General features: G+C 61.5%; 53 protein-coding genes and 3 tRNA genes (1 of these 56 only partly in view). 37 read left to right on the forward strand and 19 right to left on the reverse strand.

Annotated elements, in window-relative coordinates; translation table 11 throughout:
* Positions 1-573: 573 nt before the first annotated feature.
* From M0D64_RS36305 to M0D64_RS36335, 7 genes are all read left to right on the forward strand, one after another.
* The gene (locus tag M0D64_RS36305; RefSeq protein WP_266261270.1) at positions 574-3,651 is read left to right on the forward strand and encodes a type I restriction endonuclease subunit R; all 3,078 of its coding nucleotides are present in this window, start codon (positions 574-576) and stop codon (positions 3,649-3,651) included.
* Positions 3,641-4,945: a restriction endonuclease subunit S gene (locus M0D64_RS36310; protein WP_266261271.1), complete on the forward strand. Its 1,305-nt coding sequence runs from the start codon at positions 3,641-3,643 to the stop codon at positions 4,943-4,945. The genes M0D64_RS36305 and M0D64_RS36310 overlap by 11 nt, the downstream gene beginning before the upstream one ends.
* Positions 4,942-6,135, forward strand: coding sequence for an anticodon nuclease (locus M0D64_RS36315; RefSeq protein ID WP_266261272.1), 1,194 nt, complete (start codon positions 4,942-4,944; stop codon positions 6,133-6,135). Before M0D64_RS36310 ends, M0D64_RS36315 begins: the two co-directional genes overlap by 4 nt.
* A complete protein-coding gene (locus M0D64_RS36320) occupies positions 6,132-7,751 on the forward strand; it encodes a type I restriction-modification system subunit M (protein WP_266261273.1) in 1,620 nt (539 codons plus the stop codon). Before M0D64_RS36315 ends, M0D64_RS36320 begins: the two co-directional genes overlap by 4 nt.
* Before the next feature lie 601 nt (positions 7,752-8,352).
* Positions 8,353-9,471 (forward strand): recombinase family protein, encoded by a 1,119-nt coding sequence (locus tag M0D64_RS36325; RefSeq protein WP_266261274.1) that lies wholly within the window; start codon positions 8,353-8,355, stop codon positions 9,469-9,471.
* Positions 9,472-9,579: 108 nt separating this feature from the next.
* Positions 9,580-9,939, forward strand: a complete 360-nt coding sequence (locus tag M0D64_RS36330; RefSeq protein ID WP_266261275.1) for a hypothetical protein — start codon at positions 9,580-9,582, stop codon at positions 9,937-9,939.
* A complete protein-coding gene (locus tag M0D64_RS36335) occupies positions 9,936-10,898 on the forward strand; it encodes a hypothetical protein (protein ID WP_266261276.1) in 963 nt (320 codons plus the stop codon). Before M0D64_RS36330 ends, M0D64_RS36335 begins: the two co-directional genes overlap by 4 nt.
* A 4-nt stretch (positions 10,899-10,902) precedes the next feature.
* Here the strand turns inward: M0D64_RS36335 and M0D64_RS36340 are convergent, their stop codons facing one another.
* Positions 10,903-11,265, reverse strand: coding sequence for a hypothetical protein (locus M0D64_RS36340; protein WP_266261277.1), 363 nt, complete (start codon positions 11,263-11,265; stop codon positions 10,903-10,905).
* 395 nt (positions 11,266-11,660) lie between these two features.
* On the opposite strand from M0D64_RS36340, the gene M0D64_RS36345 reads away from it, so the two are divergent.
* Positions 11,661-12,539 (forward strand): hypothetical protein, encoded by an 879-nt coding sequence (locus M0D64_RS36345; RefSeq protein WP_266261278.1) that lies wholly within the window; start codon positions 11,661-11,663, stop codon positions 12,537-12,539.
* A 129-nt stretch (positions 12,540-12,668) separates the two neighbouring features.
* Here M0D64_RS36345 and M0D64_RS36350 read toward each other — a convergent pair whose 3' ends face one another.
* The 5 genes from M0D64_RS36350 to rph all read right to left on the reverse strand — a co-directional run bounded on the left by M0D64_RS36350 (position 12,669) and on the right by rph (position 16,813).
* Positions 12,669-13,283, reverse strand: a complete 615-nt coding sequence (locus M0D64_RS36350; RefSeq protein ID WP_266261279.1) for a tyrosine-type recombinase/integrase — start codon at positions 13,281-13,283, stop codon at positions 12,669-12,671.
* 778 nt (positions 13,284-14,061) lie between these two features.
* Positions 14,062-14,151: transfer RNA gene (locus M0D64_RS36360), tRNA-Ser, on the reverse strand.
* A gap of 55 nt (positions 14,152-14,206) precedes the next feature.
* Entirely contained in the window at positions 14,207-15,436 is a 1,230-nt protein-coding gene (hemW, locus tag M0D64_RS36365; RefSeq protein WP_168435657.1) for a radical SAM family heme chaperone HemW, read from the reverse strand.
* The gene (gene rdgB / locus M0D64_RS36370; protein WP_266261280.1) at positions 15,433-16,080 is read right to left on the reverse strand and encodes an RdgB/HAM1 family non-canonical purine NTP pyrophosphatase; all 648 of its coding nucleotides are present in this window, start codon (positions 16,078-16,080) and stop codon (positions 15,433-15,435) included. The genes hemW and rdgB overlap by 4 nt, the downstream gene beginning before the upstream one ends.
* Complete coding sequence (rph, locus tag M0D64_RS36375; protein WP_054037414.1) at positions 16,073-16,813, reverse strand: ribonuclease PH; 741 nt, start codon at positions 16,811-16,813, stop codon at positions 16,073-16,075. Before rph ends, rdgB begins: the two co-directional genes overlap by 8 nt.
* A gap of 291 nt (positions 16,814-17,104) precedes the next feature.
* Here rph and M0D64_RS36380 point away from each other — a divergent pair, with 291 nt between their 5' ends.
* The 5 genes from M0D64_RS36380 (at position 17,105) to M0D64_RS36400 (ending at position 22,139) form a co-directional block, all read left to right on the forward strand.
* The gene (locus M0D64_RS36380; protein ID WP_266261281.1) at positions 17,105-18,028 is read left to right on the forward strand and encodes a YicC/YloC family endoribonuclease; all 924 of its coding nucleotides are present in this window, start codon (positions 17,105-17,107) and stop codon (positions 18,026-18,028) included.
* 18 nt (positions 18,029-18,046) lie between these two features.
* Positions 18,047-18,727 carry a guanylate kinase gene (gene gmk / locus M0D64_RS36385; protein ID WP_154559927.1) on the forward strand — a complete coding sequence of 227 codons (681 nt, stop codon included), beginning with the start codon at positions 18,047-18,049 and terminating at the stop codon, positions 18,725-18,727.
* A 141-nt stretch (positions 18,728-18,868) separates the two neighbouring features.
* Positions 18,869-19,072: a DNA-directed RNA polymerase subunit omega gene (gene rpoZ, locus M0D64_RS36390; protein ID WP_006025620.1), complete on the forward strand. Its 204-nt coding sequence runs from the start codon at positions 18,869-18,871 to the stop codon at positions 19,070-19,072.
* 91 nt (positions 19,073-19,163) lie between these two features.
* On the forward strand, positions 19,164-21,518 hold the full coding sequence (locus M0D64_RS36395; protein WP_154559928.1) for a bifunctional (p)ppGpp synthetase/guanosine-3',5'-bis(diphosphate) 3'-pyrophosphohydrolase: 2,355 nt from the start codon (positions 19,164-19,166) through the stop codon (positions 21,516-21,518).
* Between the two features lie 132 nt (positions 21,519-21,650).
* The gene (locus M0D64_RS36400; RefSeq protein ID WP_154559929.1) at positions 21,651-22,139 is read left to right on the forward strand and encodes a phage protein NinX family protein; all 489 of its coding nucleotides are present in this window, start codon (positions 21,651-21,653) and stop codon (positions 22,137-22,139) included.
* A 105-nt stretch (positions 22,140-22,244) separates the two neighbouring features.
* Here the strand turns inward: M0D64_RS36400 and M0D64_RS36405 are convergent.
* Positions 22,245-22,321, reverse strand: a tRNA-Arg gene (locus M0D64_RS36405).
* A 120-nt stretch (positions 22,322-22,441) separates the two neighbouring features.
* Here M0D64_RS36405 and greB point away from each other — a divergent pair.
* Entirely contained in the window at positions 22,442-23,020 is a 579-nt protein-coding gene (gene greB, locus M0D64_RS36410; protein ID WP_266261282.1) for a transcription elongation factor GreB, read from the forward strand.
* Between the two features lie 51 nt (positions 23,021-23,071).
* Here greB and M0D64_RS36415 read toward each other — a convergent pair whose 3' ends face one another.
* Entirely contained in the window at positions 23,072-24,202 is a 1,131-nt protein-coding gene (locus M0D64_RS36415) for a porin (protein WP_266261283.1), read from the reverse strand.
* 532 nt (positions 24,203-24,734) lie between these two features.
* Entirely contained in the window at positions 24,735-24,983 is a 249-nt protein-coding gene (locus M0D64_RS36420) for a hypothetical protein (RefSeq protein ID WP_154559932.1), read from the reverse strand.
* 444 nt (positions 24,984-25,427) lie between these two features.
* Between M0D64_RS36420 and M0D64_RS36425 the strand changes: the two genes are divergently transcribed.
* Together M0D64_RS36425 and M0D64_RS36430 are read left to right on the forward strand one after the other, a co-directional pair.
* Complete coding sequence (locus M0D64_RS36425; RefSeq protein WP_054037310.1) at positions 25,428-25,631, forward strand: cold-shock protein; 204 nt, start codon at positions 25,428-25,430, stop codon at positions 25,629-25,631.
* Between the two features lie 351 nt (positions 25,632-25,982).
* Complete coding sequence (locus M0D64_RS36430; protein ID WP_154559933.1) at positions 25,983-27,137, forward strand: exonuclease domain-containing protein; 1,155 nt, start codon at positions 25,983-25,985, stop codon at positions 27,135-27,137.
* A gap of 103 nt (positions 27,138-27,240) precedes the next feature.
* On the opposite strand, the gene M0D64_RS36435 is transcribed toward M0D64_RS36430, so the two are convergent.
* The 3 genes from M0D64_RS36435 to M0D64_RS36445 form a co-directional block, all read right to left on the reverse strand.
* A complete protein-coding gene (locus tag M0D64_RS36435; RefSeq protein WP_154559934.1) occupies positions 27,241-27,837 on the reverse strand; it encodes a chorismate mutase in 597 nt (198 codons plus the stop codon).
* 299 nt (positions 27,838-28,136) lie between these two features.
* Complete coding sequence (locus M0D64_RS36440; protein WP_266261284.1) at positions 28,137-28,286, reverse strand: hypothetical protein; 150 nt, start codon at positions 28,284-28,286, stop codon at positions 28,137-28,139.
* Positions 28,287-28,804: 518 nt separating this feature from the next.
* The gene (locus M0D64_RS36445; RefSeq protein WP_266261285.1) at positions 28,805-29,920 is read right to left on the reverse strand and encodes an aldo/keto reductase; all 1,116 of its coding nucleotides are present in this window, start codon (positions 29,918-29,920) and stop codon (positions 28,805-28,807) included.
* Positions 29,921-30,048: 128 nt separating this feature from the next.
* Between M0D64_RS36445 and M0D64_RS36450 the strand changes: the two genes are divergently transcribed.
* Entirely contained in the window at positions 30,049-30,960 is a 912-nt protein-coding gene (locus M0D64_RS36450; protein ID WP_199203024.1) for a LysR family transcriptional regulator, read from the forward strand.
* Positions 30,961-31,184: 224 nt separating this feature from the next.
* Positions 31,185-31,385 carry a hypothetical protein gene (locus M0D64_RS36455; protein WP_266261286.1) on the forward strand — a complete coding sequence of 67 codons (201 nt, stop codon included), beginning with the start codon at positions 31,185-31,187 and terminating at the stop codon, positions 31,383-31,385.
* Between the two features lie 115 nt (positions 31,386-31,500).
* Here M0D64_RS36455 and M0D64_RS36460 read toward each other — a convergent pair.
* The 5 genes from M0D64_RS36460 to pepN all read right to left on the reverse strand — a co-directional run bounded on the left by M0D64_RS36460 (position 31,501) and on the right by pepN (position 36,417).
* A tRNA-Thr gene (locus tag M0D64_RS36460) sits at positions 31,501-31,576 on the reverse strand.
* Positions 31,577-31,631: 55 nt separating this feature from the next.
* On the reverse strand, positions 31,632-32,648 hold the full coding sequence (locus M0D64_RS36465; protein ID WP_054037301.1) for a class 1 fructose-bisphosphatase: 1,017 nt from the start codon (positions 32,646-32,648) through the stop codon (positions 31,632-31,634).
* Between the two features lie 122 nt (positions 32,649-32,770).
* Positions 32,771-33,226 (reverse strand): HigA family addiction module antitoxin, encoded by a 456-nt coding sequence (locus M0D64_RS36470; RefSeq protein WP_054037300.1) that lies wholly within the window; start codon positions 33,224-33,226, stop codon positions 32,771-32,773.
* Positions 33,227-33,242: 16 nt separating this feature from the next.
* Positions 33,243-33,524 (reverse strand): type II toxin-antitoxin system RelE/ParE family toxin, encoded by a 282-nt coding sequence (locus M0D64_RS36475; protein ID WP_200564691.1) that lies wholly within the window; start codon positions 33,522-33,524, stop codon positions 33,243-33,245.
* A 196-nt stretch (positions 33,525-33,720) separates the two neighbouring features.
* Positions 33,721-36,417, reverse strand: coding sequence for an aminopeptidase N (gene pepN / locus M0D64_RS36480; RefSeq protein WP_266261287.1), 2,697 nt, complete (start codon positions 36,415-36,417; stop codon positions 33,721-33,723).
* Between the two features lie 216 nt (positions 36,418-36,633).
* On the opposite strand from pepN, the gene M0D64_RS36485 reads away from it, so the two are divergent.
* The 18 genes from M0D64_RS36485 (at position 36,634) to M0D64_RS36570 (ending at position 54,595) form a co-directional block, all read left to right on the forward strand.
* Positions 36,634-37,332: a DUF4136 domain-containing protein gene (locus tag M0D64_RS36485; protein ID WP_154559939.1), complete on the forward strand. Its 699-nt coding sequence runs from the start codon at positions 36,634-36,636 to the stop codon at positions 37,330-37,332.
* A 572-nt stretch (positions 37,333-37,904) separates the two neighbouring features.
* Positions 37,905-38,684, forward strand: coding sequence for a beta-ketoacyl synthase chain length factor (locus M0D64_RS36490; protein ID WP_266261288.1), 780 nt, complete (start codon positions 37,905-37,907; stop codon positions 38,682-38,684).
* Entirely contained in the window at positions 38,668-39,462 is a 795-nt protein-coding gene (locus M0D64_RS36495; protein WP_093639093.1) for a 1-acyl-sn-glycerol-3-phosphate acyltransferase, read from the forward strand. Before M0D64_RS36490 ends, M0D64_RS36495 begins: the two co-directional genes overlap by 17 nt.
* Positions 39,437-39,736, forward strand: coding sequence for a phosphopantetheine-binding protein (locus M0D64_RS36500; RefSeq protein ID WP_154559941.1), 300 nt, complete (start codon positions 39,437-39,439; stop codon positions 39,734-39,736). Before M0D64_RS36495 ends, M0D64_RS36500 begins: the two co-directional genes overlap by 26 nt.
* 2 nt (positions 39,737-39,738) lie before the next feature.
* Positions 39,739-39,990, forward strand: a complete 252-nt coding sequence (locus M0D64_RS36505; protein ID WP_020069032.1) for an acyl carrier protein — start codon at positions 39,739-39,741, stop codon at positions 39,988-39,990.
* Positions 39,990-40,652, forward strand: a complete 663-nt coding sequence (locus M0D64_RS36510) for a hypothetical protein (protein ID WP_266261289.1) — start codon at positions 39,990-39,992, stop codon at positions 40,650-40,652. Before M0D64_RS36505 ends, M0D64_RS36510 begins: the two co-directional genes overlap by 1 nt.
* The gene (locus M0D64_RS36515) at positions 40,649-42,367 is read left to right on the forward strand and encodes an AMP-binding protein (RefSeq protein WP_266261290.1); all 1,719 of its coding nucleotides are present in this window, start codon (positions 40,649-40,651) and stop codon (positions 42,365-42,367) included. The genes M0D64_RS36510 and M0D64_RS36515 overlap by 4 nt, the downstream gene beginning before the upstream one ends.
* Positions 42,367-44,154, forward strand: a complete 1,788-nt coding sequence (locus M0D64_RS36520; protein ID WP_266261316.1) for a glycosyltransferase — start codon at positions 42,367-42,369, stop codon at positions 44,152-44,154. The genes M0D64_RS36515 and M0D64_RS36520 overlap by 1 nt, the downstream gene beginning before the upstream one ends.
* Positions 44,141-45,757 carry a histidine ammonia-lyase gene (gene hutH / locus M0D64_RS36525; RefSeq protein WP_266261291.1) on the forward strand — a complete coding sequence of 539 codons (1,617 nt, stop codon included), beginning with the start codon at positions 44,141-44,143 and terminating at the stop codon, positions 45,755-45,757. Before M0D64_RS36520 ends, hutH begins: the two co-directional genes overlap by 14 nt.
* The gene (locus M0D64_RS36530; protein WP_266261292.1) at positions 45,754-46,185 is read left to right on the forward strand and encodes a thioesterase family protein; all 432 of its coding nucleotides are present in this window, start codon (positions 45,754-45,756) and stop codon (positions 46,183-46,185) included. Before hutH ends, M0D64_RS36530 begins: the two co-directional genes overlap by 4 nt.
* On the forward strand, positions 46,173-46,865 hold the full coding sequence (locus tag M0D64_RS36535) for an outer membrane lipoprotein carrier protein LolA (RefSeq protein ID WP_266261293.1): 693 nt from the start codon (positions 46,173-46,175) through the stop codon (positions 46,863-46,865). The genes M0D64_RS36530 and M0D64_RS36535 overlap by 13 nt, the downstream gene beginning before the upstream one ends.
* Complete coding sequence (locus M0D64_RS36540; protein WP_266261294.1) at positions 46,865-49,276, forward strand: MMPL family transporter; 2,412 nt, start codon at positions 46,865-46,867, stop codon at positions 49,274-49,276. The genes M0D64_RS36535 and M0D64_RS36540 overlap by 1 nt, the downstream gene beginning before the upstream one ends.
* The gene (locus tag M0D64_RS36545) at positions 49,273-50,469 is read left to right on the forward strand and encodes a beta-ketoacyl-[acyl-carrier-protein] synthase family protein (protein ID WP_266261295.1); all 1,197 of its coding nucleotides are present in this window, start codon (positions 49,273-49,275) and stop codon (positions 50,467-50,469) included. Before M0D64_RS36540 ends, M0D64_RS36545 begins: the two co-directional genes overlap by 4 nt.
* A gap of 8 nt (positions 50,470-50,477) precedes the next feature.
* The gene (locus M0D64_RS36550; RefSeq protein WP_154559949.1) at positions 50,478-50,963 is read left to right on the forward strand and encodes a hotdog family protein; all 486 of its coding nucleotides are present in this window, start codon (positions 50,478-50,480) and stop codon (positions 50,961-50,963) included.
* Positions 50,960-51,685 (forward strand): 3-ketoacyl-ACP reductase FabG2, encoded by a 726-nt coding sequence (locus M0D64_RS36555; RefSeq protein ID WP_154559950.1) that lies wholly within the window; start codon positions 50,960-50,962, stop codon positions 51,683-51,685. The genes M0D64_RS36550 and M0D64_RS36555 overlap by 4 nt, the downstream gene beginning before the upstream one ends.
* Complete coding sequence (locus M0D64_RS36560; protein WP_266261296.1) at positions 51,685-52,911, forward strand: beta-ketoacyl-ACP synthase; 1,227 nt, start codon at positions 51,685-51,687, stop codon at positions 52,909-52,911. The genes M0D64_RS36555 and M0D64_RS36560 overlap by 1 nt, the downstream gene beginning before the upstream one ends.
* The gene (locus M0D64_RS36565; RefSeq protein WP_266261297.1) at positions 52,908-54,137 is read left to right on the forward strand and encodes a beta-ketoacyl synthase; all 1,230 of its coding nucleotides are present in this window, start codon (positions 52,908-52,910) and stop codon (positions 54,135-54,137) included. The genes M0D64_RS36560 and M0D64_RS36565 overlap by 4 nt, the downstream gene beginning before the upstream one ends.
* 35 nt (positions 54,138-54,172) lie before the next feature.
* On the forward strand, positions 54,173-54,595 hold the full coding sequence (locus tag M0D64_RS36570) for a signal peptidase (protein ID WP_154559953.1): 423 nt from the start codon (positions 54,173-54,175) through the stop codon (positions 54,593-54,595).
* A gap of 26 nt (positions 54,596-54,621) precedes the next feature.
* On the opposite strand, the gene M0D64_RS36575 is transcribed toward M0D64_RS36570, so the two are convergent.
* Positions 54,622-55,350: a class I SAM-dependent methyltransferase gene (locus tag M0D64_RS36575; RefSeq protein ID WP_266261298.1), complete on the reverse strand. Its 729-nt coding sequence runs from the start codon at positions 55,348-55,350 to the stop codon at positions 54,622-54,624.
* Positions 55,351-55,456: 106 nt separating this feature from the next.
* Between M0D64_RS36575 and M0D64_RS36580 the strand changes: the two genes are divergently transcribed.
* Complete coding sequence (locus M0D64_RS36580) at positions 55,457-56,710, forward strand: NAD(P)/FAD-dependent oxidoreductase (RefSeq protein ID WP_266261299.1); 1,254 nt, start codon at positions 55,457-55,459, stop codon at positions 56,708-56,710.
* 124 nt (positions 56,711-56,834) lie between these two features.
* Here the strand turns inward: M0D64_RS36580 and guaD are convergent, their stop codons facing one another.
* Positions 56,835-57,099 carry the end of a guanine deaminase gene (guaD, locus tag M0D64_RS36585; RefSeq protein WP_266261300.1) on the reverse strand. Its footprint extends 1,082 nt past the window's final position, so only the last 265 of its 1,347 coding nucleotides appear in the window; its start codon lies off the right edge, out of view — the gene reads right to left on this strand; its stop codon occupies positions 56,835-56,837.

Genomic DNA, 57,099 nt, shown 5'->3' on the forward strand with positions numbered 1-57,099 from the left:
AGGCACCGTCACATTCCTGTGGTCGATGGCAGGCATCGAATAACCCTTAACGAACCCGGAAATACAAGTCGCCTCGAAAACCGCTATCTCTAGTTGAAAGCCGAACTTCCGTAGACGACCCTAAGCGGTCTGTTAGATTTGTCCAAAGCGGACGTTCACAACCACTTGCCAGGCGGTTTAGATCAGGATCGGTAGTGGACGTCTACCGACTCTTGCGCAGCGTCGCCCGGCAGGCGAAAGGTTGCCTCGGCTACAATAATGGGCTGATAACGGCAAGCCGTAAGCAGCTGGCAGAGCAGAACCTCGAAACGTTCCTAGACTGGGTCCGAGCTAAGTCTTTCGTTCGATGACGAGCCGTAGGGCGGGATCGGAAAGCGTTACCGAGTGTGGATTTTCGAAGTCGGCGCTCGACCAGAGTCCGCGCATCAAGGCCTCCGACGACACATGAGTGGAACGTTGAACCTTACACTGGCGAGCTTATAAGTGGTCGTAGTACATCCCAACGAACACGATTCATAGCGACCCGCCACCCGCATTGCATTCCGATCCATAGCCAACACACGTTCCTCCCCCATGCCTTCATCCAAGTTTACCTACGATCTGCCGTCCGGAGCACCGAGCTCCGTTGTCAAAGAAGAGCACATCGAATACGGCTTCCTTGGCAAGCTTCAGAACTTGAAGTACGAATACCGCGACGACATTCGCGATCGCGCCGCACTGGAAAAGAACTTCCGGGAGAAGTTCGAGGCCCTCAACCGCGTCAAGCTGACCGAAGCCGAGTTCGCCAGGCTCCTGGATGAAATAGTTACCCCGGATGTCTACACCGCTGCCAAGACCCTGCGCGGCATCAATGCCTTCACCCGTGACGACGGCACGCCGTTGAACTACACGCTTGTGAACATCAAGGACTGGTGCAAAAACCACTTCGAGGTCGTTCACCAGCTCCGCATCAACACCGACAACAGCCACCACCGCTACGACGTTCTCATCCTCATCAACGGCGTACCCTGTGTGCAGATCGAGCTGAAGACCCTAGGCGTGAATCCACGCAGGGCAATGGAGCAGATCGTCGAATACAAGCACGACGCGGGCAACGGCTACACCAAGACGCTACTCTGCTTCATGCAGTTGTTCATCGTCAGCAACCGCGACCGCACCTACTACTTCGCCAACAACAACGTCCGCCACTTCGCCTTCAATGCCGACGAGCGCTTTCTGCCCATCTATGAGTTTGCAGGCGAGGACAACCGCAAGATCACCCAACTCGACGAGTTCGCCGAACACTTCCTGAGAAAGTGCGACCTCGGCCGCACCATCAGCCGCTACATGGTGCTGCTTGCGGGTGAGCAAAAGCTTATGATCATGCGGCCATACCAGGTCTATGCCGTGCAACACATCGTCAAGTGCATCGACGAAGACAACGGGAACGGCTATATCTGGCACACCACTGGCAGCGGCAAGACGCTCACGTCCTTCAAGGCCTCTACCCTGTTGAAGGAAAACGAACACATTCACAAGTGTCTGTTCGTCGTCGACCGAAAAGACCTCGACCGCCAGACCCGGGAAGAATTCAACAAATTCCAGGAAGGCTGCGTCGAAGAAAACACCAACACCGCCGCCCTCGTGCGCCGCCTGCTTTCAGAGGACTACACCGACAAGGTCATCGTCACCACCATTCAGAAGCTCGGCCTCGCGCTGGACGAGAACAGCAAGCGCAATAAGCAGCGCAGCAAAAACGGCCAGGCCACCTACAAAGAACAGCTCGAAGCACTGCAGGACAAGCGCATTGCCTTCATCTTCGACGAATGTCACCGTTCGCAATTTGGCGACAATCACAAGGCCATCAAAGCATTCTTCCCGAAGGCGCAGCTCTTCGGTTTCACCGGCACGCCGATTTTTGGTGGACCCAACGGCAACGCCAGTCGCATAAAAATCGACGGTGAGGTGGCCTCGTATCGGACCACCGAGGAGCTCTTCCACAAGCAGCTGCACGCCTACACCATCACCCATGCCATCGAGGATGGCAACGTCCTGCGCTTCCACGTCGACTACTTCAAGCCCGAGGGTAAGAACCCGCCAAAGCCCGGCGAAGCCATTGCCAAGAAGGCCGTCATCGAGGCAATTCTTGCCAAGCACAACGCAGCCACCGGCGGGCGCCGCTTCAACGCGATCCTCGCCACCGCGTCCATCAACGACGCCATCGAATACCACGCTCTGTTCAAGACCATGCAGGCGGACAAGCAGGCCACCGATCCTGATTTCAAGCCATTGAACATTGCCTGCGTCTTCTCCCCGCCTGCCGAGGGCGACCCAGACGTCAAGCAGATCCAGGAAGACCTGCCGCAGGAGCAAGTGGACAACGAAGAAGATCCCGAGGGCAAGAAAGCTGCGCTCAAGGCCGTCCTCGCCGACTACAACGCCCGCTACGGCACTAACCACCGTTTGAGCGAGTTCGACCTCTACTACCAAGATGTGCAGAAGCGCATCAAGGACCAGCAGTGGCCCAATGCCGACTACCCGGCCGCGCAAAAGATCGACATCACCATCGTGGTGGACATGTTGCTCACGGGCTTCGATTCCAAGTTCCTGAACACGCTCTATGTGGACAAGAACCTTAAGCACCATGGCTTGATCCAGGCGTTCTCCCGCACCAATCGCGTGCTCAACGGCACCAAGCCCTACGGCAACATCCTCGACTTTCGCCAGCAGCAAGACTCAGTCGATGCCGCCATCGCCCTCTTCTCCGGCGAGAAGACCGGCGAGCAGGCGCGGGAAATCTGGCTTGTGGACAAGGCGCCTGTGGTCATCCAGAAGCTGGAGACTGCCGTGCAGAAGTTGGACGATTTCATGACGTCCCAGGGTCTTGCCTGCACGCCATCCGCCGTGGCCAACCTGAAGGGCGACGAGGCCCGCGCCGCCTTCATCAGCCACTTCAAGGAAGTCCAGCGACTCAAAACCCAGCTGGACCAATACACCGACCTCAGCGAAGACAACAAAGCCGCCATCGAGCAGGTGCTACCCGATGAAAACCTGCGCGGCTTCAAAGGCCAGTATCTGCAAACTGCCAAAGAGCTCAGAGCGCAGCAGGGCAAAGACGCCAAGAAAGGTGATGGCCCCGGCACCGATGACCCCGTGGAGCAGCTCGACTTCGAGTTTGTCCTCTTCGCTTCCGCCGTCATCGACTACGACTACATCATGGGCCTCATCGCCAAGTTCTCTGCCAAGGGGCCCGGCAAGGCCAAGATGACCCGCGAGGAACTCATCGGCCTCATCAGCGCCGATGCCAAGTTCATGAACGAGCGCAACGACATCGCCGAATACATCGCCACGCTCCAGGCGGGTGAGGGCCTCTCTGAGGCCGCCATCCGCGATGGCTATACCCGTTTCAAGGCCGATAAGAGCGCCAAGGAGCTCGCCGCCATTGCCGCGAAGCACGGCCTCGCTACCGCCGCCCTTCAAAGCTTCGTGGACGGCATCCTCGACCGCATGATCTTCGATGGCGAGCAACTCAGCGACCTGATGGCCCCGCTCGACCTCGGCTGGAAAGCCCGCACCCAGGCCGAACTCGCCCTCATGGATGACCTCCACTCCCTCCTCATTAAACGCGCCGGTGGCCGCGATATTTCAGGACTCAGCGCGTATGAGCAATAAGACGAAAACCAACGCCGTCAAGGATGAGGCAACGCCCGCACGGGTGCCGAAGCTACGGTTTCCGGAGTTTCGGGAGACAGATGGCTGGAAATTTATACCGTTAAATCGTCTAGCGATTCGTGCCAAACAGAAAAATCGAGACGAAAAGATTGATCGTGTGCTGACAAACTCTGCTGAATTTGGTGTATTAGATCAGAGAAATTTTTTTGATAAGGATATCGCTACGCAAGGCAAGCTTGAGAGCTATTTTATTGTCGAGCGGGGCAGCTACGTCTACAACCCACGCATATCGTCAACAGCGCCCGTAGGCCCCATATCGAAGAACAAGATTGGCACAGGCGTAATGTCCCCGCTGTACACAGTCTTTAAATTCAAAGACGACAGGGACGACTTTTATGAACACTTTTTCAAGACTACGGGCTGGCATACCTACGTGCGACAGGCATCCAGTACTGGTGCACGCCACGATAGGATGGCCATATCAAGTGACGACTTTATGGCAATGCCTTTGCCTGCGCCGTCACCCGCTGAACAACAAAAAATCGCCGACTGCCTGAGTTCGATGGACAAGCTGATGGCCGCGCAAGCGCGGAAAGTGGGCGCGCTCAAGACTCGTAAAAAAGGGCTGATGCACCGGCTTTTCCCTCGCGAAGGCGAAACTCAACCCCGCGTTCGCTTCCCCGAGTTTCAGAACGCCGGGGAGTGGGAAACGACACAACTGGGGGATTGCCTCGAAAAGGTAATCGACTATCGAGGCAAGCCGCCACCAAAAGCAGAATCGGGCGTTCCGCTGATCACCGCAAAGAATGTGCGATTTGGTTGGCTCGACATGACAGCCGACGAATACATCGAAGCAGGTGCCTACGACGCATGGATGACCAAAGGGATTCCCAAAGCAGGAGACATCCTTTTCACCACTGAGGCACCACTCGGGAATGTGGCGATGTTTCCGAGTGTGGGGGTATTTGCGCTCGGTCAGCGCATCATTACGCTTCGATGCAATACCAAGAAATGCGTTCCTGAATTCCTTTTTCAGTCACTGCTTGGGCCGGAGATGCAAAAGACGATCGACTTTCACAGCACCGGATCGACAGCTAAAGGCATCAAGTCTTCCGTGTTCGTCACTCTCTGCATTCGCCATCCGAAGGTCGAAGAACAACAACGTATCGCTTCGTTCCTGAGCACCCTCGACGCGCTGATCACCGCCGAAGCCCAGAAGCTCGAAGCCTTCAGGAGCCACAAGAAAGGGTTGCTGCAGCAGCTCTTCCCATCCTCGGAAGAGGTTGATGCATGAGCGCAAAACCGAAGATCAACAAATACGCCAACCTCAGGACACTCACGAGAAAGCTGCGTGACGATCTGGGCGGAGTAGAGCTCATCCTCATGCATGCCTACAACCGCACTGGCAAGACACGGCTGTCGATGGAGTTCAAGGACGAGGGGAAGCGCAAGAACAATGGCGCTCCCGACACCCTCTACTTCAATGCCTTTACCGAAGACTTGTTCACCTGGGATAACGATCTAGACGGTGATGCTGTCCGGCGGCTCAGACTCAATCCCAATTCCAGCTTCTTCAATGGTCTGAAAGACCTCGCACTGGACGAAACGATTGCGGGCTACCTCGACCGTTATGCGGACTTCGATTTCGACATTGACTACGAGACATGGACGGTCTCTTTCCGGAACCGTGAAGCCGAGAACATCAAGATCTCCCGTGGCGAGCAGAATATCTTCATCTGGTGCCTCTTCATGGCCATTTGCGAGCGGATGCTCGACGGTCACGTCTCCTATCAATGGAACAAATATCTCTACATTGATGACCCCATCTCTTCACTGGACGACAACAACGCCATCGCCGTGGCTTGCGATCTCGCCCAACTCCTGCGCCGGGCTGTGAGCCGCAAAGGCCAGGACGGCACTCCCGCGCCCATCAAGGTTGTTTTCTCGTCCCATCACGCCCTTTTCTTCAACGTGATGTGCAACGAGATTGGCAGAGCAAAAGAGGGCGAGTCGAGGGTGACCCACAAGCGCTACTTTCTGCACCGCCCGAACGGAGACGGCGTATATACCTTGCGGGCCACCGAAGACACGCCCTTTTTCCATCACGTCGCGTCGCTCGCTGAGCTACAACTTGCCGCTGCCCCCAGCACCGGCAAGCTATACACCTTCCATTTCAACGCCCTGCGCAGCATCATGGAAAAAACGGCGTCGTTCTTCGGCCACGCTGACATATCCTTCTGCCTTAAGGCGCTGAGCATCGAGGAAGACCGTGCACTCTACAACCGCGCGCTGAACCTCCTCAGTCATGGCAAATACGCCATCCACGAACCGACCGAAATGGGGGAGGACAACAAAGAGCTGTTCCGGCGCATTCTGGAAGACTTCACCACCAAATTCCAATTTGACTTGCCGGACATTCTTGAGACGGCGCCAACACCGACACCAGCCGCAGCAACCGCCGCCGCACCTGCCACGATCCCATGAACGAATCCAAACAAAAGCAACTCAACCAGACCCTCTGGAGCATCGCGGACCAACTGCGCGGCGCCATGGATGCGGACGACTTCCGCGACTACATGCTGTCCTTCCTTTTCCTGCGCTACCTTTCGGACAATTACGAAACGGCGGCGAAGAAGGAGTTGGGGCGGGACTACCCTGATGTGGGAAGCGACATCCGCAAGGTGCCGTTGGCGCTCTGGTATGCGAACAACGTTAACGACATCCCGGCGTTCGAGAAGCAGATGCGCCGCAAGGTGCATTACGTCATTCAGCCCGCGCATCTCTGGAACAGCATCGCCAACCTGGCCCGCACCCAAGACGCAGAGTTGCTGAACACGCTGCAAGCGGGCTTCAAGTACATCGAGACGGAATCCTTCGAGAGCACCTTTCAGGGTCTGTTCTCCGAGATCGATCTGAGTTCCCCGAAGCTCGGCAAAACCTACGCCGACCGGAACGCTAAGCTCTGCGCCATCATCCAGAAAATCGCCGAAGGCCTGGCGGAGTTCTCCACCGACATCGACGCGCTGGGCGATGCCTATGAATACCTGATAGGCCAGTTTGCCGCTGGGTCCGGCAAGAAGGCCGGCGAGTTCTACACCCCACAGCAGATTTCCGACATCCTCTCCACCATCGTCACGCTGGACAGTCAGGAACCGAAAACCGGGACCAAGAAGCGGCTGGAAAGCGTGCTGGACTTTGCCTGTGGCTCTGGCTCGCTGTTGCTCAACGTGCGCAAGAAAGTGGCCAAGGCGAACGGCACCATCGGCAAGATCTTCGGCCAGGAAAAGAACATCACGACCTACAACCTCGCACGCATGAACATGCTGTTGCACGGGGTGAAAGATACTGAGTTCGAGATCTTCCACGGGGATACCCTGCTCAACGAGTGGGACATGATGCGGGAGCAGAACCCAGCCAAGAAGCCCAGCTTTGACGCCATCGTTGCCAACCCGCCCTTCAGCTACCGCTGGGAACCGACCGACGCCCTGGCTGACGACGTGCGCTTCAAGAGCCACGGCCTCGCGCCCAAGTCCGCTGCCGACTTCGCTTTCCTGCTGCACGGCTTCCACTACCTCAAAGACGAAGGCGTGATGGCCATCATCCTGCCGCACGGCGTGCTGTTCCGAGGCGGGGCGGAAGAACGCATTCGCACCAAGCTGCTGAAGGACGGGCACATCGACACGGTGATCGGCCTGCCCGCCAATCTGTTCTATTCCACCGGCATACCCGTCTGCATCCTGGTGTTGAAGAAGTGCAAGAAGCCGGACGATGTCCTGTTCATTAACGCAAGCGGGCCGGAGCACTTCGAGAAAGGCAAACGCCAGAACCAGCTCAAGCCCGAGCACATCGCCAAGATCATCAAGACCTACCAGTTCCGCGAGGAAGAGGCGCGCTACTCACGCAAGGTGGAGATGGCCGAGATCGAGAATAACGACTTCAACCTGAACATCTCGCGCTATATCAGTACGGCGGTGAACGAGACGGAGATTGTTCTGGATGAGACTCACCAAGAGCTGGTGGAGATTGAAAAAGCGATTGCGGCTGCGAAGGACAAGCACAACGCTTTCCTGAGAGAGCTGGGTTTGAAGCCGTTGCCATAGGTACTCATACTGACTGGTCCGTGCAGGTCCCGACCTCAGCCTGCGCGAAGATGGTCCGGCACGCTGTTGTACCAGGCGGTCCAGCGTGGTCTGCTCCGGGCGGCTGCGGTAGCGGTGAACAAGCGCGGTCCGGCGCCCGCCGGGGCTGCCGGTCAATGGCTTGCAGGCTGGCTCCAGGAAGATTGCGAAAGGGCATGGTCTCGGGCCTTATGCCGCATCTCAAGGCTCCGAGCGTCACCTACCGATGTGCGTCTGCCTCTGTAGCGTCTCGTTCTTGCGAACAGTTTACGGTCACTTCCGGCGCGACGTCGACGAGACGAGGAGTCGGACAGCTGTCTGTCGTCACCGTCTGTTGATGGCCGGTCCCTGCCGGACACTGATCGACAATTCACCACGTCCAATACGACCGGGAATTCGTAGTGCTGCGAAAACCAGACCGACAGACCGGGCCCCGGCGCCAGACGGATTGAACCATCGGCGCTCGCCGCATGAGGGTCCAAGCGCCAGTAAACCCTCGATGTCGCGCAGGCATCGATCCGGTTGACTTGACTTTCAAAAAAACAACGCTATCACTAAGCATTGCTACCAACTGGTGAGCCGAATGCTGTCCACCAAGGACCGTCGGTCTGGCTTCAGCGCGCCGTTACGTGCCGCGCAGTACGTGCGCATGTCTACCGACCATCAGCAATTCTCCCCGGTTTTCCAGCGACAGGCGATCGCTGAGTATGCAGCAGCCCACAATATCCGGATTGTTCGGGACTATGAGGACGCTGGTATAAGTGGTCTTACATTACGCGAGCGCCCGGCCCTCACCCAACTGCTTGTAGACGTCGAAAGTCCGGCCCGCAAATTCACAATAATCCTGGTCTACGACGTAAGCCGCTGGGGGCGATTTCAGGACGTTGATGAAGCAGCTTTCTACGAATATGCCTGTCGCCGCGCTGGCGTAAAAGTGATCTACGTCGCTGAGCCCTTTGAAAACGACGCCAGCCCGGCAACCTGCGTTATGAAAGCGCTCAAACGGGCTATGGCAGGCGAATTCAGTCGCGAGATATCGCGCAAGGTCTTCTTGGGCCATTGCGTCAACGTTGAGCGCGGCTACCATTCCGGCGGTCCGCCCGGATATGGCTTGCAGCGTGTGTTGGTGGACTCCCAGAGCGGCACCCGTCGACCGCTTGCACAGTATCAGTACAAAAACCTTCAGACCGACCGCGTGGTTCTAGCTCCGGGACCACCGCATGAAGTGGCGCTCGTGAGAAAAATGTTCGAGTGGTACGCCACTCGTAGGACTACCGCTACGGACATAGCGCGTCGATTGAACGACTTCGGAATCTGCAACGGCGCCTGCCGGCTCTGGTTGCCGCGAAATATTCTCCAGATTTTGCGCAACGAAAAGTACATTGGCACGAACGTCTACAGCCGGACGTCTTCAAAGCTGGATGCCCCGTGGGAACAATTACCCGAGGCGGAATGGATACGGGTAGCCGGTGCGTTCGAGCCGGTCATTGGCGCACAACTCTTTGGTGCCGTCCAACACAAACTCGCCCGGATCAGGCAAACCCCAAGCCGGGACGAGATCCTGTCAGGCCTTCGCAAGGTCATGGAAAAAGCCGGCGAACTGAATCAAGCAACGCTAAAACGCTATCGAAGCGCGCCATCTGTTGAACGCGTCATGCGGGAATTCGGTAGCCTGTACGCAGCGTACAAGGAGATTGGGTAATCGCCCTATCTGAACCCTGAGCGATCTCGGAACAGACACGTCGAGCGGCAAACAGAGCGCACGCTCGTCGACATCACGACGGAGGTGCTGCAAGGGCTGGGGCACGGAGTGAAATTCCAGAAACACACGAATGTTATGTGTGTGGACAATGCGCTCAGGCTGCAGTTTGTGGTGCGTAGTTCGTGGCGCATCCGCGGGTACTCACCGTATTGGGTCGCGCGGTGGCCGGACTGCTTCGCCATCGACTTTCTGGTTTACGCTCGCATTGAACGCTCAACTCCCGAGTTGCTTGACTTTCATATCTTCCCTCGCGGCAGCCTCGCTGCCGGGGAATACACTGTGATTTACCGAAATGGGCTTTCGAAGTTTGAAGACTTGCGGCGTCCCGATCTGAAGTCGCTCGTTGAATTCTCAGACGTTGTCCCGCTGCAGGCCTCCGATTACGCTCCGCCCGCCGGTGTGCCATGAAGCCCCGCAGAACAGGACTCGCCCCGACGGGCGATCCGGGAAAGCACGCCTCTCAACAGCGTGCGAAACGCGACAATGATGAATGGGAACCAGGCGGACGGCTTGCTGGGGAGCAGGCAGCGCGCAGGCCCGCTGAGGCACGGTTACGCGAAGAGATCAAACGGGAATGTGAACGCCAACGCGTCGCGCTATTGGGCAAGGAGGCGGCGGATGTGCAAGTCAGGCTTCTTGGAGATATCCTCGGCGAACTGATTTGCCAGAACGAGTTTGTCACCTTGCTCAGGGCCGCAGGATTCCCGAACGTCCCGCGCCCCGTGCATCAGCAACTGCGGACGCAAGCATGTGGCATTCGTGCAGATCCGATACCGGCCGCTAGCTCAAGCGACACCGATCGCCGGGGCAGCGGGGTGGCCAAAGACATGGAGAACGCGACGATCCTCACAAGTGAGAAATTGTGCGCAAGGACGCTTCAGGCACTTAGCCGGATGACAGCATCGCGTCGGCTCGTGGTCTCAAGTCTGATGCGCGCCGTAGACAATTACACAGGAGACTTTGCCCACGCGCTATTGGCGGCGACATCTGAAGATCAAAGAGCCACCTTGCTGCGGCCGCCCCGATACGACCGAGATCGGACAAGGAGTTTCGCGAGGATTGAAAAGCGGCTGATCGGCTTCCAGCAGAGGAACCAGGTTCTGTCCGCCGGACATAACAGTAATCTGATCTATCTGGCGGTCTGCTGCGCCTGTGTCCGTAGTTGGATGCACTGCTCTGACGTGGTTGCCTGGCTAGATGCGCGATACCCCCGCCAAGCCGCAGCGCTTACGCTCGTCGCAACTGAAGCGAATCGCGCGAAGGAACCGAAGCGGCCAATGAAGCTGCCGTACACCCGCGACAGGATCGCTGGTTCAGAAAGGCAAACCAGTGGGAAGCAACAACGCGGTCGCGCACGTGCGCCATGATCGTTCAATACCACCGGGTGTTTGTGAGTTCAGTCAGGCAATGCTGATAGGCGTCTCGCGCGACCGGTGACCGAAAATCCAGCCGCAGATTTTCGCAAAACAGTGCAGTGACCTCGCCGGGACCAAACGAAAGAGGCGATATCAACTCCATTCGCTCGGCAATTTCGCGGGCGCGACTCGCGAGCAATACACGCTGGAGGACATCTGCGCCTCCCCCGTTCGCAGCCAACCAGATCTTCGTCGATTCAACGACGTGATCGGCTGACAGCCACTCTCCGGTTGCCTGTCGGGCAACAAAGTGCGACGCCACGAGATAGGTCAGGAGTTCGGCGCGAGCGCGCAGATCAAGATTAAGCGGATTGGTCAAGGCAACACCGTCCTCGCAAACGAGACGGGCAAGTTTAGCGCGTCAACGAGCGAATAGGGCAGATAGTGACGGGCTGAGACCCTCATCCACCGCACCGGCTTGCAGGAAGGGAGGGCAGTCGGACTGGGTTGAATTGCTTGCTCGGGCCCTACTTGCCGGCAAGGGAGTAAACTACCGCCGAAGTCCATCGCCATATAAGACTCATGACACAGGCAACTACTTTTGTCGCAGGTGCTGCATCGACCCCTACGGTGACCTCCGCACCGTTAGGTCCGATTGCCTCTGCGAAGTCCGCTTCTACCGCGTTGGCTGCTCTCGCGCCGACTGCAACTGCGACAGCGAAGCCCCATTCACTGTTGGAATGGGCGGTAGCTAACCCACTTCTGACAGGTAGCATGATCGCTGGCAGCATCGCCCTAATGGTCGGTCTGTTGACCTTTTTCGGAGTTGTGTTATCGCTCCGGGCTGCCACAAAGCGGATGAAAACAGAACTTGAACATTCCTCTCTGCGAGCATTGCGAGAGCGCGAGCATTCGAGGGATGAAGCTAGCCGAGATAGGCAACATTCCGCCGAGGAAGCGCACGTTGAGCGGATTGCGACGATGCGACGGACGGTTTACCTTGATGCCGTGGCGGACCTTGTGCATACGCAGACTTACCTCGGCGGTCTCGCCAAGGTTGACATCACTAAGGTCAATGTCGGCGAGGGGCTCGAACGGTTTCTGGTCGCAGTCGCCAAAGTTGCCGTCGTCGCGGATCAGTCCGCCTCGTTGAAGGCACGGTCATTGGCAAGCCTTTTCACGGTAACGCTACTGAAAGGACTGGGGATTCTCATGCCACTGATCAAGCTGAAAGGCGAAGTCGCCTTTCATGACGAGCAATACGCCGCGACACAGACTGAAATAAAGCGGGTCCTTGCTGCAATGGTTCACCAAAACGAAACGCGACAGCAAGACTTAGCAGCGTTTGCTGCCTTGCAGCGGTCGTTTGAGCAGCAACAGGCATTGGCTGCAACGCACTCGGGCAAGAGCGTTGAGGCCAAACTCAAATTAAGTGACGGGGAGATGCAGTATGGGGTGGCGTTGATGACCGACATGAAAGCCGCAGCGATTCAGCTTGATGAATTGGCCTGCGCGATCCGCCTTGAGCTGGGTCTGGAAACGAACCCGGAAGCGTTCAAACAGCAAACCGCCGAGTTGCATAAGCAGATGGACGCAGCGATACAAGAGCTTCAGACACGTGCAGCCGCCATGCGGGAACAAGCTGCACAGTAGTCCGTGGCTATAGACGGCAACACCTATAACCAACGTGGGTGCCGTTGAGGCCCATAACCAGCGTGGTTATGGGCCTCAACCGCCAATAACCAGCTTGGTTGCAGCGTTCAGAACTGGCTGGAAGGGTATCTATCTGAGCGGTTTGACGCGTTCGCCGATTCGCGATCGTACGTAGTGTTCCGTCATGTTGCGGCTCTGATGCCCAAGCAGTTTTTGCGAGTGCGCGAGGTCCCCGGTGTCGCTGGCCGACTTAGCCCGGATATCGCGAAACTGAAACGTCACACCAGCAGCCTTGCGTGCCCTATCGAACCGTGAGCGCAGTTCAAACGGACTTACGGGCGTGCCGTCGTCGTTTTGCAGCAGGTTCGCGCCGGTCATTTTTCGTGGGCGCGCGACGATCCGCTCAATGACCGCCTGCAGGTCGCCTTCAATGACAATACGGAGGTGTTTGCGAGTCTTGTTCTGGACGATGTGCAGATGATCACCCCATATGTCCGCCCGCTTCACTTTCAGTACGTCGGCGGGTCGCTGGCCGGTCAGATAGGCAAGGTCCATCGCATCTTGCAAGGTCGGGTGTGCAACGGCGTAGACGGCCCGGAATGCCTCATCCGTGACGTAAATATCCCGCCCGCTCTCGCGGAACCCCTTGACGCCCGCGCACGGGTTCGGAGCGTTCGCGTAGCCCCATTCCCGTGCCTTGTTGCAGACGTGACTCAGCAGCGCCTTTTCGCGGTTCGCGCGCACCTTGGCGGTTTCGCCGCGAACGTCATGCGACGCGCTTCCAGTGCCGGACAGTCACGCGTACAACGCAGCGCCCGCGCCCGCGCCCGCGCGAACGCGAGCTGACGCGTGACTGACGGGGCATCGGCAGAAGCATTGTCCGGCTACGGCGCTGGCGATTGCTGGTTCGGGCTTGTTGATTTGACAGCGAAGGACGAGGAGACATGCGGCAAGTATCTTGGGGCGTACCGGGCTCGGTCAGTTTACCGCACGCAAGCCTGGGCGGCTGCGTGCGGCCCTTATGCCCCTTGCTTGAGGCTCTGTAGCGGCTGGAGAGCGGGCAAGCGGGGAATTTCCACTCGGGGATTGCCGTCATGTGGGCCATGAAGGCGTCCCAGGATCAAAACAGTGATGCCGAGTTGGCGCTTCACGTGTGGCTTGGGCGTCGAACTGGCAGCGGTGCGGAACTTTGACGGCACCCGCACGAGCGCAATCGCAAGTGTGTTGTTGCAGACGACGCGAACCGAGGTAGATAGCGCGATGGCGGCCGCGAGCATCGTCGATCGTCTGGGCCCATGAGGTGGACAGAGCCCAAATCGCCTCGAATCTCGTCCATGCGGCGATCCAGAATGAATCAGGCAATGAAACGATACGATAGCAGCCATACCCTCTTCACCGTGCTTCGACCAATGCACTCCAATTTGGCTCAAACGAAGCTAGGCATCGATGGCATACCAAATGGCATACTGGAAACAAAAAATCCCCGTAAGCTACTGATTTGCGGGGATTTTTTGACTGCACTTGGCGGAGGCGGTGAGATTCGAACTCACGGAAGGATCACTCCTTCGCCGGTTTTCAAGACCGGTGCCTTAAACCGCTCGGCCACACCTCCAAGCCCTAAATTGTAACCTGAAAAATCCTCGTTGCGGCGCTCGGCGGGGCTGCAATCACTGCGGATCTTTCAGAAACAGCGCCTGCAGATCGTTCAGGAAGGCCTGGCCAAGCGGCGTCGGCGCGATCTTTTCGTGGTCGCGCGTAATCAGCTTGCGCCGTTCCGCCTCCTGCAAAGCCGGTTCGATGGAGGTCATCGAGAGCCCTGTGCGCTCGATAAAGCGATGCACCGGAAACCCTTCCACCAGCCGCAGCGCGTTCAGCATGAACTCGAACGGCAGATCGCGCGGCCCGACCTCATTTTCTTCCTGCACTGCCGTGCCGGCCAATGCCTGCTCGATGAAGGTGGTCGGATGCTTATAGCGCACCTGACGCAGCACGCGGTTCGGAAACGACAGTTTGGTGTGCGCGCCCGCGCCGATGCCGAGATAGTCGCCAAAGCGCCAGTAATTCAGATTGTGCTTGCTCTGCCGATGCGGCTGCGCATACGCGGACACCTCGTAGCGTTCGTAACCTGCGGCTGTCGTGCGTTCGTGAATCCAATCCTGCATGTCGGCGGACGCATCGTCGTCGGGGAGCGCAGGCGGGAATTTCGCAAACAGGGTATTCGGTTCCAGCGTCAGGTGATACAGCGACAAATGCGGCGGCGCGAACGACAACGCCGTCTCCACATCAGCCTGACACTCCGCGAGCGTCTGCTGCGGCAGCGCGAACATCAGATCGAGGTTGAAGTTGTCGAACGTGTTCGCGGCCACTTCGACCGCGTGGCGCGCCTGCGTCGCGTCGTGAATCCGGCCGAGCGCCTTCAGATGCGCTTCATTGAAACTCTGGATGCCCACCGACAGGCGATTCACGCCGCTCGCGCGAAACTGCGCGAACTTGGCGGCCTCGAAAGTACCAGGGTTGGCTTCGAGCGTGATTTCCGCGTCGGCGTCGAGCGGCAGCAGCGCACGCACGTCGGACAGCATGCGGTCGAGCCCGGCCGCAGACAGCAAGCTGGGCGTGCCGCCGCCGATAAACACAGTATGCACCTGGCGCCCCCACACGAGCGGCAACGCCATCTCGAGATCGGCGCGCAGCGCGTCGAGATACTCGGTCTCCGGAAACGTGTCGCCTTTCCATTCGTGCGAGTTGAAATCGCAGTACGGGCATTTGCGCACGCACCAGGGAAAGTGCACGTACAACGCCAAGGGCGGCAACGACGTCAGGCGAATGCTGCCCGGCGACGTGAAGGCCTTGATGACGCCGTTGCCGATATCGGCAGGCGCCGGTTTGATCGGAATCACGCTTCCTCCGTCAAACGCGCGAGCAGGTGGCGCAAGGCAATCGCGCGATGGCTGCTGGCGTTCTTCACCGCCGGTTCGAGTTCCGCGGCGCTCGCATTCAGCGACGGCAGGAAGAAGTACGGGTCATAGCCGAAACCGTGCGCGCCGCGCGGCGCGTCCAGCATTTCGCCATGCCAGCGGCCTTCGGCGATCAGCGGTTCGGGATCGTCCGCATGACGCACGAGCGCCAGCACGCAGTAGTAATACGCGCGACGATCGGTTTCACCTTGCAAGGCTGAAACGAGCTGTGCGTTGTTCGCCGCATCGCTCTTTTCACCGCCGGCGAGTTGCGCGTAGCGCGCCGAATAAACGCCGGGCGCGCCGCGCAGCGCGCGTACGCACAAGCCGGAATCGTCGGCGAGGGCGGGCAGGCCGGTGAGCTTCGCCGCGTGACGCGCCTTGGTCAGCGCGTTTTCGACGAACGTCGGATGCGGCTCTTCCGCTTCCGGCACGTTCAACTCGCCTTGCGGAATCAGCTCGATGCCGGCCGCGCCGAGCAGCGCTGCGAACTCGCGCAGCTTGCCTGCGTTGTTCGACGCCAGCACGACTTTCTTCAGCGGCGAGTCAGACGCAACAGCGCCGCTGCCTTGACGAACTTCACTCACTCTTTTGCTCCAACGCTGCTTTCTGCTTCGCGATCAGCGTATTGATGCCGTCGCTTGCCAGATCGAGCAGCGAATTCATTTCGTCGCGTGAGAAAGGCACGCCTTCGGCCGTGCCCTGAATTTCGACGAAGCCGCCCGCGCCCGTCATCACCACATTCATGTCGGTGTCGCATTGCGAATCTTCGTCGTAGTCGAGATCCAGCACCGGCAGACCGTCGTACACGCCGACCGAAATCGCCGCGACGTAATCGGTAATCGGTGAGCTTTCGATGCGGCCCGTAGCCAGCAGCTTCGCCACGGCATCATGCGCTGCCACGAATGCGCCGGTGATGCTGGCCGTGCGCGTGCCGCCGTCGGCCTGGATCACGTCGCAATCGATATGCAGCGTACGCGCGCCGAGCTTCTCGAGATCGAACACCGAGCGCAGGGCGCGGCCGATCAGGCGCTGGATTTCCTGGGTGCGGCCGGTTTGCTTGCCGCGTGCGGCTTCGCGGTCGCTGCGGGTATGCGTGGCGCGCGGCAGCATGCCGTATTCGGCGGTCAGCCAGCCCTGGCCGCGGTCGCGCAGAAACGACGGCACGCTCTCGGCAATGCTCGCCGTGCAGATGACCTTGGTGTCGCCGAATTCGACCAGCACGGAGCCCTCCGCATGCTTCGTGTAGTGGCGCGTGATGCGCACGTCGCGTAGCTGATTGGCCTGGCGGCCGCTGGGGCGTTGGGTGTTGTCGGTCATGTTGGGATTGGTCTGGAAGAAAAGCAGGAGGGAAACCGCGATTTTACCGCCGATCGCGTCGGGCGCGGCGCGGCCGGTCGATCGCACGGCCGCCCGCGTGTGCCGGGGCTTTCCGCGGGGTAGCACTTCGCGCGCGGCGGTGCTCGCGTTGCCCGGCTGCCGCCCGCGTACGAAGCGGCCTCGTCGGTAAAAATGGGATAATGCGGATTCTCCGCCCCGCGTCTCGTACACGCCGGGCGATTCGACTCTTCGGCCATCGTCAAACGCATGGCCACAATCGCGAGAAATACGATGATCTACAGCATGACTGGCTATGCGAGCGCCACGCGCGAACTCGTCCCGGCCTCAGGCACAGGCGGCGTGAGCGTATCGGTCGAACTGCGCACGGTGAACTCGCGCTTTCTCGATCTGAACTTCCGGATGCCGGAAGACGTGCGCGTCTGCGAACCGACGTTGCGCGAAATGCTGATGAACAAGCTCTCGCGCGGCAAGGTCGACATCCGTATCAACCTGCAACGCAGCGAACAGTCGGCTAACGCGGGCTCGGTCAATCGCGATGCGCTGACGCAACTCGCGCTGCTCGAGCGCACGGTGTTGTCGACGTTCCCGGAAGCAGGGCGCCTGCGCACCGGAGAAATTCTGCGCTGGCCGGGGGTGCTGGCCGAAACCGGCGTGGCGCCGGACGTGCTGCGCGATGCGGTGCTCGCATGCGGCAAGCAGGCGATTACCGATCTGATCGACGTGCGTGCGCGCGAAGGCGCGCAACTGGCAGCGGTGCTGCTCGCCAACGTCACTGAAATGGAAACGATCGTCACGAAGATCACGCCGCTCGTGCCGGAGCTGATCGCCAAGCATCAGCAGAAGATCGTCGAACGTCTGCAGGAAGCGCTGGGTATCGCCGCGCCCGACACGACGGCAACGAGCGTCTCGCGCGAAGAAATCAACGAACGGATTCGCCAGGAAGTGACGATGTACGGCATCCGCATCGACATCGCCGAAGAACTGTCGCGCCTCACGGCTCACCTGAACGAAACGCGTCACGTGATCGAGAAGGGCGGCAAGGTCGGCAAGCGCCTCGACTTCATGATGCAGGAACTGAATCGCGAAGCGAACACGCTCGGCTCGAAGGCGGCGGCGAAGGAACTGGCCGATTCGTCGATGACCCTGAAGCTGCTCATCGAACAGATGCGCGAGCAAGTACAGAATCTGGAGTAAGGCAGGAGCCTCGATAACATGACCGACCACACACGCGAAACCAGCGCACCGCGCAACCCTTACGCCGGTGCTTATCCCGGCAACCTGTTCATGGTGGTCGCGCCTTCGGGCGCGGGCAAGTCGACGCTCGTGAACGCGCTGCTCGCCGGCGACGAAGCGATCCGTCTGTCGATTTCGTACACGACGCGCCCGCCGCGTCCGAAGGAACAGGACGGCGAGCACTATCACTTCACGAAGGTCGACGATTTCCTGACGCGTCACGCGGCCGGCGAGTTTCTGGAAAGCGCGGAAGTGCACGGTAACTACTACGCGACCTCGCGCGTGTGGATCGAAGAGCAGATGAAAAGCGGGCATGACGTGCTGCTCGAAATCGACTGGCAAGGCGCGCAGCAGGTGAAGAAACAGTTTCACAACGCAGTTGAAATTTTCATCTTGCCGCCGTCTCTCGATGCGCTCGAAGAGCGTTTGAAAAAGCGCGGCCAGGACGAGCCGAACGTGATCACGCGCCGTCTGCTCGCAGCCGGCAGCGAGATGGCGCACGCGGCCGAAGCGGAGTATGTCGTGATCAACGACAACTTCGATCGCGCGCTCGGCGAACTGCGCTGCCTCGTGGCGGCGACGCGTTCGCGCTTCGCCTCGCAATACGCGCGTCACACGCAGCTTTTCGTGCAACTCGGCATTCACCTGCCACACGCGTGAACGCGGCGGCATATTGAGCACATAAGGTAGAATAAGCAACATCAATTAACGCCCCCAGACCCGTCGCTTCGCGCCGGCCCGCCCGAGGGCAACAAGAAGACTTGGGGCGGCCCAGCGTTTTCTGGAAAGAAGGAACCCAACATGGCCCGCATTACCGTCGAAGACTGCCTCAAACAGATTCCGAACCGTTTCGAACTCGCGCTTGCCGCGACCTATCGCGCGCGTCAGCTCGCACAAGGTCACACGCCGAAGATCGAAAGCCGCGACAAGCCCACGGTCGTCGCATTGCGCGAAATCGCAGCTGGCCAGGTTGGCGTCGAAATGTTGAAGAAGGTGCCTGTTTAAGGCGCACGCTTCCGTTTTCGATTGCCCAGTTGCCATGTAATTGCATCAACGTACAGACCGGCGTCCAACCCTAACCGCTACGGAGGCGAAATTGAGTGCTACCCCGCCCACCGCCACGGAAGTGGAACACGACGCCGATTCTCCCTCGTCTGCACGGAAGTACATCGACGCGGTCCTCGAACAGTCGTTTCGCCATCTGTTCGGGCCGACCGCCACACCGGAGCAACCGCGCCGGCATGACGTCGTTTCGATTGCCAAGCTGACAGGCGTTCTGTCCGGCTATCTTCAGCCGGAAGAAATCAAGGACATCAAGGCAGCTTTCCATTTCAGCGACGAAGCCCACCTTGGTCAGTATCGCCAGAGCGGCGAGCCCTACATCACCCATCCTGTCGCCGTCGCGGAAATCTGCGCCGGCTGGAATCTCGACGCCCAGTCGATCATGGCGGCGCTGCTGCATGACGTGATGGAAGACCAGGGCGTGACCAAGGCCGAACTCGCCGAGCGATTCGGCGCGAAGGTCGCGGAACTGGTCGACGGCTTGTCGAAGTTGGACAAGATGGAGTTTCGCAATCGCGAAGAGGCGCAGGCGGAAAACTTCCGCAAGATGCTCCTCGCGATGGCGCGCGACGTCCGCGTGATTCTGGTCAAGCTCGCCGACCGGCTGCACAATATGCGCACGCTGGGTGCGGTGCCGCATGAAAAGCGCCGCCGCGTGGCGCGTGAGACGCTGGACATCTACGCGCCGATCGCCCACCGGCTTGGCCTGAACAATACCTATCGCGAGCTGCAGGACCTGAGCTTCGCGAACTTCAACCCGCATCGCTACGCCACGCTCGAAAAGGCCGTCAAGGCCGCGCGCGGCAACCGGCGTGAAGTGGTTGGCAAGATTCTGGAGTCGGTGCAGCGCGCGATTGCCGACGCGAAGCTCAACGCCGAAGTCACCGGCCGCGAGAAAACCATCTTCAGTATCTATAAGAAGATGCGCGACAAGCAGTTGTCGTTCTCGCAGGTGCTCGACGTGTACGGCTTCCGCGTGGTGGTCGAAAGTGCGCTGGAGTGCTACACCTGCATCGGCGCGCTGCATGCGCTCTACAAGCCGGTGCCGGGCAAGTTCAAGGATTACATCGCGATCCCGAAGGTGAACGGCTATCAGTCGCTGCACACCACGCTGGTTGGCCCGTTCGGCGCGCCGATCGAGTTCCAGGTGCGCACGCGCAAGATGCACGAGATCGCCGAAGCGGGCGTCGCGGCGCACTGGCTGTACAAGAACGGCGGCGCGGATCTGAACGACGTGCAGAAGCGCGCGCACCAGTGGCTGAAGTCGTTGCTCGACATTCAGAGTGAAGCGGGCGATTCGAGCGAATTCCTTGAGCACGTCAAGATCGATCTGTTCCCGGATGCGGTCTACGTGTTTACGCCGAAGTCCAAGATCATGGCGCTGCCGCGCGGCGCCACCGCACTCGACTTCGCGTATTCGATCCACAGCGACCTGGGCAACCAGTGCGTCGCAGTGAAGATCAACAATGAACTGCTGCCGCTGCGTACCGAGCTGAAGAGCGGCGATATCGTCGAAGTCATTACGGCGCCGTATTCGAAGCCGAATCCGGCCTGGCTTGGATTCGTGCGGACCGGCAAGGCGCGTTCGGCGATCCGCCACTACCTGAAGACCATGCGTCTGAACGAGTCAGTGCAGCTCGGCGAGCGTCTCGTCGACCAGGCGCTGAAGGGCTACGGGCTGGCGCTGTCGGACGTCACGCCTGAAGCGTGGGAAAAGCTGGTGCAGTGGACGGGCAACAAGAACCGTCAGGAAATCTTCGCGGATATCGGTCTTGGCCGCCGTGTTGCCGCAGTCATGGCCAAGCGCATCGAAGTGCTGATGAGCGGCCGCGATGCCGACGACGACGGCTCGCGCGACGGCACAGCGTCGCATGCGCCGCCGGTCGTGATCACCGGCACCGAAGGCATGTCGGTGCAACTGTCCGCGTGCTGCCGTCCGATTCCGGGCGACGACATCATGGGCTACATCGGCATCGGCCTCGGCATGGCGATCCACACCACGGACTGCCGCGTCGCGCAGCGTATCCACCGGCGCGATCCGGGCCGCTGGATCGATGTGGCGTGGGCGCCGCAGCCGGGGCGTCTGTTCGACGTCGCGGTGAAGGTGCTGGTCAAGAACACCAAGGGCGTATTCGCCCGCGTGGCGGCCGACATCACATCGGCGGATGCGAACATCGTCCACATCGCGATGGACGAAGACCTGTCGCAGGAATCCACGGTGCTGCGTTTCGTGATCCAGGTCAGCGATCGCGTCCATCTCGCCAACGTCATGCGCCGCGTGCGTACGAATCCGGACGTGATGCGTATTGCGCGCGAGCGGCCGAGCGAGGAAGGGCATCACCGTCACGACGGCGGGATGCGGATCGACCGCGAGCGCGCGGATTACTGATCTGACGGCTGGCTGGGTCTGCTCGACCACGTTGGACGTCTGGTCGCCTCGGGCGGCTTCAGGCGGCTTTCGTTTGAATCTGAACGCACCTGCCCGCCAGCGAGTCTCACCGGAACTTCAGGGAGAACGCTTATGAACGTAGCTGACCTCACCGGCGTGGCGCTCGACTATTGGGTGGCCCGCAGCCTGCACGACTTCGTGCGCGAAATCTACTTTACCGACAGCGGCGAAACCGTCTCGATCCGAGGCAATGACCGTGGCCGCCCGTGGGATGGCCGTTTTACGCCGTCCACGTCATGGGAAGCGGCCGCGGCGGTGCTGGAGCGCGCGCAGCGGCTGGAGGTGCGTGAGCGGACCGATCATGGCGCGGCACATTGCATCGCTGAGTTCGAGGGCGGCCATCGAACCGTGGAAGGGCGGGGAGACTCGTTACGGGTTGCGCTGCTGCGGGCGTTTGTTGAAAGCCGTTTCGGCGATAGCGTGGGTGAGGTATTGCGGCAGGCGCAGGCTGTGACTGGCGAGCGCGCGGCGCTGATCGGCGAGGAATCGGCGGAAAGTTCGTTCGTGGATGTGCCGAGTCCCGATGGGCAGATCGGTGATATTCAGTCGATACCGCGATAGCTGCGGTGACGCTGCCAAGGCCTGGGCCCTGGCAGAGTGGACCGGTTGAGCAGAACCGGTCACGTAAAAAACAAAGGGCCTTCCGATCGGAAGGCCCTTCATAGGTGGTGCGGCTGGCAGGATTCGAACCCACGACCCCTTGGTTCGTAGCCAAGTACTCTATCCAACTGAGCTACAGCCGCACGCAGAAACGAGATTATAGCAAAGGTTTTCAAAAAGGGAAGCATGTAACTGCGATTTGTCTCATTGCCCTGATCGTGTACCCTTGATAGGCAGTCGCTTGCTGCAGTTAACGGACCATCATGAACAAGGCCTTTGTCAAAGAGTCGAGTGAAGAGAATGACGACGATCTCGACGTCGCCCAGCCCGAAATCCCCCCGGGTACGAAAAACTACATCACGCCCGCCGGCTACCGGCGTATGCGCGACGAACTGCTGCATCTGATCGATGTCGAGCGGCCGGAGGTGGTCAGACTGGTGTCGTGGGCGGCCTCGAACGGCGACCGCTCGGAAAACGGCGACTACATCTATGGCAAACGCCGTCTGCGAGAAATCGATCGGCGGATCCGCTTTCTGACCAAGCGCCTCGACATCGCTGAAATAGTCGACAGCAGCAAACAGGAAAACGTCGATCAGGTGTTCTTCGGCGCGACTGTCGAATATGCGACGGAAGACGGCGAGGTGCATACGCTGACGGTTGTTGGCGTCGATGAGGTCGACCTGGATGTCGGCCACGTGAGCTGGATCTCGCCGATCGCGCGAGCCCTGCTCAAGGCGAAAATTGGCGATACGGTGACGTTGTACACGCCGGCCGGCCCGCAGCCGATCGACATCCTGGATGTCAAGTATCCGCCGCCTGATACCGGCGGCGGTGCAGCATAAAAAAAGGCGCCGCGAACGGCGCCTTCGATGCTGCGGATGTTGCCGGCCGCTTTAGAAGCGGTGACGCAGACCAGCGGTCACAGCGACTTGGCTGTTCGTCGACGACGCCGCACCCAAGCCATTGATGTTTGCAACCAGGCCCGAGCCTTCGTTGACGCGCTGATACTCACCCTGCAGGTACACGTCCGTGCGCTTCGACAGCGCGTAGTCCGTTTGCAGGTTGAACTGGTTGTAGTTCGGGCGCACACCGTTCAGGCTGGCGCGAGTGTAGGTGTACGAACCCGCCAGGCTCAGTGCCGGCGTCAGCGCGTAGCGGCCGTTCACTTCGAAGTTTTGGAAGTGGGCGCTGTTGCTCGGCAGGGAGACGGCGGCGGCGGTACCCCCTGCAGCTGAGCTGATGCTGGTCAGGCCGGTCAGGTTGGTTTGCGTGTACAGGAGGCCAGCCGTTGCCGGGCCGAACGTGTAGTTCGCGCCTGCCCCCCAGGTTTGCTGACGCTTTGCTCCGAACGTGAAGTCGTCCGACACTGCGCCGCCGGTATTCGCCGTGCCGCTGCCGTTCAACTGCATGAACGCAGCTGCGACGTTCAGGCCACCCCAGTTATACGTTCCACCAACGCTGTATGCGCGGTTGTTCGCAAATCCGCCAGCCTGGTTCGAGAAGCCGTACATGGCGCCGCCCTTGAAGCCGCCGTAGTTCACGCTGGTGTACTTGACCGAGTTGTTGACGCGGAACGAGTTGTTCAGGTTGTCGTTATCGAACGGGTGGGCGAACTGCGTGCCGCCGTATTGCGTGCCCGTCAGGGACAGCGGGCCGACGTAGTCCACCATGCTGTCGTATTGACGGCCGAGGGTCACGGCACCGAACTGGTCGCTCGACAGGCCGACGAACGCTTGACGGCCGAATTCACGGCCACCTTGCTTCAGCGTGCCGTTGTTGATGCCGAAGCCGTTTTCCAACGTGAAGATGGCCTTGAGACCGCCACCGAGGTCTTCAGAGCCACGCAAGCCCCAACGGCTGCCGTTCACTGAACCGCTGGTTTCTTGCCAATTGCTGTGGCCGTGCTGGTTATTGGTATAGGTGATGCCGGCATCGATCAAGCCATACAGCGTGACGCTGCTCTGGGCATGTGCTGCCGTTGCAAAAACGCCCGTGAGGGCCGCGACCATGAGAGTCTTTTTCATCTTGTAACTCCGAGAGCTAGAGTGGGCGTTGAACCCAGGCTTAAGGAGACCATCACGCGGGCGCTGCGAGAGGCGAAATCCGCATGAGAAGCGCGCTGTACGCCACGCGCGCCGGTTTCCGGTTACGCAGAGTGTAGAGAGACGCTCGCAAAGCGGATGTTCCGATTTCCACAATAAAGTATTACTGGATATGAAACGATAGGCGAATAGCGTTTAAGCCTTGCTGATAAAGGCTTGCAGCGCTATTGAGGGGGGGCGTGAGAGGTGAGTCAACTGAATTGCGTTGCACATTCGCTACAGTAATCGATGCAAAAAAACAACGCGATAAATCGTAAAAAAGGATTGTTGTCGCTATAGCAATAGATGGTTGTCGATTATGCGAATAATCGATCTCGACTAAGCCGTTATACTGAAATCTCTGCTTTCCGAAGCAGACTTTTTCGTTGACGAAAAAGATCTCCAAACCTTTGTCGGCGCGACTTCCCAGTCGCGCTTTTTTTTTGCCTTCCGGTTGCGGATTCGCGGACGTTAGTCAGTGCGCCGGCGCAGCACCGTCCACATCACTCCAGTCGGTTGTCACCGAGACGCTCCAGTCTTCCATCACATAGCGGCGTGCATCCATGGGGGACGAGAGCAGATTTTGCCAGTGATCCCCATGCCACATGGGATCGACCTCGAAGGCCGAGGGTGATGGAGCGACCGGCTCGGATTGCGAGGGAACTGTCTTTGCGTGGGATTGGGTGAACCAGGCGATGAAGCGACGGAATTCATTGAACAGCATGGCAATCTCCTGACGCGCATTACTTCGCGCTACTGATTTCCATGATGCTGGCATGAGTGCGGCGCAACAACTCGGACAAACACTTACTAAAAACATCTTTTGTTACATGTTTTCGTGGGTATGCCGAAATTTTTTCCGATATCGGTTGTGCCCGATATCGAGTGAGTAATATTGACGTGAAAAGCGATTCTGTTTTCGCTGAATATGCGGTCGGAATTCGTCGATTCATTTGGCATTGACTTATCGCGCCGCATGCTAAGTGAATATGAAAAATTCGCTTGACGTTGTTTCTTCGTTCCCCGTATAACAGCAAAGCTGAATTTCAATTGCCAGATATGAAAGTGCCGAAGGCTTCAGAAATGCCCGATCGCAGATGAAATGGCCATGAAATGCAGTTTGAGGGCAATGCCCCGATTTTGATAAATCCTCGAGGGAAACTGGAATATGGAAACTGGTATCGTCAAATGGTTCAACGATGCTAAGGGCTTTGGCTTCATTACATCGGATTCGGGTGGCGAAGACCTGTTCGCGCACTTTTCGGAGATCCGCACCGAAGGCTTCAAGTCGTTGAAGGAAAGCCAGCGCGTCTCCTTCGAGGTCAAGGCCGGCCCGAAGGGCAAGCAAGCGGCGAACATTCAACCGCTGTAAGCCGCACCGCGCTGCTCCGCGTATGTCGCCGGGCAGCCTGATCGCCGGAAAGCCTTCGCACGACGCGAAGGCTTTTTTATGGGCATTCGTTATTATCATCGCGGCATAAACGATTAACTACCTGGTTCGAATTAATCTGGAGAAGATCGGGGGCGTAAAATTGAGCCCTGGAATCTAAAATCGACATCATAGAAATATAATAATTAACAGCTTTATGAGCGAATCGCAGGTCGTGCCGGAATCCAGTCTTTGTGCCGCACGGCGACAAGGGCAAAGCAATACTGGCTGGGTGCGCGGCGGCTAACTGGTGCATACTTGCCGCAAAGCCACGCGTCCAAAGTATCCCTTTCCATGTCTGAACAGTTTCTGCCGCAACCGGCCCTAGATGTGCCAATCGTCTTCGTCGACCTTGAAACCACCGGCGGCTCGACCAGTGAGCATCGCATTACCGAAGTTGGCGTGGTTGAAATAGGACCGGCCGGCGTGTCGCGTTGGAGCAGCCTGGTCGACCCTCAGCAACCGATTCCTTCCTTCATTCAGCAGCTCACCGGCATCACGAATGCGATGGTGCGAGGCGCGCCTACTTTCGACGTCATTGCGCCGGCATTGTTCGAGCGCCTGAACGGCAAACTGTTCGTCGCGCACAACGCCAGTTTCGATCGCGGTTTTCTGCGTGGGGAGTTTCGCCGGGCCGGACTAGCGTTCGATCCGGATGTGTTGTGTACCGTGCGCCTGTCACGCGCGTTGTTTCCGGCGGAAAAGCGCCATGGGCTCGATGCATTGGTGGAGCGTCATGGTCTCGTCCCGTCCGATCGTCACCGCGCACTTGCGGACGCCGATCTGATCTGGCAGTTCTGGCAACGTCTGCATGGCGGTCTCGTGCCACCGGACGTTTTGCAGGCGCAGATCGAGCGAACTACGCGGCGCTACCGGCTTGCAGGCGACATCACCGAAGATCTGCTCGACACGGCGCCAGCCGGATGCGGTGTCTACGCGTTCTATGGAGAAGGCGACCTGCCGCTCTATGTTGGGCGAAGCGTGCGTGTGCGTCAGCGGCTGCGTTCTCACTTGACGGGGGAGCGGCGGTCGTCGAAGGACGTGAGGCTCGCGCAACAAGTACGGCGTGTCGAGTGGCTCGCGACCGGTGGCGAGCTGGGCGCCATGCTCGCGGAGGCGCAATGGATCGCGACGCTGCGTCCCGGCCATAACCGGGTGCCGCGCGTCTTGAAGAGCGATCCCGTGGATGCGCCGTGGCCGTTCGAAGGTCCGATCGTGTTTGAGGAGCGTGAAGAAGCGTCGCACGCGCGTGCCTTTCATGTCGTCGACCGGTGGCGTTACCTTGGGCATGCGCCTTCGCTCGCCCAGGCGGCCGCGCTGCATGCTTCGAGCGAGGGTGGACCGTTCGAACTGTCGACCTATCGTCTTCTGCAAAGCCATCTGGCGCGCGGCTTGCGCGTGATGCCCTTGAGCGTCTCGAGCGGCACGCCTGTGCCGAGTCTGGCTTAACGCGAGTTTCGTGCGACAACCCGCTCATCAGGGCGGGTTCAATCCGCACCTGAGAGCGTTGGACCGATCGGAGTCTCAGACTCCGTTCGACCGCACCAACCGATCATCCCGTCGCACCGACTCCACCCGCTTCGCACACATGACCGAGAGCGCGCGTCAACGCGCTCGAATGGGCCGAGTCATAGCGCGTCAGTGATTTCCAGTTAGCAAGCGATTGCGCCACGCGCGACGGACAATCCTGCGCTGTGCGCAGCGGTTGCACCCGTGCGAGTCCGGCCACGAGCGACTGCGTCAGCCGGTCCAACTCCGGCCTCGTGCTGGTGGCAAGGTCGGGCGCAGGGCCTTCGGGCGGCCGCGTGCTGCGCCAGGTGTCAAACAGCGCGTTTTGCACTTCCTTGCTGGCGTCGATCTGATCCTGGAAGAAGGCGCGCGCAAACGCTGGATCGACGTTCGCTGCGACGGCGCGCTTTTCGACGTCGGCGAGCAACGCATTCTCGCGCGGTGTATCCGTAATCGCCTGGTGGTTCGCCCACTTCCAGCGCGCAACGGGTTCCGCGAGCGCGAGGCGCTGCGAAGCCAGTGCAATCAGGTTGGTGAGAGCGGTGTCGTCGCCATCCGCGACGGCAGGGGCGGGCGCGAGCGCAAGCGCCGTGAACAACGCGAGCGCGCATGACGCTCCAAAGCGATACGAGCGATTCATGGAAGGCGGGAGTGGCCGGTGGCCGCGGAAGAAAAAACAGAAGAATAGACGATGCGCGGATCAAGCGGGCGCGCTGAACGACTGAAAACAAGCTGCCGGGATATTTAAAGGCGCCCTAGGCGCCTATCAGAGACAGAGACGAGCGCTCTCAGTGCGCCGGGCGAAATCAGCCGGGCGTCACAATCAAGCAGGCGTAACCCGCGCCGCGAAAGCGGCAAACGACAATCGTAGGGGCACGTAGCAACTTTCGCCGCGCGCCGGACGCGCGGACGCTGATGCTGCATCGCGCCACTGCACACTTACTTCGAGTCGCACGACTTACGTTGTTCGTCGAAAAATGCGCGAACGTGCTCAGGCAGTTCGGCACCCAGAAACTCGACGCCAGCGGGTTCCGGATCCGGGCTAAGAACTTTATCCGGGGTCGGAATCTTCGGTGGTTTGGCATCCATGATCTCTCTCCTTTACAAACCGATTATCTGCCTCGGTCCCCGTTTTGCACCAGTGTCCGATGCGGCTCACATGTTGTGTGTTGCTTTAACGGTACAGCCTTACATTGGAACGGAATGTTTGAATAGAATTTATCGGTTGACTACGCAGAACTGAATTTGCCGCAGCCAATCAAAAACAGTCCGATATCTTCGCCATTCCCTTCCCAGCCTTCCCAGCCTTGCCCCATGCGCCTTCCGCGCATTATCTCTGTTGCGTCACAGCACAGCCTGTTCGTACCCGTTGATATGAACAAATCGCGATGATTTTTGTGCACTGCCGCATGGAAGGATTTTCTCCGCGTAAGTCCGAACGTTCGTTTATTACCGACTGGTTCAGCGCGTTCATTCAGCCCCCTAATTGTTTGTAAACGAACGATTGCGCGACTTCGTTGACGAACAGGAATACTTATTCTGAATATTTTTTGCAAATAAAAAGCGCCGCGCTCCAGACGAAGCGCGGCGCTCGCTGTGGACGATTTTTACGCGTTCGGCGCCGGAATTGTCACGGGTGTGGAGAAGGCCGCAGGTTTATCGGCGACTTCGACCTGGCCATGAATCCGTGCCTGATGACCGTCGGCAAACATGTAGTACGGGAATGGACGGGCCGGTTCCGAGACGGCGTCGAGACGCTCGATCAATTCCGGCGCGAGCGTGAAATCGAGTGAGCCGAGCGACTCCTGCAACTGCTCGGACCGCGTTGCGCCGACAATGATGCTCGACACGCCGCGCTTGTGATGCAGCCAGTTCAGCGCAACTTGCGCCATCGGCCGCTCCGCCAGATTCGCGACGGCCTCCAGTTCCGCGACGATGCGGAAGTTGCGCTCGGTCAGCTTGTCGAATCCCGGCGGCGGCGCGCTGGCCATGCTCGCAAGGCGCCCGTCGCCGGAAACAGCGCTCGCCGCTCCGCCTTGCGAAGGACGGTATTTGCCCGACAACACGCCCATACCCAGCGGACTCCACGGCACGAGCCCCATGCCCAGATTGGCGGCGAGATCGGCGAACTCGTTTTCGGCGTTGCGCTCGATCATCGAGTATTCGAGTTGCATCGCCGCGACCGGTTCGAAGCCGCGCCAGTCGGCAAGCGTCTGCGCCCGCCCGGCGAACCACGCGGGCGTATCCGACAGGCCGACGTAACGGATCTTGCCCGCGCGCACGGCGTCGTCCATCGCGCGCATTACTTCGTCCACCGGCGTGACGCGATCCCATGTGTGCAGGTAGTACAGGTCGATGTAGTCGGTGCCCAGACGCTTGAGCGAGCCGTCGAGCGCGCGCAGCAGATTCTTGCGATGGTTGCCGCCCGCGTTCGGATTGCCGGTCTCGGCGTTGTAGCCGTACTTGGTGGCGATCACGAGCCGGTCGCGCAGACCGCGCGCCGCGACGAATTTGCCGAGCCATTTCTCGCTGGTGCCTTCGGTGTACAGGTCCGCGGTGTCGACGAAGTTGCCGCCGGCATCCACGTACAGATCGAACAGGCGTTGCGCCGCTTGTTCGTCGGCGCCCCAGCCCCATTCGGTGCCGAAGGTCATCGTGCCGAGTGCGATCGGGCTCACGCGAAGGCCCGAGCGGCCGAGCAGGGTGTAGCGGTCCATCGTCATATCAGTCTCCTTGAGCGGTGAGGCGGGAAGCGTTGAATCGATGGCGTTATCGTGCGCCGATTCTTTGCTTGGAAAAATGCCGTCTGTCTGCAAGGATTGTGAAGTCTGGCTTAATAATGGAGATCGCGATGGACCCAGCCCAGTTGCCGGCGTTGATGGCATTCGCGAGCGTGGCGCGCCACGGCAGTTTCACGCACGCGGCTGCGGAAACCGGCGTGACGGCATCGGCGTTGTCGCAAAGCATTCGTTCGCTTGAGACTCAACTGAATGTGCGCCTGTTCAACCGGACCACCCGGCGTGTTGCCCTGACGGAAGCTGGCGCGCAGTTTCTCGCGCGCGTGCTGCCTGCGCTGGGTGAACTGGAGGCGGCCTTCGAGGCGCTCGATGAAACCCGCGAGCAGCCCGCAGGCACGCTGCGCATCAATTTGCCGAGAGTCGCGAGCGAGCTGCTGGTGTTGCCGCATCTGGCCGAGTTCACGCGTCGCTATCCGCAGATCCGTCTTGATCTGACACTCGACGATGGTTTCGCTGACTTGGTCGGCGAAGGTTTCGACGCGGGAATCCGGCTCGGCGAACGGATCGCGCAGGACATGGTGGCGGTACCCTTGGGCGGCGAGATCCGCATTGTCGTAGCCGGCTCACCGGCCTATTTCGAGCGCTATCCGGCGCCGGCGACGCCATCCGATCTCGCCGCTCACGATTGCCTGCGCTACCGCTTCTCGACCAGCGGCGGCATCTATCGATGGGAGTTCGCGCAGCCTGACGATCCGTCGCGTGTGTTCGAAGTCGAGACACGCGGGAGTCTCGTCACCAACGATCTGTACACGATGGTGCGGGCGGCGGAGCAGGGAGTGGGCCTCCTCCACGTGATCGACGACTACGTGAACGAGCAACTCGAAGACGGCCGCCTGGTCCGCGTGCTGGACGGGTGGTGTCCGAGCTTTCCGGGCTTTTATCTGTACACGGCGAGCCGCGCGCAGATGCCGTTCAAGCTGCGCGCGCTGATCGATTTCCTCCGGGAGAAGCGCGAAGTCCGATAGACCTCGCGTGTTGCTGCAGCTTCAGGCTGTGAATCGTTGCGTCGGACAGGATGCCGTGCGGCTCTCCCCGGGTGGTGTCTGCAACTGCCGCTGGTTTGTCGTTCGCCTCGATCGTGCCGCCGACTATCATTGAAGCGACTATCTGCGGCACAGGGTGCGGTGGATAACGGAAGCGCCGGCACCGGCGCGGAAGATGGCTGTCTTCGCCCTTCAGAGAGTTCGCCATGGAAAACGCTGTCTACTGGAAAGGACGTCAGGTCGGTATCGAGTGCGCTGGCCGGACCTTGTGGTTTTCGTCGGCGCCGCAGGAAGCCGTGTTGGCATATGGCACGAAGCCGGCTGAGAACGTGATTGTTGAAGATGCGGTCGTCGTTCGCAATCTCGGCGTGACCGCGCGAAGCGATCGATTGGATTTTGGCGGCTGAAGGGGCGCTACCGTTGATCGTTGTGACGGTCGGTTGAAGCGGGAGCCGCGTTGAAAACCGGCACCAGAAAGCAAAAAGCCCAGTCACGAGGACTGGGCTTTTTGCTTGAATCTTGTGGTGCCGGAAAGAGGAATCGAACCCCCGACCTTCGCATTACGAATGCGCTGCTCTACCGTCTGAGCTATTCCGGCATCAGGAGAAACGAGATTATAGGGACTTCTTCAGGAACTTGGCAAGCCCCCGCGGTCACTTTTTTGTTTCGAGATGGTAGCGCGTGACGCGATCGACTTCGTTCTTCGAGCCGAGGAACACCGCCACACGTTCGTGCAGACTTTTCGGCTGGATGTCCAGAATCCGCTTCTCGCCGTTGGTCGCGGCGCCACCGGCCTGCTCGACGATGAACGCCATCGGGTTTGCTTCGTACATCAGGCGGAGCTTGCCCGGCTTGTCCGGCGTGCGCTTGTCGGCTGGGTACATGAAGATGCCGCCGCGGTTCAGGATACGGTGCACGTCAGCCACCATCGATGCGATCCAGCGCATGTTGAAGTCGCTCTGGCGCGAACCGTCCTTGCCGTCTTTCAACTCGCCGATGTATTTCTCGACCGGCGGATACCAGTGACGCTCGTTCGAGGCGTTGATCGCATATTCACGCGTTTCAACCGGAATGCGCATATCGCTTTGCGTGAGTACCCACGAACCCAGTTCGCGGTCGAGTGTGAAGCAGTTCACGCCGTTGCCGGTGGTCAGCACCAGCACGGTTTGCGGGCCGTACACCGCATAACCTGCCGCGACCTGCTGCGTTCCGGGTTGCAGGAACGACTGTTCGGTGGGCTGCTGGCCGTCCGGGCAGCGCAGCACCGAGAAGATTGTGCCGATCGACACGTTGACGTCGATGTTCGACGAGCCGTCGAGCGGATCGAACACCAGCAGGTATTCGCCCTTCGGGTAGTTGGCGGGGATCGGGAAGAACTGCTCCATTTCCTCGGACGCCATGCCCGCCAGGTTGCCGCCCCATTCATTCGCTTCGAGCAGGATTTCGTTCGACAGGATGTCGAGCTTCTTCTGCACTTCGCCCTGAACGTTCTCGCTGCCCGCGGTGCCGAGCGCATCGCCCAGCGCACCCTTGCTGACGTGGTAGCTGATCGCCTTGCACGCGCGCGCGACGACTTCGATCAAGAGGCGCAGGTCGGCCGGCAGGTTGTTGGTCTCGCGCTGCTGCTCGATCAGGTACTTCGTGAGAGTGGTACGACGTTGCAAAGCCATTGCTGTACTCCGGGAAGGCTTGGGGAATGTCTCGATTTTAACCGCTCGCTGTGTCGGTTCCGTGCTTTTGAGATACGAGGGCGTGCGCCCGCCTCGCTAAGGGCTGTAAACGCGCGTGAAACTCAGGCTTTGCGGCGAGCCTTGATGGCCGTGACATGGCCGGCCACGTGGGTGGCAAGCGCGGCGGCACGGGCGTGTTCGGCCGGGACCTTCGGCATTTTGGGCCGGTTCGCCTTGGGCATCGGCTCGATCTCGCGCTCGATCTGCTCGCCGGCCGCCGCGGTAGCGACACGCAGGTCGTAGGCGATCTGAAGATTCAGCCAGAACTGCGCACTCGCGCCGAAGTAACGTTCGAGCCGTAGCGCGGTGTCGGCCGAGATGGCGCGTTTGCCGCGCACGATGTCGTTGATGCGCGGCGCCGGTACGCGCAGCGCAAGGGCGAGCGCGTTGACGGACATGCCGAGCGGCTCGAGGAACTCGCACCGCAGAATCTCGCCGGGGTGGATTTCCGGGATGCTTTCGCCGGTGCTGATGTCGGAGAAATCGATGCTGCCCAGATCGGAGCGTTTGATGACCATGCCGGTCTCCCAATAATCAGTGATAGTCGACAATTTCGACATTCAGCGCCTCCCCGTCGACAAAGTGAAAACAGATTCGCCACTGCGCGTTGATGCGAATGCTCCACTGCCCGCTGCGCTGGCCTTGCAAGGATTCGAGCCGGTTGCCCGGCGGCGCATGCAGGTTGCGGATTGACCTGGCGGCGTCGATCATGAGCAGCTTGCGGCGTGCGAGCGCCTGCATATGAAGCGGCAGTGAATGCACGAACTTGCCCTGAAAGATTGCTGCCGTGGCCTTGTCGCCGAATGTCGTGATCATGGGATGATATAACGCGTTGCGTTAAACGTAAACCGTTAAATGAATGCGTTTACTTTCCACCCGCCGAACCGATACGAACAGTCGTCCAGACGGCTAACGTTGACGTCCGCACACCGCTTTATCGCAAAATTCAGGACGAAAAAAAGCCGGCAACACGTGCCGGCTTTTCGCTGCGCAAAGCGCTGTCGGACGATCGTCACGCCAACGCTTTCTCCACGATCTCGCGCACGTCGCGCGACTTCACCTGCGACGTCACTTTCTCCAGCGCCGCGCGCATACCGTCACGCAGTGTCGGCGTAAAGCGGCGCCACAGTTCCAGCGAGCGGGCGAGGCGGGCGGCCACTTGCGGATTGATGGCGTCGAGCGCGATCACCTGCTCGGCCCAGAACGCATAGCCCGAACCGTCTTCGGCGTGGAACTGTGCGGGGTTCGCCGCGCAGAAGCTGAAAATCAGCGAGCGAGCCCGGTTCGGATTCTTCAGGTTGAAAGCCGGGTGCGCCATCAGCCTGCGTACGATCTCGATCACCGGACGCTGCGCGCTGCCACGTTGCGTGGCTTGCAAGGCAAACCACTTGTCGATGACGAGCGGTTCCTTTTCGAAGCGCCGGTAGAAGTCGTCCAGCGCCTGCTGCGCCTCAACGCTGCCGCCGTTCGCCGCCGACGCATTGAGCAACGCCGAGAGCGCCGCCGAGCGGTCGGTCATGTTGTTGGCGGCATCGTATTGCGCGGATGCAAGACGCACGGCTTCAGCCGGATCGTCGAGTTCCGCGAGATACGACAACGCAAGATTCTTCAACGCACGATGACCGGAAGCCTCCGGCGTCGCTTCATAGGCGCCCGGCGTGCGGTGCTTTTTGTACACGGCAAGCCAGTCCTTCCTGAGGGCATTCGCGAGGCGCTTGCGCACGAATTGCCGCGCGGCGTGTACGGCGGCCGGATTCGATTCGGCCATCTGTTCAGCCAGATACGCTTCCGACGGCAGCATCAATGCCAGTTCGCGGAACGACGGCGAGAGCGTTTCGTCGGTTAGCACGCGCGCGAACGCAGCGACGACCGAGTCGTCGAGCTGCAGCGGCACGCCGGTTGTGGCGCGCCCGGCGAGCGTCAGCAACTCGCGCGTGGCGAGCCGTTGACCGGCTTCCCAGCGGTTGAACGGGTCGCTGTCGTGCGCTAGCAGGAACGCGAGCTGATCGGCCGAGTAGTCGTATTCGACGATCACCGGCGCCGAGAAATTGCGCAGCAGCGAGGGCAGCGGTTCCTGCGCGACGTTGACGAACGTGAAGGTCTGTTCGGTCTGCGTAAATTCCAGCACGCGCGTGGTGGAGTCCGAAACTCTGGCTTCGCCCTCCAGTTGCAGCGGCAGGTCGTGGCCGTCCTTGCCGATCAAACCGATCGCGAACGGGATCAGCAGCGGGCCTTTTTGCGTTTCACGCGCGGCTGGCGCGGCATCGCCGTAGCCTTGCGTGAGCGTCACGCTGTAGCGTTGCTGCGCGGCGTCGTACTTCGTGCGTACCGAGACGCGCGGCGTGCCGGCCTGACTGTACCAGCGTTCGAATTGAGCGAGATCGCGGCCGTTCGCATCGGCGAGCGCGTGACGGAAGTCGTCGCAGGTCACAGCCTGGCCGTCATGACGCTTGAAGTACAGGTCCATGCCTTTGCGGAAACCGTCGCGGCCAAACAGCGTCTGATACATCCGCACGACTTCCGAGCCTTTTTCGTAGACCGTCATCGTGTAGAAGTTGTTGATCTCGACGTAGCTTTCCGGACGCACCGGGTGCGCCATCGGACCCGCGTCTTCGGCGAATTGCATCTGGCGCAGCACACGCACATCCTCGATGCGTTTGGTGGCGCGTGCGGCTTCGTCGGTCGCGCCGCCCGCCATGTCGGCCGAGAATTCCTGATCGCGGAACACCGTCAGGCCTTCTTTCAGGCTTAGCTGGAACCAGTCGCGGCACGTCACGCGGTTGCCGGTCCAGTTGTGGAAGTATTCGTGGCCGACCACCGCCTCGATGTTCGCGAAGTCGGTGTCCGTTGCCGTTTCGGGGTTCGCCAGCACGTACTTCGTGTTGAAGATGTTGAGCCCCTTGTTCTCCATCGCGCCCATGTTGAAGTCGCTCACCGCGACGATCATGAAACGGTCCAGATCCAGTTCCAGCCCGAAGCGCGACTCGTCCCAGCGGATCGAGTTGATCAGCGAATCCATGGCGTGACGGGTCTTGTCCAGGTCGTGCGGTTCGACCCACACCTGCAACAGCTTTTCCTTGCCCGAGCCGCTCTTCACGCGTTCTTCGAGCGCGACCAGCTTGCCCGCGACCAGCGCAAACAGATAGCTCGGCTTCCTGAACGGATCTTCCCAGCGGGCGAAATGGCGGCCGTCCGGCAGATCGCCTTCTTCGAGCAGATTGCCGTTCGACAGCAGCACCGGATAGTCGGCCTTGCTGGCGCGCAGTGTGACCGTGAAGGTCGCCATCACGTCGGGGCGGTCGAGGAAATAGGTGATGCGGCGAAAGCCCTCGGCCTCGCACTGCGTGAAGAAGTTGCCGCCCGACACATACAGGCCCGACAGCGTGGTGTTTTCCGCCGGATTGCAGATGCTGGTGAGCGTGAGCTCAAAGTTATCCGGCACGTTGTCGAGCGTGAGGCCGTGTTCGTGCGCATGCGCGTGGGCGAACGGTGCGCCGTCGATCGTGGCGCCGACGAACTCGAGTTGTTCGCCCATCAGTTCGAAATTCGCGGCGTGGGACGCGTCCGGGTTGCGGCGCACCCGCATCGTGTTCCTGACGACGGTGCGTTCGGGGATCAGATCGAACTCCAGTGCGACGGTGTCGATCAGGAAGGCGGGCGGCGCGTAATCGGCGCGGCGGATCACATTGGGCGTTGCGGTATCGGCCATGGCGTTCTGTAGTGATGGGACTCGAGCCGTCAAGCGTGCTTATGGCGCGCGAGCCGGGCTTGTCGAGCCATTGTACAAAGGCTCGGCGGATTGTGCGGGTCGAACTTTTTACCGATTCGCCTGGTCAGCGTATTATCGGGGCCGCTCGGCGCAGCAAAGCATGCGCATGAGCCAACCCGCTCAAGAATGGCAATAACAGGCATCACGAGGTAGACCATGAAATTCGATCGATGGACCCGCCGCGCCACGCTGCTGCTGGCCACGCTGACGGTGCTGTTGTCCGGCTGCACGAGCTATGTGACCTCCCAGGTCACGGCGTTTTCCGACTGGAGCGGCAACGACGCCACCCGTACCTATGCCTTCACGCGAGCGGGGGATCAGCAGAACAATCTCGAACTCACCACCTACGAGCGTCTCGTCGGCAATGAGCTTGCCACGCATGCGTTCCGCCAGGTTGACACTTCCCAGGCGCGTTATCTGGTCGGGCTCTCTTACGGGATTCGCTCGGACATGGTGACGGTCGCGCAGCCGGTGTATTACAACCCCTGGCCGGCGCCGTACTGGGGCCGGCCGTTCGATCCGTGGGGCCCGTGGGGCGCGTTTCCGACCGCCTATGTGAACCAGAGCTACCCGATCTTCACGCACCTGCTCGGCGTGCGGATCACCGAGCGCGCCAGTGGCAAAGAGGTCTATAACGTGACGGCGCGCAACTCGGACGAAGAATCGTCGCTGGTGAGGGCCATGCCGTATCTGGCGCGCAGCGCGCTGGCTGACTTCCCGCTTGGTAACGGCGTGGTCCATACCGTGAAGATTCCCGTCGACAAGAACGGTGGGATCTCGAACGAAGTCGCAACGACGGGCGCCGCGCCCGCGGCCGCGCCGGCTTCGGCGCCGGGTGCGAAGGTCGTGCAATAGGGCGTGCAATAAGCGCTACACCGGCGCGGCGGTAAGCGCCCGTAAGTGGCGCGTGAGATTTCGGAGACGCGCGGCATCTAACTCAGCAGCGCGGCACCGACGCATTGAAGTGTTCCGAAACGAAACACTTGTTTAGAAAGCTAAATGAAAGTATTCGCGTCTATTTACGGATGCGACAGCGCCTGTCTGGCCCGCAGAGCTCGCTGCAAGCGGCTTTGCAGGCTTTTCACGGACGCGCAAGGGCCGCCAGGCCTATATTTTGACGTTGTCCAGGCATCCGTCGCACCCGCGATACGGATACAGATAGATACGTCTTTTGTGGCTGATTTAATCCACAATATTCAGTATGATTCCGGCGACCACAGGGAGCCTGAGTCAATCCATCAGACTAATTGGCAAAGGCACCTAAATAATCGGGGCCAAGTGCCGTTAAATCGCTGAACCCTATATAAGAAGATTGGATTGACCCCCGGCTGGAGATTGTCGTTCCGCGCGGCGCGCATACGCTGTGACGGCTGCGTATTCCGTCAGGCACCCTCAGCCTCTCCTCGCTTCTACGCGCGAACACCGATATGCCCGATCTGCACTGGACCATTCCGGTCGCTCGCTGGTCTAGCTGGCCTGCTGCCGCATCTGCCGCACCCGACATCGGCTTTATCGAGCCGATCGTGCGGCGTCGCCTGAGCACGCTGTCCAAAGTCGCCCTGAAGGTCGCGCACGACTGCGTGGCGCAAGACGAGGTCAGAGTCGTGTTCGCTTCACGCCATGGCGAATTGCGGCGCACCACGGACATCCTGCGTACCATCAGCGCGGGCGAGCCGGTCTCGCCGACCGCCTTCAGCCTGTCGGTGCTGAACGCCATGACCGGTGTCTTCGGCATTGCGCGCGGTGACCGTTCCGCTGCCAGCGCGATCTCGGCCGGCGCCGAGACGCTCGGTTACGCGTTGCTGGAAGCGTACGCGCAATACGCAACGCAGCCCGGCTCACCGGTATTGCTGGTGTACGCTGACGAACCGGCCGATCCGGCGTACGGCACGATTGAAGACGAAGTGCAGGGCGGCGCGATCGCGATCCTGCTGAACGGCGAAGCGGCGACGGGGCAACTGGTCTGCACGTTGTCCGGCGGAGGCGAGCCGGAGGCAGCCCGGGCCGCGCAGGAGGCAAATCACGCAGACGCGGGGAATATGGCAACTGCGGTGGCAACCGCGGTGGCAACTGCGAAGGCAAGCGCGGAAGAAAGTTTCGCGACCCAGAGCCAGGCGCTGCAGCACTGTCTGGAAACGGGCAGGCCCGCCGTCTGGCAAGGCGCCGGCGCGGCCTGGCATTGGAGGTGGCATGAACGCGCGGCTTGATTACGTTTGGCGGTTCTGTGCGACAGGCATGGCCTTCGTGGTGTTCGGCATCTGCGGCGTGCTGTTTTCGGTGCTGGTGTTCCCGCTCGCGTGGCTGTGGCCGCACCGGGCGTCGCGTCAGCGCGTGGTGACGACCGTGATTCACTGGTTTTTCCGCGCGCTGGTCGCGGTGTTGCAGCGCATCGGTGTGATGGAGCTCGAGGTATCGGGTGGGCAGGCATTGCGCGCCGGCGGCCCGGCGATCGTGGTCGCCAATCACCCGACGTACCTGGACGTGATGGTGTTGTTGTCGCTTACGCCGCGTGCCTGTTGCGTGGTGAAAAACGCGCACTGGGGCAACCCGTGTTTCTGGGGAATCGTGCGCTCGGCGGAATATGTGAGCAACGCCGATCCCTCGGAGCTCGTCGAAGCCGGCGCGCGGCAGCTAGCAGCGGGCTACACGATGATTATTTTTCCCGAGGGCACGCGCAGCCCCGCGCCGAACCGGCTGCACGCGTTTTCACGCGGGTTCGCGCACATGGCGTTGAAGGTCGGCGCGCCGATCGTGCCGGTGCTGATGGACTGCGATCCGCCGGCGTTCACCAAGCAGATGCGCTGGTACGACGTGCCGGCGCGCGCTTTCCGGATCCGCGTGAACGTGCTCGAGCCGCTTGGCGTCGAGCAACTCGCCGACCACGACACTTCACCGTCTCTCGCGGCGCGCAGCGTGACCAGCGCCATCGAAGCCCACATTACTCAGCACCTGTTCGATTATGGATTCTTTAAAACTGGAAATTAAACAGCTTCTGATCGAAGCCCTCGATCTGGAAGACCTGAGCCCGGCCGATATCGACGACGACGCCCCGTTGTTCGATACCGACGGCATCGGTCTCGACTCGATCGACGCGCTCGAGATCGGCATCGTGCTGCGCAAACAATACCAACTGACCATCGCAGCGAACGACGAACGCACCCGCGAACACTTCCGCTCGATCAGCACGCTGGCCGCGCTGGTCGCGAGTCAACGCGAAACGGCGCATGCTGTGAACGAAACCACAATAAAAGGGGATTAATCGTGTCCGAGGCAGAGATTCTTGAACGCATCCGCGCCATCTTCAAAGAGAACTTCGCGATCGAGCCGGAGCGCGTGACGCCCGACGCACATCTCTTCGAAGACCTCGATCTCGACAGTATCGACGCCGTCGACCTCGCGATCAAACTGCAGGAAATGACCGGCCGCCGCATCAAGCCGGAAGAATTCAAGTCGGTGCGCACGGTCGGCGATGTGATCGGTGCGGTCGAGTCCCTGCTGGCGGCACAAGGCTGATGCCATCCGTGCGTTCGCGAATGCAAGCGGCGGCGAGTCGGCCCGCCGAGGCATCGCCCGGCACTGAGCGCCACTGGGCCAAAACGGTGGTGCAGGTCCTGCTGAAACTCGCATATCCCGCGTTGATTCTGTGTGCCTGGCGCTGGGACACGCCGCGCTATGTCGGCTGCATGCTGTTTGCGATTCTGTGGCTGCAACGCTGGGCCGGCAGTGGTCCGGTCGCAACCTCGCTGCGCCGGCTCTCCACGATCGACTGGACCGTGGTCGGCTTGCTGAGCTGCGCCTCGGCGGCGATCGTGTTCACCAACAGCGAGCTGCTGCTGCGCCTCTATCCGTCGCTCGTCAATCTGGGCCTGTTGATCGCGTTCGGTGCGACGCTGGTGCGCGGGCCGTCGATGATCGAAAAATTCGCGCGGCTGGGCAATCCGAATTTGCCGCCTGGCGCGGTGCGCCATACGTGGCGCGTGACCCAGGTGTGGTGCGTATTCTTCGCGCTGAACGGCGTGTTCTCCGCTTATACGGCGCTCTATTGGAGCCGCGCAAACTGGTCGCTCTATAACGGCGCGATTGCGTATGGGTTGATCGGCGTGCTGCTGGTGGCCGAGGTCATCTGGCGTTATCTGGTGGTGCTGCCGCGAGCCGCGCGTTCGGAGGCGGCATGATTGCGCTGCATGATCTGTTGTCCGCGGGCCATGGGGCCGCCATTGTGAATGCGCCGGTATGCCGCGACGGCGCGACGGTGCTCGACCGCGCAGCGTTTCGCGCGCGCGTGTCGGCTCTGGTCACGCTGATGCAAACGCAAGACGCGCGCCGCTACGCGTTATGCATCGACGATCCGTTCGATTTCGCCTGCGCGCTGTTTGCGCTGTTCGCGTGCGGCAAAGAGCCGGTGATTCCGGCCAATGCGACGCCGGGCTATCTCGCCGATCTTGCCGACGCGTACGACGCCGTGCTGACCGACGCCGATCTGCCGCGCGGTGTGCGAGACGCTGACGCTGACGCCGATGCCGATGCCACACACACGCCAGGCGCCTCGCACACGATCGATCCGCAAGCTCCGTTGACGCTCTACACCTCCGGCAGCAGCGGCGCCCCCAAGCCGATCCGCAAGACCCTCGCGCAATTCAACGCCGAAGTGCACACGCTCGAAAAACAGTGGGGCGCTTTGGTCGGCGATGCGACGATGCTCGCGAGCGTGCCGCATCATCACATTTACGGTTTGCTGTTTCGCGTGCTGTGGCCGCTTGCAGCGGGCCGCGCGTTCGACCGCGCGATCAGCATCGAGCCTTTGCATCTGCAAACTCAGATCGAGCAATGCGGCGCGACCGTGGTTGTTTCGACGCCCGCGCAGTTGTCGCGTTGGCCCGCGTTGCCTGGTTTCGCCGCGTTGACGCCGGCGCCGCGCGCATTCTTTTCTTCGGGCGGCCCGCTCACCTTGGAAGCCGCGCAGGAATACGCCGCCGCTTATGGCGCTGCGCCGCTCGAAATCTACGGCAGTACGGAAACCGGTGGCATCGCGTGGCGTCGTCAGGACCAGACTGATGCCTGGCAGCCGGTCGTCGGCATTGAAGTGCGCCGCGACGAAGACGGCGCGCTGAACGTCCGCTCGCCGCATCTCGATCACACCGGCTGGCATCGCACGGACGACAAGATCGCGTTCGACGCCGATGGCCGCTTCCGCCTGCAAGGTCGGCTCGATCGCGTGCTCAAGCTGGACGGCAAGCGCGTGTCGCTGCCGGAGCTCGAAGCGCGTCTCGCGCTGCATCCGTATGTCGCGCAAGCGGCGATCGTGCCGCTTGAAGGCGCCTCGCGCGAGCGCGTCGGCGCCGTCGTGGCGCTGACGGAAGCCGGCTGCGAGGCATTGCGGGACGAAGGCCGTGTGCTGCTCGCGCAAACCCTGCGCCGGCATCTCGCTGCCTATTTCGATGTGGTGGTGCTGCCGCGTCATTGGCGTTTCCGCCTCACGTTGCCGTTCGACGCGCGCGGCAAACTGCCGGTGGCTGCGGTCGCGGCGGCTTTCGAGCCGCGCGCGGACGGCGTGGAAGTGCTCGCCGAAGCCCGCAGTGCCGACACGCTGCACTACGAACTGCGGGTGCCGCCGACGCTCGTGCATTTCGCCGGCCACTTCCCCGGTCTGCCGATTCTGCCGGGCGTGGTCCAGGTGCATTGGGCGATGCATCTGGCGGCCGAACACGTGCCGGCCGTGCGCGCGCTGGCATCGGTCGACCGTCTCAAGTTCATGGCGCCGGTGCCGCCGGGCGCGGTGCTGAATCTCACGCTCGCACACGACGCAGCGCGTGGCCGCGTGCAGTTCGCGTACCGGCTGAGCGGGCGTGAATGCGCATCGGGCGTGATCGTGTATCGGGAGCCTGCATGATGCGCTTCGCTCCTTGCATCGTTATTCCGATTTACAACCACAAGGACGCGATCGGCGCGACCGTTGCCCATCTCGCGGTGCACGGCTTGCCGATCTTTGTCGTCGACGACGGCAGCGACGAGGCGACCCGGCAGGTGCTCGCCTCACTCGCGCAACAGTACGCGGGGCAGCTCACGCTGCTGCGTTTGCCAGTTAACGGCGGCAAGGGCGCGGCCGTGATGGCGGGACTGCGCGCCGCGCGCACTGCGGAGTACACGCACGCTCTGCAGATCGACGCCGACGGCCAGCACGACGCGACCGATGTGCCACGTTTCATCGAAGCGGCGCTCGCCGAACCGGGCGCGGTGATCCTCGGCCGCCCGGTCTACGACGAGAGCGTGCCGAAATCGCGCCTCTACGGCCGTTATCTGACGCACGTATGGGTGTGGATCGAAACGCTCTCGCTGACGATCCGCGATTCGATGTGCGGCTTCCGTCTGTATCCGCTTGCGCTGGCCTGCGAGCTGATCGACAGCGTGCAACTGCCGACGCGCATGGACTTCGACATCGAAATTCTCGTGCGTTTGTACTGGCGGCGCGCCGCGTTCCGCTCGATTCCGACGCGCGTCACCTATGCAATCGATGGCGTCTCGCATTTCGACGTGCTGTGGGACAACGTGCGCATCAGCCGCAGCCACACGCGCCTCGTGTTCGGCATGCTGTGGCGTCTGCCGATGCTGCTCGCGCACAAAGTGATGCCACGCCGTCTGGCGATCGCAAGTGAGGCGGTTAAGCAGAACGAACCGGGCAAGCCGGGCAACCTGAGCGAACCCGGCCAGCACGCTGAACAAAACGAACAAAGCCCCCAGGACTGGTGGCGGATCGCCGAACGCGGCAGCCATCTGGGCATGTCCTTGCTCGCGCTCAGTTGCAAGCTGTTCGGCCGCCGTTTCACGGCGCTCTGGCTGCATCCGATCGTCGCGTATTTTCTGCTGACGGGCCGCGCCGCACGCGAGGCGTCGAGCAACTACTTCACGCGTCTTGGCGAAGCCGCACCGCACGGCGATACGCCGCGTCCGGGTTGGCTGTCCGCCTATCGCCACATGCTGGCGTTCGCGCAATCGGGCTTCGATAAGCTCGCGGCATGGTCTGGCCGCGTCAACAACGCCGACGTCAAATTCGAAGACCCATCGGCATTCGAAGCATTGGTCGCAAGCGGCAAAGGTGCGCTCGTGATCGGCGCGCATCTCGGCAATCTGGAAATGACCCGCGCGCTCGCCGCGCAGGGCGCCTACGCGAAAGTCACTGCCGTGGTCTACACCGAACACGCGCGGCGCTTCAATAGCGTGCTGGCTTCGGCGAATAGCCAGTTCGCGCGGCATCTACTCGAAGTCAGCGACTTCGGTCCCGAGACCGCCATGATGATGCAGGAGCGCGTCGACGCGGGCGAGCTGCTGGTGATCGTCGGCGACCGCGTGCCGGCACACGAAGCGGGCCGCACGACGGAAGCGCAATTTCTCGGCTCGACCGCCCCGTTCGCGCAAGGCCCCTACGTGCTCGCCCATGCGTTGGGCTGCCCTGTCTATCTGTTCTTCTGTCTGAAAGAGCGCGACGGCTATCGTCTGTATTTCGAACCGTTCGCCGAGCGCATCGAGTTGCCGCGCCGCGAACGCGCGCAGCATCTTGCCGCGTGGGCGCAGCGTTACGCGGCGCGCCTCGAACACTATTGCCGCAAGGCACCCTATCAATGGTTCAATTTCTTCGATTTCTGGGCCAGCCCCAAGCGAGGCACACATGGCCGAACATGATCTGATCGAGGCGCAGAGCGCTAGCGCAAGTGAGAATGCCCGCGCGAACGCAAACGCGGCGGCGGCGGTAACGATCGGCGGCCGCAAGCTGACGATCGAAGAAGTCGTTGCGATCGCCCACCATCGCGCACCAGTTGCGTTGAGCGCCGATCCGGCGTGGCGTGCGCGCATCCAGCGCGGCGCGGATTTTCTGCGCCGGCATCTGGCATCGGGCGCGACCGTGTACGGCGTCAACACCGGCTATGGCGACGCGTGCGTGGTCGACGTGCCGATGGAACTCGTCGAAGCCTTGCCGTTGCAGTTGACGCGCTACCACGGCTGCGGAATGGGCCAGTATCTCGACGACGCGCAAACGCTCGCAGTGATCGCCGCGCGACTCAATTCGCTGGCCTACGGGTTCTCCGGCGTGCGCCCGGTGTTGCTCGAACGCCTTGCCGATCTGATCAATCATCGCGTGTTGCCGCGCATTCCGTCGGAAGGTTCGGTCGGTGCAAGCGGCGACTTGACGCCGCTCTCGTATGTGGCCGCCGCGCTCGCGGGTGAACGCGATGTGATGTTCGAAGACAGTCTGCGCAACGTGCGCGAGGTCTGGACCGAACTGGGTCACGAGCCGCTGACGCTCGCGCCGAAAGAAGGCCTCGCGCTGATGAACGGCACTGCGGTAATGACGGGCCTCGCCTGTCTCGCGTTCGCGCGTGCCGATCATCTGACGCGTCTCACCGCACGGCTCACCGCGCTTTCTACCGTTGCACTCGACGGCCGTGCCGCGCACTTCGACGCGATGCTGTTCGAAGTGAAGCCGCATGCAGGCCAGGCTGAAGCCGCGACGTGGATTCGCGACGATCTGAGCGGGCGCGACGATACGCCGGGGCATCGTCTGCAGGACCGCTATTCGATTCGCTGCGCGCCGCATGTGATCGGCGTTGCGCGCGATGCCTTGTCGTGGGTGCGCCGCGATGTCGAGAACGAACTGAACAGCGCGAACGACAACCCGCTGATCGATCCCGACAACGAGCGCGTGCTGCACGGCGGCAACTTCTACGGCGGCCATATCGCGTTCGCGATGGACTCGCTGAAAGTCGCGGTCGCCAATCTCGCCGATCTGATGGACCGGCAGCTTGCATTGCTGGTCGACGTGAATTTCAACAACGGCTTGCCGCGCAACCTGTCGGGTGCGGCGCCCGCGCGCGCCGCGATCAATCACGGTTTCAAGGCGGTGCAGATTTCGTCGTCCGCATGGACGGCCGAAGCGTTGAAGAACACGATGCCCGCGAGCGTGTTCTCGCGTTCGACCGAAGCGCACAATCAGGACAAGGTCAGCATGGGCACGATCGCCGCGCGCGACTGTTTGCGTGTGCTGGAGTTGACCGAACAGGTCGCCGCCGCGCATACGCTGGCGACGGTGCAAGCCGCGCGCCTGCGGTTGAAGATCGACAGCACCACGCCGGTTCCCGCGCCGCTACAAGTATTCATCGATAGCGTGACGGCGCAGTCGCCGTTCGTCGACGAGGACCGCGCGCTGGAAAGCGACCTGCGCGCGCTGACTGCACGTATCGCCGCATGCGATCTGTTGAACGACTATCGCGGAGGCCCGAGCGCATGACTGGCTCCCCTAAAGTGCTGACAGCCAGCGCGATGGTCGAAGTGCCGTTTCACGACGTCGACGCGATGAACGTGTGCTGGCATGGCCACTATCTGAAGTACTTCGAGATCGGCCGCGCGGCGCTCTTGCGCACCTTCGACTACGACTACCGCGAGATGCAGGCCTCGGGTTACCTATGGCCGATCGTCGAGGCGCATCTGAAGTATGTGCGCCCGACCACCTACGGCCAGGCGCTCGAAGTGCGCACGCAACTGCTCGAACACGAAAACCGCCTGAAAATAGGCTATGAAATTGTCGATTGCGCATCCGGTACGCGATTGACGAAGGGCTACACGATCCAGGTCGCAGTCGATGCCGCGACGCAGGAATTGCAGTTCGTGTCACCGCCCGTCGTATTCGAAAAGCTGGAGCGTGTATGGGGACGATGAACTTGCGCGGTGTGGCAGCGGGCGGGTTTCTCGCGCTAGGCACGCTAAGCGTATTGAGCGTATCGAGTCTGGCAGCATGGCCGACTGTGGCGTCTGCGGCTGAAACTGCACAGTCCGCCGGCAACCCCGCTCTCGTTTCGCAGATCGCCTCCCATCTCGCGCAGGCCAAGGGCGTCCGCGCGCAATTCACGCAAACGCAAACGCTCGCGGCGATGAAGCAGCCGCTCGTCAGCACGGGTTCACTGCTGTTCTTCCGCGATCGTGGCGTGATCTGGCAGATCGACACGCCGTACAAAGCCACCTACGTGATCACCGATGCGGGCGTCGCCGAAGTCGACACCAACGGCCAGCGCGTGACGGCTCACAATGCCCAGGGCACACGCGGCGTCGCGCAGGTTTCGAAGATGATGCGCGCGATGCTCGGCGGCGATCTGTCGGCTCTGTATTCGCAATTCGACGTGCAGGCCGAAGGCAGCGCCGCGCAGTGGCGCATGCAACTCACGCCGAACCAGCCGCAGATCGCGCAGTCGATCAAAGGTTTGCAGATGAACGGCGGCGACTATCTTCAAAGCCTGCGCATCACGCTCGCGAACGGCGACATCACAAAACTCGACTTTGCTAAAAGCGCGGCGGTGACCGAACCAACGCCGGCTGAGCGCAGCCTGCTCGGAGCGCCGTAATGCTGGTGCTGCAACAGCGGTCCGCGAAACAGGCGTGGGGCATGCGCGCCGCGTGGCTGCTGCTCGCGCTCGCCGCGGTGCTGTATTGCGGCTGGCGTTTCGCGGGACCTTCGCCGCTGCAGACCAATCTGCTGGCGTTGCTGCCTGCCACGGAAGCGGATCCGGTCGCCGAGAAGGCGGTCGATACGCTGGCGAGCGCGCTGGGCGACCGCACGGTTTTTCTGGTCACCAGCAACGATGACGCGCACGCCAAAGCGGCAGCGAAACAACTCGGCGCATCGTTGCAGAAGAGCGGGGCGTTCGGCTCGGTGACGGCGGAGTTGCCGCCGTTCGATCTGTCGCAGATCGCCGCGTTGTATATGCCGTATCGGTTCGGTTTGCTGGCGCCCGTTGACGGCGCGGCACTCGCGCAGAGCAATGCGGCAAGCCCTGCGCTGCACGACGCACTCGCGCAGCGCATTTACAGCCCGTTGCGCGGCGGCCTGACCACGCCACTCGCCGACGACCCATTCGGTTGGCTCGAACACTGGCTCGGCGGTTTGCCGCTCGCCACGTCGAATCTCGAACTCGAAGACAACATGCTGGTGTCGCATCGCGGCAGCGCGACCAGCGTGCTGATCGTAGCTACGCTGCCGGGCTCCGCCTACGAATCGAAAACGCAGCACGCCGTGCTCGCCGCGCTCGCGCAAGGCGAAAGCACCTTGAAGCAGGCGTTCCCCGAAGTGTCGGTGGCGAGAACCGGGGCGGTGTTCTACGCGGAGTCGGCACGTAGCGCATCGGAACACGAGGTGCATCTGATCGGCGTCGCGTCGCTGTGCGGGATTGCGTTGCTGATGATGTGGGTGTTCCGCTCGCCGCGTCTGTTGCTGCTCGGTTTCGTTTCGACGGCGCTCGGCATCGTATGTGCGCTCGCGGTCACGATGCTGGTGTTCGGTCAATTGCATCTGTTGACGCTGGTGTTCGGCGCGAGCCTGATCGGCGAAGCGGTCGATTATTCGATTCAGTATTTCGTGGTCTATCTCGGCGCGGAGCGCGATTGGGATTCGCGCCGTGGTGCGCGTGCGGTACGTCCGGCTTTGACGGTTGCGCTTGCCACCAGTCTGCTCGGCTACGCGATCCTCACGTGGGTGCCGTTCCCCGCGCTCAAGCAGATTGCATGCTTCGCGATGGCAGGCATTGTGACGGCGTATGCCTCCGTGCTGTGGTTGTTGCCCGCGCTGCTCACGCGCCCGCCGAAGCGCGGCCCGCGGCGCCTGTTCGCTGGTGCGGCGCGTGTGCTGACGGTCTGGCATCGCACGATCGGCGGCAAGCGCGCATGGTTCGTCGCGGCGCTGTTGCTGATCTTGGCGATTCCCGGCTGGTTGCGTCTGACGAGCGACGACGATATCCATCTGCTGATCCAGCGTGATCCTTCGCTGGTCGCGCAGGAAGACCAGGTGCGCGCGGCGGTGGGTGTCGATAACAGCGCGCAGTTTTTTGTCGTGCGTGGCGAGACGCCGGAAATCGTCTTGCAGCGCGCCGAAGCGCTGGGCGCGAAGCTTGACGGGTTGAGCGGCACGGCGAACAAGGTCGGCAGCTATCAGTCGGTGGCGCAGTTTGTGCCGTCCGCGAAGCAGCAAAACGAAGATCGTGCATTGCTTGCGCAGCACGTATTCAACGATCCCGCGGCATTGCGTGCGACGCTGCTGCAGGCGGGCTTTAAAGACGAAGTCGCCGATGCCTGGCTCGCTGCGTATGCGAAACCGCAGCCGCTGCTTACGCTCGACACGTGGCTCGCCGCACCGTGGTCGCAGCCCTACAGGCATCTGTGGCTGGGTGAAGTCGATTCGGCCACCAAAGCGTATGCGGCGGTCGTGATTCCACAAGGCGTGACGCCGCAGAACGAACCCGCGCTGATCGCCACCGCGCAGGCGCTGCCCGGCGTCGTATTCGTCGACAAGGCGGCGAGCGTCTCGAAGCTGTTCGGCGCGTATCGCGTGGACAGCGGGTGGTGGCTCGGCGGTGCGCTCGCGCTCGTGCTCGTCCTGCTGATGCTGCGCTACCGCGCGCGCGGCGGCATTGCCGTGACGCTGCCGGTGCTGCTCGCGGTCGTCGTCACGCTCGCGGTGTTCGGCTACGTTCACGTGCCGCTCAATCTGTTCAACTGGCTCGCGCTGATGCTGGTGCTCGGCGTTGGCGCAAACTATGCGGTGTTTCTGCGCGAAGGCTGTTTGCGCGCGGACGCGGATCTCGGCGCGGTGTGGACCGGCGTGCTGCTGTCATCGGCCACCACGCTGTTGTCGTTCGGCATGCTCGGCATGAGCGCGATGCCCGCGCTGGAGAGTTTCGGCGCCACGCTCGCGCTCGGCATCCTCGTATCGGTGCTGCTCGCGCCGATCGGCATGCCATCGGAATCAAGGAGGGCCGCATGAAGGCGCCATCAGTTTATTTGCACGCGCTCGGCATGATCAATGCGCTCGGCGGCGACCTCGATGCAATCGTCCCAGCGCTTGCCGCCGGTCACGCACCCGGTATGGCGCACGCGCATACGGGCATTGGCGAAGCGTTTGTCGGCAGCGTACTTACGCCGCTCGATATTGCGCCGCCCGCCGGGCTCGCACGGTACGACTGCCGCAATAACCGCTTGCTGCTGGCCGCGCTGACACAGATCGCGCCCGCGGTCGACGCGGCGCGCGAGCGTTACGGCGCGCATCGGATCGGCGTGGTGCTCGGCACCAGCACGTCGGGTATCGAAGCGGCCGAAGCCGCGTTCGTCTATCACGCGCAAGCGGGCGACCTGCCCGCCAATTTCAATTACCGGCAGATGGAGATCGGCACCGCCGCGCCGTTCGCCGCCGCCGCGCTCGGCGTGCAGGGCCCGGCATTCACGATCTCGACCGCTTGCACTTCGAGCGCGAAGGCCTTTGCGTCGGCGCGCCGTCTGCTGCAATTGCGGCTGTGCGACGCGGTGGTGGTGGGGGGTGTCGATTCGCTGTGCGAGTTGACGGTGCAGGGTTTCGCTTCGCTCGAATCGACCAGCGGTGTGCGCAGCAATCCGATGAGCCGCAATCGCTGCGGGATCAACGTCGGCGAAGGCGCAGCCGTGTTCCTGATGAGCCGCGAAGAAGCGGCAGTGCGACTAGCGGGTGTCGGCGAATCGAGCGATGCGCATCATATTTCCTCGCCGGACCCCCAAGGCGTGGGCGGCGAACTCGCGCTGCAAGCGGCGTTGGCCGACGCGGGCATCGCATCGTCGGCAATCGGCTATGTGAATCTGCATGCTACCGCCACACGCAAGAACGACGACATGGAAGCGAAGCTGATGGCGCGTGTCTTCCCCAACGGCGTGGCGACGAGCGGCACCAAGCCGCTGACGGGTCACCAACTCGGCGCGGCGGGCGCGACCGAACTCGCCTTCGCGTGGTTGACGCTGGCACGCGCGAATGAGTCGCAACCCGTGCCGCTGCCGCGTCATCTGTGGGACGGCGCTGCCGATCCCACGTTACCGGTGCTCGACCTGGTCGAAACCGAACGCTTTCTGCCGCAACGCGCGGGAGCGCAGTACGTGATGAGCAATTCGTTTGCATTCGGCGGCAGCAATGTCAGCCTGATCCTTGGACGGTGACGCGCGCGATGACCCAGACGCCCTCCATTCAGGATCTCATCCTGCAACCGATCGAAACGATCATCCCGCATCGCGGCACCATGCTGCTGATCGATGCCGTGAGCACGTTCAGCGAAGACGCACTGAGCGCGCGTGCCACTGTTCATGCCGACGCGTGGTATGCCGACGCCGACGGGGCGATGCCCGCATGGATCGGCATCGAGTTGATGGCGCAGGCCATCGCGGCGCACGTTGCGCTGCTGGCCATGCGCGGCGGTGGCCAGGCGCGCCCCGGTGTGCTGCTCGGCTCGCGCAGCTATCGCGCTTTGCAACCGTCGTTTGCCGGCGATGCCCAGTTGCTGATCCATGCAACAGAATTGCTGCGCAGCGAAGAAGGCCACGGCGCCTACGAATGCACGATCCATCATGGCGACGTGTGTTGCGCCGAGGCGGTCATCAAGATCTTTCAGCCGCGTGATTTTCAGTCATTCATCGAAGGGAGTTTCAGTTCATGAGCCGGCGTGTTCTCGTTACCGGCGCAAGCCGCGGCATCGGCCGTGCGATTGCGTATCAGTTGGCCGCCGACGGCTTCGCGGTGTCGGTGCATTGCCGCACGGGCCGCACCGAAGCCGAAGCCGTGGCAACGGGCATTGCCGCGCAAGGCGGTTCGGCGCGCGTGCTGCAATTCGATGTGCGCGATCGCGCCGCGTGCCGCGAAGTGCTTGAAGTGGATGTCGTGGCGCACGGCGCGTACTACGGCATCGTATGCAGCGCGGGCGTGACGCGCGACGCCGCATTCCCTGCGCTCACCGAAGAAGACTGGGACATCGTGATCGAAACCGGTCTCGACTCGTTCTACAACGTCGTCCATCCGCTGACCATGCCGATGGTGCGGGCGAAAAAGGGCGGGCGCATCGTCACGATCGCGTCGGTCTCCGGCGTGATGGGCAATCGCGGCCAGGTCAACTACAGCGCGGCGAAGGCCGGCCTGATCGGCGCATCCAAGGCGCTCGCCGTCGAACTGGCGACGCGCAACATCACCGTCAATTGCGTCGCGCCGGGTTTGATCGATACTGGCATGCTCGACGACATGCCGCTCGAGCAGGCATTGAAGACGGTGCCGATGAACCGCGTCGGCCAGCCTGCCGAAGTGGCGTCCGTGGTCAGCTTCCTGATGTCCGATGCGGCCTCGTATGTCACGCGTCAGGTGATCGGCGTCAATGGCGGGATGGTGTAATGAAACGCGTCGTCATTACGGGCATGGGGGGCGTCACGGCGTTCGGTGACGACTGGAACGCAATCGAAGCACGCCTGAAGAGCGGCGTGAACGCGGTGCGCCGGATGCCTGAGTGGGATTACTTCGAGTCGCTGCACACGCGGCTCGCGTGTCCGTTGCCGGGCTTCACGGTGCCTGCGCATTATCCGCGCAAGAAAACCCGCTCGATGGGGCCGGTGTCGATGTACTCGGTGCGCGCGAGCGAGCTGGCGCTCGCCGACGCGGGCCTCGCCGACGACACCAGCATCAAGGACGGCCGCATGGGCGTCGCCTACGGTTCGTCGTCGGGCTCGGTGCAGCCGATTCGCGCGTTCGGCACGATGCTCGAAACCGGCTCGATGAGCGACGTCACGTCGAACAGCTACGTGCAGATGATGCCGCACACCACGGCGGTCAACGTCAGCCTGTTCTGGGATCTGAAAGGGCGGATCATCCCGACCTCGTGCGCGTGCGCTTCGGGCAGTCAGGCGATCGGCTACGCGTATGAAGCGATCCAGAGCGGCAAGCAGACGCTGATGCTGGCGGGCGGCGCGGAAGAAATGTCGGGCCCGGCGGTCGCCGTGTTCGACACCTTGTACGCGACCAGCACGCGCAACGACGAGCCGCATCTCACGCCGCGTCCGTTCGACGCCGCGCGCGACGGCCTCGTGGTCGGCGAAGGCGCGGCGACGCTGGTGCTCGAAGAATACGAACACGCGGTGGCGCGCGGCGCGCGGATTCACGCGGAGATCGTCGGCTTCGGCTGCAATTCGGACGGCGCGCATATGACCCAGCCGACCGCCGAAACCATGGCGCTGGCCATGCAGCTCGCTTTGAAAGATGCGCAACTGCCGCCCGAAGCAATTGCCTACGTGAACGCGCACGGCACCTCGACGGACCGCGGCGACATCGCCGAAAGCCATGCGACCGCGCAGACCTTCGGCGCGCGCATGCCGATCAGTTCGCTCAAGAGCTATGTCGGCCACACGCTCGGCGCGTGCGGCGCGCTGGAAGCGTGGTGGACTATCGAAATGATGAAGCGCAACTGGTATGCGCCGACCTTGAATCTGGAGAACGTCGATCCGGCCTGCGCATCGCTCGATTACATCGTCGGCACAGGCCGTGAGATCGACGCCGAATATGTGATGAGCAACAACTTTGCATTCGGCGGCATCAACACGTCGCTGATTTTCAGGCGCGTTCGATGAGCGTGCCACTGCAACGCGTGGTCGTCACCGGCATGGGGATCGTGTCGTGCCTCGGCAATACGCTCGACGACGTGTCCGCCGCGCTGCGCGCGGGCCGCTCGCGCATCGAGGGGATCGACGCGTGGCGTGAGCGCGGTTTTGGTTCGCAGGTGGCGGGCGTCGCATCGGTCGCGCAGGAGCCGCCGTTCGAGCGCAAGCTCGAACGCTTCATGGGCGACACCGCGCGCTTTGCGTGCCACGCGGCGAAGAAAGCGATCGACGATGCCGGGCTCGACCTCGCCGCGTTGCGTTCGCCGCACGCCGGGACGGTGATTGGTTCGGGCGTCGGCACGATGTCGAGTTACGACGTGTCCATGTCGATTGCGAATACCCGCGGCGTCGACAAAGTGCCGCCGTATACGGTTCCGCATGCGATGAGCAGCACGGCGTCGGCCAACGTCGCACAGGTGTTCGGACTCGAGGGCGTGAGCTATTCGCCGTCGTCGGCGTGCACGACGTCGGCGCTCGCCATCGGCCAGGCGATGCAGTTGATCCAGACCGGCCGTCAGCAAATCGTGCTGGCCGGCGGCAGCGAGTCCTTGCACGACAACATGACGCTGATGTTCGACGCGATGGGCGCGCTGTCGCGCAGCTTCAACGACACGCCGCAGCGCGCTTCGCGTCCCTACGACACGGCGCGCGACGGGTTCGTGATCGCATCGGGCGGCGGCGTGCTGGTGCTCGAATCGCTCGATCACGCGTTGGCGCGCGGGGCTCGCATTTACGCCGAGCTGACCGGCTTCGGCGACTGCACGGACGCGGCCGGCATGGTCACGCCGTGTGCGGCCGGCATCGCGCGGGCAATGCGCGGTGCGTTGGGCGAAGCGGGCAAGTGTCCGGACTACATCAACACACACGCTCCGTCGACACCGCTTGGCGACGTCGAGGAATTGCACGCTTTGATTGACGTATTTGGCGCTGAAGTCCCCGCGTTTTCGTCGACCAAAGGCATGACCGGGCATCCGCTCGGCGCATGCGGCGCGCACGAGGCGATCTACACGTTGCTGATGATGCGCGACGGTTTCATCGCGGGGACGGCAGGCATCGAGACGCCGGAGCCGGGCGTCGACGGCATGCCGCTCGTGCGCACGACGCGTGACGCGCGCATCGGCACCGCGATGTCGATTTCATTCGGGTTCGGCGGCAGTTGCGCAAGCCTGATGTTTGACGTGTGGCAGGGCGGCTGAACCGGCCGTCATCTAAAAAAACGAGGGCAATAAAAATGAAAAAACGTTTTGTACTGGGTGCACTGGCAGTGGTGGTGCTGACGCAAACGGGGTGCGCCACGGACGTGAAGTCGGTGCCGCTCGCGGCGGCCGGCGGCCAGTCGCGCGGTGGTGTGCAGATCTATTTTGGCCAGCAGAGCCACCCGGCGGTGAAGAGCCAGTTGGGCGATGTGTCCTATTCCGTGCGGATCGCGCGCAAGGTGGCGAATCCCGATGACGCATGCCACGAAGCGCTTGCCCAAGCCGTGCAGAAGCTGCGCGCTGCAGCCCACGAACGCAACGCCAACGCCGTGATCGACGTGTCGACGCGCTTTCATAGCACCGAGAGCAACTCGTCGACCGACTTCACCTGCGGCGTGAGCCCGAGCGCGGCCGCCATCGCGGTGAGCGGCCAACTGGTCGTGCTGGAAGCGAACTAGGTCGAATCGAATTTAGAACTCACTATTCAATCCACCTTGACCGCCGCGACATTGACCAGCGTTTCACGACGCTTGCCAGGTTGCGGGCGGTACAGGCCGAGGCGTTCGAGGAGGCCGAAGTCTTTCGCGCGGCTCCACCAGAGATACGGCAGCGAGACGTTGCGCTGCTCGAAGCGGAAACCGCCGCGGCGGATCATGTCGAGATAGCCGTCGGCGCTTTTCTGCACGTGCATGGGATGGCGGAACAGCAGCCGGATCACCCACGATTTGATGTACGCGTCGGTGGATTCGGCGAACAGCAGGATGCCGCCTGGTTTGAGCACGCGGCGGAATTCGGCGAGCGCGCGGTCCTGCTCGACGAGATGGTGGAAAGTTTGATGGCAGAACACGATGTCGGCGCTGGCATCGGGCAGCGGTAATTTCGCGCAGTCGCCGTGCAGCACTTCGATATCGGCGAGCTTGTCGCGGCACGCGCGGGCTGCATTGGCGGCAAGCGCCAGCGACGGTTCGTGAAAATCGACGCCGACAAGGCGGCGCGGCTTGAACGCTTCGGCAAGCAGGTGGAACGAAATGCCTTGCCCGCAGCCGACGTCGACGATAACCGGCGCGGCTGGCAAGGGCGCGTCGATCAGGCGTTTGAGGTCGTTGATCGCGACCCGCAGGACGTGATGTTCCCACGTGTAAGTGCGCAGGAACCAGATCCCGAAGGCCGTTTCCGGCACGAAAGGCACACTGGATGTTTCGGATGGCGACACGCTGGGCTCCCCGACGAAATATTGTTCTTGCTGTGAAGCGTAATTGTAACGAAAAGTAAGGGCGCAGCGTAACGCTGTTCCGTGCAAGCAAACGATTGAGGCAACCTTGAGTACACATTCGTCAAAGCGCATAACGGTCGACGTAGCGATCATCGGTGCGGGTCCGGCAGGCGCAGTCGCGGCGGCGCTCCTGCGCCGGGCGGGCCGTTCGGTGCTGGTGCTGGAGCGCCAGCATTTTCCGCGCTTCTCGATCGGTGAGAGTCTGCTGCCGCAAAGCATGGCCTACCTGGAAGAGGCGGGCATGCTGCAGGCGGTGGTCGAAGCCGGTTTCCAGTACAAGAACGGCGCGCATTTCGTTTACCGCGACCAGTCGTCGGCGTTCGACTTCCGCGACAAGCATTCGCCGGGGTGGGGCACCACGTACCAGGTCGAGCGCGCGGTGTTCGACGATATTCTGATTCGCTGCGCGGCGGAGCAGGGTGCCGACGTGCGCTTCGGCCATACGGTGCGCGCGATGCAAACCGGTGAAAATGGCAGCAAGCCGGTGCTCGACGTGATCGACGAAGCGGATAACGCGTATGAAGTGGAGGCGTACTTCGTGTTCGACGCGAGCGGTTTCGGCCGCGTGCTGCCGCGCTTGCTGAACCTCGAAGCGCCTACGCGCATGCCGACACGTGCCGCGATCTTCACGCACGTACGCGATGGCATTCCGGCTGGCGCGACCGATCGCAACAAGATCTGCGTGGCGACGCACCCGGAGCGCCGCGACGTGTGGTTCTGGATGATTCCGCTGGCGGGCGGCCGGTCGTCGGTGGGATGCGTTGCCGAGGCCAGTTTCCTCGATGTGCCGGAGGCTGAGCGCGACGCGAAACTGCGGGCGTTGATCCAGCAGGAGCCGACGCTCGGGCCGTTGATCGGCAATGCACCGTTCCTGATGCCGGTGCGTCATATCGGTGGCTACGCGGCGAACGTCGAGCGTTTACATGGACCGGGCTATGCGCTGCTCGGCAATGCGGGCGAATTTCTCGATCCGGTGTTCTCATCCGGCGTGACGATTGCGCTGCGTTCCGCGCATCTCGCGGTGCAGACGTTGAACCGGCAACTGGATGGCGAGCAGGTCGACTGGTCGGCGGTTTACGATGTGCCGCTGCGCAAAGGCATCGATACGTTCCGTGCGTTCGTGGAGCGGTGGTACACGGGCGAATTGCAGGACATCATCTTCTATCCGGAGCAGACGCCTTCGATTCGCCGCATGATCAGTTCAGTGCTGGCGGGTTACGCGTGGGACGAAACGAATCCGTATGTCGCCGATCCGGTGCGGCGCTTGAATGCGTTGCATGAGGTGTGCACGCATCGTTGATCAAGGCTGTAAGCATCGGAACATTTCCATGCTCCGCACGGGCAAAAGAAAACGGCGCTTCTGTAAAGAAGCGCCGTTTTTCTCAATCGACTGAGTCCGCTAGAGAGTCAAGCAGGCCATCCAATCAGGCCGCGATCTTCGCCACGCGCGGCGCATGCTGACGCACGTCGTCGCGACGATGCACGCGCTTGCCCGCGGCATACGTTTCGTAGATCGCGCGGTCGTCGCCGAGCAGCGCGAACGCGAACAGCAGTTCTTCGAGCGATTCGGTACGTGCGGTACGGCGTGCGAGCAGCGGCGTGGCTTGCGGATCGAGCACGACGAAATCGGCTTCCGACTTCGGCTTCAGCGTGCCGACCTTGTCGGCCAGATCGAGTGCTTCGGCCGCC

Origin of the sequence: Paraburkholderia sp. WS6 (genome assembly GCF_030464835.1) — a bacterium.
GTDB classification, from domain to species: domain Bacteria; phylum Pseudomonadota; class Gammaproteobacteria; order Burkholderiales; family Burkholderiaceae; genus Paraburkholderia; species Paraburkholderia madseniana.

Bases quoted from the DNA above. Each gene is read 5' to 3' on its own strand.
- M0D64_RS36470 (WP_054037300.1), bottom strand. From the start codon at position 33,226: ATGGTCATCAAACGCTCCGATCTGGGCAGCATCGATTTCTCCGACATC.
- M0D64_RS36495 (WP_093639093.1), top strand. From the start codon at position 38,668: ATGAACGCGCGGCTTGATTACGTTTGGCGGTTCTGTGCGACAGGCATG.
- M0D64_RS36545 (WP_266261295.1), top strand. From the start codon at position 49,273: ATGAAGGCGCCATCAGTTTATTTGCACGCGCTCGGCATGATCAATGCG.
- M0D64_RS36570 (WP_154559953.1), top strand. From the start codon at position 54,173: ATGAAAAAACGTTTTGTACTGGGTGCACTGGCAGTGGTGGTGCTGACG.
- M0D64_RS36455 (WP_266261286.1), top strand. From the start codon at position 31,185: ATGGAAAACGCTGTCTACTGGAAAGGACGTCAGGTCGGTATCGAGTGC.
- M0D64_RS36400 (WP_154559929.1), top strand. From the start codon at position 21,651: ATGAACGTAGCTGACCTCACCGGCGTGGCGCTCGACTATTGGGTGGCC.
- M0D64_RS36310 (WP_266261271.1), top strand. From the start codon at position 3,641: ATGAGCAATAAGACGAAAACCAACGCCGTCAAGGATGAGGCAACGCCC.
- M0D64_RS36485 (WP_154559939.1), top strand. From the start codon at position 36,634: ATGAAATTCGATCGATGGACCCGCCGCGCCACGCTGCTGCTGGCCACG.
- M0D64_RS36335 (WP_266261276.1), top strand. From the start codon at position 9,936: ATGAAGCCCCGCAGAACAGGACTCGCCCCGACGGGCGATCCGGGAAAG.
- M0D64_RS36440 (WP_266261284.1), bottom strand. From the start codon at position 28,286: ATGGATGCCAAACCACCGAAGATTCCGACCCCGGATAAAGTTCTTAGC.
- M0D64_RS36320 (WP_266261273.1), top strand. From the start codon at position 6,132: ATGAACGAATCCAAACAAAAGCAACTCAACCAGACCCTCTGGAGCATC.
- M0D64_RS36530 (WP_266261292.1), top strand. From the start codon at position 45,754: ATGACTGGCTCCCCTAAAGTGCTGACAGCCAGCGCGATGGTCGAAGTG.
- M0D64_RS36315 (WP_266261272.1), top strand. From the start codon at position 4,942: ATGAGCGCAAAACCGAAGATCAACAAATACGCCAACCTCAGGACACTC.
- M0D64_RS36435 (WP_154559934.1), bottom strand. From the start codon at position 27,837: ATGAATCGCTCGTATCGCTTTGGAGCGTCATGCGCGCTCGCGTTGTTC.
- M0D64_RS36550 (WP_154559949.1), top strand. From the start codon at position 50,478: ATGACCCAGACGCCCTCCATTCAGGATCTCATCCTGCAACCGATCGAA.
- M0D64_RS36415 (WP_266261283.1), bottom strand. From the start codon at position 24,202: ATGAAAAAGACTCTCATGGTCGCGGCCCTCACGGGCGTTTTTGCAACG.
- M0D64_RS36560 (WP_266261296.1), top strand. From the start codon at position 51,685: ATGAAACGCGTCGTCATTACGGGCATGGGGGGCGTCACGGCGTTCGGT.
- rpoZ (WP_006025620.1), top strand. From the start codon at position 18,869: ATGGCCCGCATTACCGTCGAAGACTGCCTCAAACAGATTCCGAACCGT.
- M0D64_RS36430 (WP_154559933.1), top strand. From the start codon at position 25,983: ATGTCTGAACAGTTTCTGCCGCAACCGGCCCTAGATGTGCCAATCGTC.
- M0D64_RS36425 (WP_054037310.1), top strand. From the start codon at position 25,428: ATGGAAACTGGTATCGTCAAATGGTTCAACGATGCTAAGGGCTTTGGC.
- M0D64_RS36380 (WP_266261281.1), top strand. From the start codon at position 17,105: ATGATCTACAGCATGACTGGCTATGCGAGCGCCACGCGCGAACTCGTC.
- greB (WP_266261282.1), top strand. From the start codon at position 22,442: ATGAACAAGGCCTTTGTCAAAGAGTCGAGTGAAGAGAATGACGACGAT.
- M0D64_RS36450 (WP_199203024.1), top strand. From the start codon at position 30,049: ATGGACCCAGCCCAGTTGCCGGCGTTGATGGCATTCGCGAGCGTGGCG.
- M0D64_RS36510 (WP_266261289.1), top strand. From the start codon at position 39,990: ATGCCATCCGTGCGTTCGCGAATGCAAGCGGCGGCGAGTCGGCCCGCC.
- M0D64_RS36465 (WP_054037301.1), bottom strand. From the start codon at position 32,648: ATGGCTTTGCAACGTCGTACCACTCTCACGAAGTACCTGATCGAGCAG.
- pepN (WP_266261287.1), bottom strand. From the start codon at position 36,417: ATGGCCGATACCGCAACGCCCAATGTGATCCGCCGCGCCGATTACGCG.
- M0D64_RS36420 (WP_154559932.1), bottom strand. From the start codon at position 24,983: ATGCTGTTCAATGAATTCCGTCGCTTCATCGCCTGGTTCACCCAATCC.
- M0D64_RS36520 (WP_266261316.1), top strand. From the start codon at position 42,367: ATGCGCTTCGCTCCTTGCATCGTTATTCCGATTTACAACCACAAGGAC.
- M0D64_RS36490 (WP_266261288.1), top strand. From the start codon at position 37,905: ATGCCCGATCTGCACTGGACCATTCCGGTCGCTCGCTGGTCTAGCTGG.
- M0D64_RS36555 (WP_154559950.1), top strand. From the start codon at position 50,960: ATGAGCCGGCGTGTTCTCGTTACCGGCGCAAGCCGCGGCATCGGCCGT.
- M0D64_RS36345 (WP_266261278.1), top strand. From the start codon at position 11,661: ATGATCGCTGGCAGCATCGCCCTAATGGTCGGTCTGTTGACCTTTTTC.
- gmk (WP_154559927.1), top strand. From the start codon at position 18,047: ATGACCGACCACACACGCGAAACCAGCGCACCGCGCAACCCTTACGCC.
- M0D64_RS36515 (WP_266261290.1), top strand. From the start codon at position 40,649: ATGATTGCGCTGCATGATCTGTTGTCCGCGGGCCATGGGGCCGCCATT.
- M0D64_RS36565 (WP_266261297.1), top strand. From the start codon at position 52,908: ATGAGCGTGCCACTGCAACGCGTGGTCGTCACCGGCATGGGGATCGTG.
- M0D64_RS36540 (WP_266261294.1), top strand. From the start codon at position 46,865: ATGCTGGTGCTGCAACAGCGGTCCGCGAAACAGGCGTGGGGCATGCGC.
- M0D64_RS36305 (WP_266261270.1), top strand. From the start codon at position 574: ATGCCTTCATCCAAGTTTACCTACGATCTGCCGTCCGGAGCACCGAGC.
- M0D64_RS36475 (WP_200564691.1), bottom strand. From the start codon at position 33,524: ATGATCACGACATTCGGCGACAAGGCCACGGCAGCAATCTTTCAGGGC.
- M0D64_RS36325 (WP_266261274.1), top strand. From the start codon at position 8,353: ATGCTGTCCACCAAGGACCGTCGGTCTGGCTTCAGCGCGCCGTTACGT.
- rph (WP_054037414.1), bottom strand. From the start codon at position 16,813: ATGACCGACAACACCCAACGCCCCAGCGGCCGCCAGGCCAATCAGCTA.
- M0D64_RS36535 (WP_266261293.1), top strand. From the start codon at position 46,173: ATGGGGACGATGAACTTGCGCGGTGTGGCAGCGGGCGGGTTTCTCGCG.
- M0D64_RS36500 (WP_154559941.1), top strand. From the start codon at position 39,437: ATGGATTCTTTAAAACTGGAAATTAAACAGCTTCTGATCGAAGCCCTC.
- M0D64_RS36445 (WP_266261285.1), bottom strand. From the start codon at position 29,920: ATGACGATGGACCGCTACACCCTGCTCGGCCGCTCGGGCCTTCGCGTG.
- hutH (WP_266261291.1), top strand. From the start codon at position 44,141: ATGGCCGAACATGATCTGATCGAGGCGCAGAGCGCTAGCGCAAGTGAG.